The organism is Roseivirga echinicomitans, from assembly GCF_001592935.1.
Lineage (GTDB): Bacteria > Bacteroidota > Bacteroidia > Cytophagales > Cyclobacteriaceae > Roseivirga > Roseivirga echinicomitans.
In genome coordinates, this window is record NZ_LRDB01000050.1 from 1 (window position 1) to 57,671 (window position 57,671).

Annotated in this window: 38 protein-coding genes (1 of these 38 running past the window's edge); 26 read left to right on the top strand and 12 right to left on the bottom strand. The window is 40.2% G+C overall.

Annotated elements, in window-relative coordinates; translation table 11 throughout:
* The first annotated feature begins 156 nt into the window (after positions 1-156).
* The 10 genes from AWN68_RS14295 (at position 157) to AWN68_RS14340 (ending at position 13,184) form a co-directional block, all read left to right on the top strand.
* Positions 157-504, top strand: a complete 348-nt coding sequence (locus AWN68_RS14295) for a helix-turn-helix transcriptional regulator (RefSeq protein WP_068417043.1) — start codon at positions 157-159, stop codon at positions 502-504.
* Positions 491-3,130, top strand: a complete 2,640-nt coding sequence (locus tag AWN68_RS14300; protein ID WP_068417046.1) for an ABC transporter permease — start codon at positions 491-493, stop codon at positions 3,128-3,130. The genes AWN68_RS14295 and AWN68_RS14300 overlap by 14 nt, the downstream gene beginning before the upstream one ends.
* A gap of 184 nt (positions 3,131-3,314) precedes the next feature.
* The gene (locus tag AWN68_RS14305; protein WP_068417049.1) at positions 3,315-6,317 is read left to right on the top strand and encodes a WD40/YVTN/BNR-like repeat-containing protein; all 3,003 of its coding nucleotides are present in this window, start codon (positions 3,315-3,317) and stop codon (positions 6,315-6,317) included.
* Positions 6,318-6,506: 189 nt separating this feature from the next.
* The gene (locus AWN68_RS14310; protein ID WP_068417052.1) at positions 6,507-7,901 is read left to right on the top strand and encodes a YfcC family protein; all 1,395 of its coding nucleotides are present in this window, start codon (positions 6,507-6,509) and stop codon (positions 7,899-7,901) included.
* Positions 7,902-8,011: 110 nt separating this feature from the next.
* Positions 8,012-9,163 carry an acetylornithine deacetylase gene (gene argE / locus AWN68_RS14315; RefSeq protein WP_068417055.1) on the top strand — a complete coding sequence of 384 codons (1,152 nt, stop codon included), beginning with the start codon at positions 8,012-8,014 and terminating at the stop codon, positions 9,161-9,163.
* Between the two features lie 118 nt (positions 9,164-9,281).
* Positions 9,282-10,130 carry an MBL fold metallo-hydrolase gene (locus tag AWN68_RS14320; protein WP_068417058.1) on the top strand — a complete coding sequence of 283 codons (849 nt, stop codon included), beginning with the start codon at positions 9,282-9,284 and terminating at the stop codon, positions 10,128-10,130.
* A gap of 1 nt (position 10,131) precedes the next feature.
* Positions 10,132-10,941, top strand: coding sequence for a patatin-like phospholipase family protein (locus AWN68_RS14325; protein ID WP_068417061.1), 810 nt, complete (start codon positions 10,132-10,134; stop codon positions 10,939-10,941).
* Complete coding sequence (locus tag AWN68_RS14330) at positions 10,938-11,501, top strand: 1-acyl-sn-glycerol-3-phosphate acyltransferase (protein ID WP_068417065.1); 564 nt, start codon at positions 10,938-10,940, stop codon at positions 11,499-11,501. The genes AWN68_RS14325 and AWN68_RS14330 overlap by 4 nt, the downstream gene beginning before the upstream one ends.
* 16 nt (positions 11,502-11,517) lie before the next feature.
* Entirely contained in the window at positions 11,518-12,102 is a 585-nt protein-coding gene (locus tag AWN68_RS14335) for a riboflavin synthase (protein ID WP_068417068.1), read from the top strand.
* Complete coding sequence (locus AWN68_RS14340) at positions 12,102-13,184, top strand: o-succinylbenzoate synthase (RefSeq protein WP_068417071.1); 1,083 nt, start codon at positions 12,102-12,104, stop codon at positions 13,182-13,184. Before AWN68_RS14335 ends, AWN68_RS14340 begins: the two co-directional genes overlap by 1 nt.
* A gap of 106 nt (positions 13,185-13,290) precedes the next feature.
* Here AWN68_RS14340 and AWN68_RS14345 read toward each other — a convergent pair whose 3' ends face one another.
* The 5 genes from AWN68_RS14345 to AWN68_RS14370 all read right to left on the bottom strand — a co-directional run bounded on the left by AWN68_RS14345 (position 13,291) and on the right by AWN68_RS14370 (position 21,098).
* On the bottom strand, positions 13,291-13,698 hold the full coding sequence (locus AWN68_RS14345; RefSeq protein WP_068417074.1) for a response regulator: 408 nt from the start codon (positions 13,696-13,698) through the stop codon (positions 13,291-13,293).
* A gap of 10 nt (positions 13,699-13,708) precedes the next feature.
* Positions 13,709-17,866: a PAS domain S-box protein gene (locus AWN68_RS14350; protein WP_068417077.1), complete on the bottom strand. Its 4,158-nt coding sequence runs from the start codon at positions 17,864-17,866 to the stop codon at positions 13,709-13,711.
* A gap of 403 nt (positions 17,867-18,269) precedes the next feature.
* Positions 18,270-19,505 (bottom strand): MDR family MFS transporter, encoded by a 1,236-nt coding sequence (locus AWN68_RS14360; RefSeq protein WP_068417082.1) that lies wholly within the window; start codon positions 19,503-19,505, stop codon positions 18,270-18,272.
* Positions 19,506-19,725: 220 nt separating this feature from the next.
* On the bottom strand, positions 19,726-20,238 hold the full coding sequence (locus tag AWN68_RS14365; RefSeq protein WP_068417086.1) for a DUF1648 domain-containing protein: 513 nt from the start codon (positions 20,236-20,238) through the stop codon (positions 19,726-19,728).
* A complete protein-coding gene (locus tag AWN68_RS14370; protein WP_068417087.1) occupies positions 20,235-21,098 on the bottom strand; it encodes a poly(ethylene terephthalate) hydrolase family protein in 864 nt (287 codons plus the stop codon). Before AWN68_RS14370 ends, AWN68_RS14365 begins: the two co-directional genes overlap by 4 nt.
* Positions 21,099-21,546: 448 nt before the next feature.
* Here AWN68_RS14370 and AWN68_RS14375 point away from each other — a divergent pair, with 448 nt between their 5' ends.
* The gene (locus AWN68_RS14375) at positions 21,547-23,403 is read left to right on the top strand and encodes a hypothetical protein (RefSeq protein ID WP_068417090.1); all 1,857 of its coding nucleotides are present in this window, start codon (positions 21,547-21,549) and stop codon (positions 23,401-23,403) included.
* Between the two features lie 25 nt (positions 23,404-23,428).
* Here the strand turns inward: AWN68_RS14375 and AWN68_RS14380 are convergent, their stop codons facing one another.
* The 4 genes from AWN68_RS14380 to topA all read right to left on the bottom strand — a co-directional run bounded on the left by AWN68_RS14380 (position 23,429) and on the right by topA (position 30,144).
* Positions 23,429-25,267 carry a GH116 family glycosyl hydrolase gene (locus AWN68_RS14380; protein ID WP_068417092.1) on the bottom strand — a complete coding sequence of 613 codons (1,839 nt, stop codon included), beginning with the start codon at positions 25,265-25,267 and terminating at the stop codon, positions 23,429-23,431.
* 281 nt (positions 25,268-25,548) lie between these two features.
* Positions 25,549-25,893, bottom strand: a complete 345-nt coding sequence (locus AWN68_RS14385) for a cupin domain-containing protein (protein ID WP_068417095.1) — start codon at positions 25,891-25,893, stop codon at positions 25,549-25,551.
* A 528-nt stretch (positions 25,894-26,421) separates the two neighbouring features.
* Complete coding sequence (locus tag AWN68_RS14395; protein ID WP_068417099.1) at positions 26,422-27,099, bottom strand: phospholipase D family protein; 678 nt, start codon at positions 27,097-27,099, stop codon at positions 26,422-26,424.
* 540 nt (positions 27,100-27,639) lie between these two features.
* Positions 27,640-30,144, bottom strand: a complete 2,505-nt coding sequence (gene topA, locus AWN68_RS14400) for a type I DNA topoisomerase (RefSeq protein WP_068417101.1) — start codon at positions 30,142-30,144, stop codon at positions 27,640-27,642.
* A 145-nt stretch (positions 30,145-30,289) separates the two neighbouring features.
* On the opposite strand from topA, the gene AWN68_RS14405 reads away from it, so the two are divergent.
* From AWN68_RS14405 to AWN68_RS14440, 8 genes are all read left to right on the top strand, one after another.
* Positions 30,290-30,787: a SixA phosphatase family protein gene (locus tag AWN68_RS14405; protein ID WP_084362877.1), complete on the top strand. Its 498-nt coding sequence runs from the start codon at positions 30,290-30,292 to the stop codon at positions 30,785-30,787.
* Between the two features lie 65 nt (positions 30,788-30,852).
* On the top strand, positions 30,853-32,130 hold the full coding sequence (gene speE, locus AWN68_RS14410) for a polyamine aminopropyltransferase (RefSeq protein WP_068417107.1): 1,278 nt from the start codon (positions 30,853-30,855) through the stop codon (positions 32,128-32,130).
* A gap of 3 nt (positions 32,131-32,133) precedes the next feature.
* Positions 32,134-33,186: an agmatinase family protein gene (locus AWN68_RS14415; protein WP_068417109.1), complete on the top strand. Its 1,053-nt coding sequence runs from the start codon at positions 32,134-32,136 to the stop codon at positions 33,184-33,186.
* Positions 33,187-33,380: 194 nt separating this feature from the next.
* On the top strand, positions 33,381-34,577 hold the full coding sequence (locus AWN68_RS14420; protein ID WP_068417112.1) for an acyl-CoA dehydrogenase family protein: 1,197 nt from the start codon (positions 33,381-33,383) through the stop codon (positions 34,575-34,577).
* A gap of 9 nt (positions 34,578-34,586) precedes the next feature.
* Positions 34,587-35,063 (top strand): hypothetical protein, encoded by a 477-nt coding sequence (locus AWN68_RS14425; protein ID WP_068417115.1) that lies wholly within the window; start codon positions 34,587-34,589, stop codon positions 35,061-35,063.
* A 251-nt stretch (positions 35,064-35,314) separates the two neighbouring features.
* On the top strand, positions 35,315-36,367 hold the full coding sequence (locus AWN68_RS14430) for a phosphotransferase family protein (protein ID WP_068417117.1): 1,053 nt from the start codon (positions 35,315-35,317) through the stop codon (positions 36,365-36,367).
* Entirely contained in the window at positions 36,364-36,780 is a 417-nt protein-coding gene (locus AWN68_RS14435) for a hypothetical protein (protein WP_068417119.1), read from the top strand. Before AWN68_RS14430 ends, AWN68_RS14435 begins: the two co-directional genes overlap by 4 nt.
* 23 nt (positions 36,781-36,803) lie before the next feature.
* Entirely contained in the window at positions 36,804-37,691 is an 888-nt protein-coding gene (locus AWN68_RS14440; protein WP_068417123.1) for a 3-hydroxyacyl-CoA dehydrogenase NAD-binding domain-containing protein, read from the top strand.
* Positions 37,692-38,025: 334 nt separating this feature from the next.
* Here the strand turns inward: AWN68_RS14440 and AWN68_RS14445 are convergent, their stop codons facing one another.
* The 3 genes from AWN68_RS14445 to AWN68_RS14455 all read right to left on the bottom strand — a co-directional run bounded on the left by AWN68_RS14445 (position 38,026) and on the right by AWN68_RS14455 (position 41,200).
* A complete protein-coding gene (locus AWN68_RS14445) occupies positions 38,026-39,381 on the bottom strand; it encodes a sensor histidine kinase (protein ID WP_068417126.1) in 1,356 nt (451 codons plus the stop codon).
* The gene (locus AWN68_RS14450; RefSeq protein ID WP_068417129.1) at positions 39,371-40,747 is read right to left on the bottom strand and encodes a sigma-54-dependent transcriptional regulator; all 1,377 of its coding nucleotides are present in this window, start codon (positions 40,745-40,747) and stop codon (positions 39,371-39,373) included. Before AWN68_RS14450 ends, AWN68_RS14445 begins: the two co-directional genes overlap by 11 nt.
* A gap of 72 nt (positions 40,748-40,819) precedes the next feature.
* Complete coding sequence (locus tag AWN68_RS14455; protein WP_068417131.1) at positions 40,820-41,200, bottom strand: endonuclease domain-containing protein; 381 nt, start codon at positions 41,198-41,200, stop codon at positions 40,820-40,822.
* 389 nt (positions 41,201-41,589) lie between these two features.
* Here AWN68_RS14455 and AWN68_RS14460 point away from each other — a divergent pair, with 389 nt between their 5' ends.
* From AWN68_RS14460 to AWN68_RS14490, 7 genes are all read left to right on the top strand, one after another.
* A complete protein-coding gene (locus tag AWN68_RS14460) occupies positions 41,590-43,986 on the top strand; it encodes an FtsX-like permease family protein (protein WP_068417133.1) in 2,397 nt (798 codons plus the stop codon).
* Between the two features lie 178 nt (positions 43,987-44,164).
* Positions 44,165-46,537, top strand: coding sequence for an ABC transporter permease (locus AWN68_RS14465; protein ID WP_068417135.1), 2,373 nt, complete (start codon positions 44,165-44,167; stop codon positions 46,535-46,537).
* Between the two features lie 25 nt (positions 46,538-46,562).
* Positions 46,563-48,956: an ABC transporter permease gene (locus AWN68_RS14470; protein ID WP_068417137.1), complete on the top strand. Its 2,394-nt coding sequence runs from the start codon at positions 46,563-46,565 to the stop codon at positions 48,954-48,956.
* A 127-nt stretch (positions 48,957-49,083) separates the two neighbouring features.
* Entirely contained in the window at positions 49,084-51,438 is a 2,355-nt protein-coding gene (locus tag AWN68_RS14475; protein WP_068417139.1) for an ABC transporter permease, read from the top strand.
* Positions 51,439-51,593: 155 nt separating this feature from the next.
* On the top strand, positions 51,594-53,945 hold the full coding sequence (locus tag AWN68_RS14480; protein WP_084362878.1) for an ABC transporter permease: 2,352 nt from the start codon (positions 51,594-51,596) through the stop codon (positions 53,943-53,945).
* 130 nt (positions 53,946-54,075) lie between these two features.
* Positions 54,076-56,466 carry an ABC transporter permease gene (locus tag AWN68_RS14485; protein WP_068417142.1) on the top strand — a complete coding sequence of 797 codons (2,391 nt, stop codon included), beginning with the start codon at positions 54,076-54,078 and terminating at the stop codon, positions 56,464-56,466.
* Positions 56,467-56,628: 162 nt separating this feature from the next.
* Positions 56,629-57,671: the 5' end (the start) of an ABC transporter permease gene (locus AWN68_RS14490; RefSeq protein WP_068417144.1), read on the top strand. The gene runs 1,324 nt beyond the window's last position; only the first 1,043 of its 2,367 coding nucleotides appear in the window; it begins with the start codon at positions 56,629-56,631; its stop codon lies beyond the right edge, outside the window.

Sequence of the window (57,671 nt, forward strand, 5' to 3'; positions counted from 1 at the left end):
TCAATAGTCAATAGTCAATAGTCCTTTGTCTATTTACGGTTACCAAACGCCCAATTCACTCCACTAATTTCCCGATTCAATTCATCCCTTGTGTATTTCATTTGCAATAGTGAAACATATCTATTTCATTTACTATTGTGAAACTAATAAAAACAGATGCAAAGAATTAATCTAGGAGAGTTCGAGGAACTGGTTTTGCTCGTAGTGGCCATTCTGAATGACAATGCATATGGCATTAGTGTAATGGAAGAAATTGAAGCTCAAACCGAACGTAAAATCAATATTAGTGCAGTGCATTCTGCTTTGGATCGATTAGAAAGCAAAGACTTTCTTAAATCTGAAGTAGGGGGAGCCACCAAGGAAAGGGGAGGCCGAAGAAAACGATTTTTCACGGTAACAATTGCCGGAAATAAGGCCCTCAATTTTGTGCGTGAACAACGCAACCGACTGCACGAACAAATCCCCAACATAGATTTTGGCCTGAATCAGTATGCCTCAATTTGATCACGAGCCTCCAAAATGGGCACTTTGGTTTTTACAGCTTTACTGTAAACCAAGGATACGCGAAATCATTGAAGGAGATGCTTATGAGCTGTTTTACAAAAGGGTCGAAACAGACGGTTTAAAGGCTGCAAAACGCAAATTCGGGTGGGATGTACTTCGGTTCTTCCGTCCAAAATATATCAAAGGTCTAGAAGATATTAACTCATTAAACAACATTGCCATGTTCAAAAACTATTTCAAAATCTCGGTCAGGAGTTTGGTTCGCCAAAAGTTCTTCTCCATTATCAACATTTCAGGGCTTTCCTTAGGCTTGGCCGCCTGTTTGCTCATTATGCTCTACATCACTAACGAACTTAGCTACGACAACTTTCATAAAGATGTAGACCGTGTTTACCGGATTGCCAATGGTCAGAGCGGTCAATACACCCCCGCTAGATTAGGAGCTCAATCCAAAATGGATTTCCCTGAAATCGAAGAGGTCGTTCGATTGTCTGGGCCATATGATCAAACTTTTAAGGTCAATAATCAAATTTTTAAAGAAGGAGAGGGCTTTTCAGCCGACTCCACTTTCCATAAAATATTTACTGTCAGCTTTATTGAAGGGAACCCGGATAAAGCACTGACAGAGCCGAACTCTATTATACTTACAAAATCGCTAGCAGCTAAATTATTCCCTAATCAAGAAGCCTACGGTCAGTTACTCACTGTTGGTGGTAATTCCATTAAAGTTACAGGTGTGGTAGCCGACCCGCCAAATAACACTCACTTTCACTATGGTTTTATTGAGTCTTTCCCACATGAAAGCTGGATTACGGTAGGTAACTGGACGGGAAATAACTTCTTCACTTACGCCAAACTGGTGTCAGGTGCCACACCTGAGTCGGTAGAGGCTAAATATCCTGATTTTGTAGCGAAGTATGTGGGGCCTGATTTGGTAAAATATACAGGGCACGCTAATTATGAAGAGTATTTAGCAGATGGAGGAAGGGAGCGCACTTTTACTTTAAAACCTATGGAAGATCTTCACCTTTATTATCCACATATGGCTTTGGGATCTCAGGGTGATATTAACAATGTATATATTTTTTCAGCTGTAGCTTTTTTCATTCTACTAGTCGCCAGTATTAATTTCATGAATCTTTCTACTGCTCGTTCGGCTGCTCGCTCAAAAGAAGTAGGCATGCGTAAAGTATTGGGATCCAGAAGAAAGCAATTGGTGCATCAGTTTTTAGTTGAGTCTATGCTTATCAGTTTGGTGGCCATGATTTTGTCATTGGGCCTAGCTAGTTTGTTCTTAGATGGTTTCAATCAATTGGCCAACCGAAATTTTAGTTATTCAGACCTGTTGGCTCTGGGTACCTTGTCTAAATTATTGGGCTTAGTTTTGGTAGTGGGATTACTCGCGGGTAGTTACCCAGCATTCTACCTTTCTGGTTTCCAGCCGCTCAGGGCATTAAAAGGAGAGAGTAAAATAGGTGGTGGAAATGTGTTTTTGAGAAAGGGCTTGGTGGCCTTTCAATTCGCTATCTCAATTTTCTTGATCATCAGCACTATGGTGGTGTTTTCGCAACTTAGGTTTATGGGGCAGAAAAAACTTGGCTTTCAACCGGAGCAAATTATGGTGGTAAAGCATACGGGAGTCTTAGAGGACAATCTCGGAGCCTTCAAAAATCAGCTACTTCAGGATCCAAATATAGAATCCATCTCGCTAACCGACCGCTATGTGTCTGATAGAATTTCAGATTGGGGGTATACTACCATGGAAGACAATCCAAGGTCTTTTAGTCTTATGAATCTTTTTACTACAGATGAATACTTAGAAACCATGGGTTTAGAGTTGGTAGAAGGTAGATTCTATTCGAATGATCTCGCCTCAGATTCAGCATCAGTGGTGATCAATGAAGCGACAAAGAAGGCCTTGGCCTTTGATGAGGTCTTGGGTAAGAAATTATCAAGGGGAGATGGCGAAGACTATACAATTATTGGAGTTGTTCGCGATTTCAATTATGCAAGTTTAAAGCGTTCAGTTGACCCCTTAATCCTCAGGAGGATGTTTGAAGATGGACGCTTAGAAGCAGACTGGTATGGAGGAGACTTCCTATCACTTAAAGTAACGGGTAACTTTGGGGAAACCGTGAAACAAGTGGAGTCTGAGTGGAGTGCTATGGTGCAAGACGAGCCTTTCGATTTTATTTTCCTCGATGACTCTTTTAATTCGCTTTATGAAGAAGAACGAAGGTTCGGGAAACTCTTTACTGTATCGTCAGGCTTGGCTATAGCTATTGCTTGCTTAGGCTTATTCGCCTTGGCCGCCTTTACTTTGGAAAGAAGAAGAAAGGAAATTGCGGTAAGGAAAGTATTAGGTGCAACCGTAAAAAACTTAACGTTACTTGTGGTTTCTGATTTCACTAAACTGGTTGTCATTGGAGCAGTGATCTCTATCCCAGTAGGCTATTGGGTTATGAATGATTGGCTGGCCACATTTGCCTATCAAATCAATATCAACAATCCCTTGCTGTATTTAGCTCCAGTAATTGTTGTCGCTATCATTGCTTGGCTCACTGTAGGTTTTCAGTCGGTTAAAACTGCTACTGGCAATCCTGTGAAGGCCTTGAGGAGCGAATGATAGGATGAATTGAAAAGATATTAAAAGCCAGTCCATAGCAACTGGCTTTTTTGTTATAACCACCTTGGATGAAGGGTGAAATTTAGCTTTTAATGTCGTATTCATAAGCATATTACCAGTCAACCTATTTTTGAAGGGTTCTAAACCTTAGTTTATTAACTTTCCCATTCAAGAATTATAGGATATGCGAAAAACTAGACTACTTACCCTTTCCGCGCTCTTTTTGCTGATTTTTAATTTTGGCCAAGCGCAAGACAACCCTCAACTCGATGCATTTCAATTTAGAAATTTGGGACCGAACCGTGGAGGTCGTGTTACGGCCGTTATGGGAGTGGAATCACAGCCCTCTACTTTCTATATGGGAGCCACTGGTGGAGGTGTTTGGAAAACCGATGATTATGGAAATTCATGGGACAATATTTCAGACGGATACTTTTCAACCCCTTCAATTGGTGCCATTGCGGTATATCAAAAGAAGCCAGACATCATGTATGTTGGAACTGGGTCTGACGGCCTTAGATCGAATGTGATTACAGGTAAAGGCGTTTATAAGTCCACCAATGCAGGTAAGACTTGGGAGTTTATTGGATTGAAAGAAACGGGTCAGATTGGCGCAGTAGAAATTAACCCAAATAACCCAGATGTGGTATTTGTAGCTGCCATTGGTAGTGCTTTTGGAAGAAACACTGAACGTGGTGTTTTCAGAACCAAGGATGGTGGAAAAAACTGGGATAAGGTGCTTTATCATTCTGATAGCATTGGTTTTTCAGATTTAGAATTTGCTCCAGACGATGCGAACACCATATATGCTGGTGCTTGGCGTGCCGAAAGAAAACCTTGGGATATTATTTCAGGTTCTATGGAAGGTGGAGTGTACAAGTCTACCGATGGTGGAGATACTTGGAAGAAATTAACGAACGGGCTTCCAAATGGCCTTATTGGTAAAATTGACTTTGCTGTTTCACCTGCCAACCCAAATAGGGTATATGCGAATATCGAAGCGGGAGATAATAAAGGTGGACTATACAGATCGAATGACCGTGGTGCGTCATGGGAGTTTGTAAGTGATAATTCAAACCTAACTAACCGTCCTTTCTACTATACAAACATTTATGCCAATCCAAAAAATGCTGATGTAGTATATAATAGTGCATTGCGATTTAATAGATCTACAGATGGTGGTAAAACATGGAGAGGTGTTTCCACTCCACACAGTGATAACCACGATATTTGGATCAACCCTAACGATACTTCAATTTGGGTACAAGGAAATGATGGTGGTGCTAACGTAACCATCAATAATGGTAAAACTTGGTCAACACAATTGAACCAACCAACTGCCGAACTTTACCAAGTAGATATTGACGACCAAGATCCTTATTGGTTATATGCAGGTCAGCAAGACAACGCTACTTTGGCTGTGCCTAGCTTGCCTACCGGTGCAAATGACTCTCCTATATTCAGCTTAGGAGGTTGCGAAACTGGCCCAGCCGTTCCAAAGCCAGGTAATTCAGATATCGTTTACTCTAACTGTAAAGGAAACTTTGGTGTGTACGACAAACGTACTGGTCAGGAAATGCAATACAGCGTGGGTGCTATGAATATTTATGGTCATGATGGCGATAAATTGAAATTCAGATTCCAGCGTGTGGCACCAATCACGGTTTCTCCACATAACCCAAATGTAGTTTATCACGGTTCTCAGTACCTTCATAGAACTTCTGACAATGGGAAAACTTGGGATATTATTTCTCCAGATTTGACTGCCTTTGATCCTACTAAACAAGTTTCAGCAGGAAGACCAATTACGAGAGACGTAACCGGTGAAGAGTATTTCAGTACGATTTATGCCATTCAAGAATCTAGAGTTCAGCCAGGTTTAATCTGGGTTGGAGCTAACGATGGCCCCGTGCATGTAACTCGTGACAATGGTAAAACTTGGACAAATGTAACGCCAAATATGCCTAAGGATGGGCGTGTTGACTCAGTAGAGCCTTCTGCACACAATCCTGCAAAAGCATATATTACTGTGTTGAGATATCAATTGAATGATTACAGACCATATATCTACAAAACAGAAGATTACGGTAAGAATTGGGAATTGATTATTAAAGGTATTCCTAATGATTATCCAGTGAGAGTAGTAAGAGAGGATCCAGCCAAAGAAGGCCTTCTTTTCGCAGGTACTGAGTTTGGCTTATTTATGTCTATGAACGATGGTAAGGATTGGGTTTCATTCCAAAACAATCTTCCAGTAACACCAATTACCGATCTTAAGGTTTACAAAAATGACATCGCTATGTCTACCATGGGTAGAGGTTTCTGGGTTTTAGATAACATCACAAGTCTTTACAATATGGAAGCGGCAGTTAATGCAGATGCTTTCCTATTTAAGCCAAAAGACACTAATCGTTTCAGATACCGTGGCGGAAGAGGTGTTCCTCAATATCCAAACGCGGCAGTAGCGATTGACTATTATTTGAACGATACCAATGAAGAGGTTCAAATGGACATCATCAATGAAGAAGGTAGAATTGTAAAGTCATTTACGAGTGGAAGACCTGCTCCAGTTGAAAACCTAGAAGTAGATATGTCAACAGGTTTCTCTATGCCTCCTCCATCTTCTGGTTTGAGCAAGAACAAAGGTTTGAATCGTTTTTCTTGGAACATGCGTAACTCAGGCGGTTGGGATGCCAATCCAAGAAGGTCATACCAAGGTTTTGGGCCGATGGTGTCAACAGGTGAGTTTACTGTGAAATTGACGGTTGGTAATAAAGTGTCAACTGAGAAATTTACTTTGAGCTTAGACCCAAGAGCTACTTTGGTAACCGATGCTGATGTGAAAGAACAAGAGAAAGTAGCTTTAGAGCTTCAAGATTTCTCTACAGATGTATCACGTTTGTTGATCAGTGTAACAGAAGCTAGAGAAGCTTTGGACAACTCATTGAACAAAGAAAAGATCAGCAAGAAAGATCAGAAGATGAAGGATACTTTGGACGGTTTATACTATAGAATTGTAACTCCTCCGGGAACGTATATGCAAGGAATGCTTCAAAGTCAATTGGGCTATTTGAATGGAATGCTTAGCAGAGCAGATCAAGCGCCAGGCAGAGATGTTTATGAGCGTTTAGAAGAACTTAGAGCTGAGTATAACGCAATTAAGAAAGCTTTAGAAGAATTGAAATAAGCGTCAACCTTTTAAGTGAACCCTCCAAAAGCTTCGAATTTTTGGAGGGTTCTTTTTTTTAACCTGAATTATGTATTAGGTTTCGTAATGAAGAGATAAAGCGCAAAGAAAGAGTTGCTTATATTGAAGAGACTTAGCACCGCTATAGTGAATCAATAGTTTATAAGCTAGCTTTTACCAAAATAGCCTATGGAAAAGAAGAAATGGTACTCAAGTATTCCACATCCAGTCGTGATGCTCTTCGGTATTCTGATCCTCATTACTTTATTAAGCCATTTTATTCCAGCCGGAGCTTATGATAGAGTTGAGGTAGATGGCCGCCAAATGGTGGAGCCGGGCTCATATCATCAAATCGATCCAACACCCTTGTCTTTTCTAGACATGTTCAGGGCCATTCCAGGAGGTTTCTCATCTGCCATTCTTATCATTTTTGTAGTGCTTTCCAGCGGTATCATGTTCGGGGTTTTGGAAAAGACTGGAATGATCGAAAACGCAGTCGGTACTTTCGTTAAGAAAATGGGCTTCGAAAGAAGAATGCTACTAGTCGTGATAATGACTTATCTTTTTGGTGCCCTCGGTGTCTTTGTCGGCTATGAGAATAACATCGCTATGATTCCCATCGCGGCCATTGCCAGTTTGGCTTTAGGCGGAGATTTAATGCTGGCTGCAGGAATTGCCGTAGGAGGCGTCACTGTTGGTTTCGGGCTTTCGCCTGTGAATCCTTACACGGTTGGTACTGGCCATGCCCTGGCCGAAATGCCCATGTTTTCGGGCTGGCTCTTACGTTCTGTACTTTGCTTTGTAGCCCTTAGCGCTTTGGCTTATGTCAATGTTCGTTACTTCAGAAAAATATTAAAAAATCCAGAAAAGAGCCTTTCCATTGGGCTAGACACTAAAGGTTTTCAACTTTCTAAACCACTGGATACTTATGGAATGACAGGCAAGGATTGGTTAATGTTGATCATTTTCGTTGGCGGTTTGGTGGTGATGCTTTATGGCGTATTTACCCATGGTTGGTACCTTACGGAAATCAGTGCCATGTTCATTATTATCTCTATTGTAGCAGCACTTGCTGCACGAATGTCGGGAACAGAAATAGGTGAAACAGTTTTGTCGTCAGTAGCCGTAGTGGCTCCCGGGGCTTTTATGGTGGGGCTGGCAACTTCCATTAAAGTGGCCATGGAAATGGGGAATATCTCCGATACCATCGCTTTCAATTTGGCTGAAACACTTCGAGACTTACCAACTTATGCTTCTGCTGTCTCCATGTCTTTGGCGCAGTGTGGCATCAATTTCTTAATTCCTTCGGGCAGTGGACAAGCCTTGGCCACTTTACCCATTATGATTCCACTGGGGGATGTTTTAGGCTTAACTCGTCAAACCACAATTCTTGCTTTTCAGATAGGCGATGGAGTAACCAACCTTTTCAATCCAACCTTGGGCGGCTTGATTGCCATGCTCGCCATGTGCCGAATTTCCTTCGACCGCTGGCTCAGATTTATTATGCCGGTTGTTGGTGTAATTCTGATCGTTTCATGGCTATTTTTGCTCTTCAGTGTGAGCATTGACTGGGGACCATTTTAATTTGTGAATTTAGAGGAGTGAAAGAAAAGTTTATCGTTTAAAGTTCAGAGTTCAATAAATTCATTGCGGAGCATCTTTAGACTTTAAACAACAAACATTAAACAGAGATTATGACCGTAGAAGAAATACTAACCAAACTCGTTTCATTTCCAGTATTAGGGGGCGAAAGCAATCTTTCTATTTTAAGTTGGATTGAAGAGTACCTAGATAAGCATGGTGTAGAACATCACCGTGTGCCAAATGAAGACGGAACTAAAGCGAACCTTCATTGCCGAATTGGCCCTGAAGCTGAAGGTGGAGTAATTCTTTCTGGACATATGGACGTTGTGCCTGTAAAAGGCCAAGCATGGGATACCGATCCTTGGGTATTGACTGACAAGGAAGATGGCAAACTGTACAGTCGTGGTTCCTGCGACATGAAGGGCTTCGTGGCTTGCTGTTTAGCTGCTTTACCCGCCATGCTCAAGGCCGATTTGAAGACACCAATTTACTTCGCCTTTTCATACGATGAAGAAATCGGCTGTTTAGGCGCTCCCGACTTGGTGAAAGCCATCAATGCCCACTACAAAGTAAAACCTAAGTTCGCCATTATTGGAGAACCTACCATGATGCGACCTGTTACAGGGCAAAAAGGCATCTGTATTTTTGAAACTACGGTAAGTGGCTCAGAAGGTCATAGTAGTCGAATTAAGCAGGAGGTAAGCGCTATTCACGAAGCCATGCGTTTAATTCTTTGGCTTGAGAACAAAATGAATTCACTGATTGAAGCAGGAAGGACCGATGATCGTTTTACGCCCAATCATACTTCTATCCATATTGGAATGGTCAACGGAGGGATTGCGCCCAATGTGATTGCACAAGAATGTAAGTTCAGTTGGGATGTACGGACCATTCCTTCAGAAACCCCACAAGAAATTAAAGCGGAATTCGATCTCTATTGTAGAGAGCGAGAAGCTGAGTTAAGGAAAATCCACCCTGACTTTAAAATCTCGACCAGCAATGTGCACCCTGCCGTACAGGGCTTAAATACACCTGACGATCAGGAGATTGTGGCTTTAGTAAAAGATTTGGTTCGAAACTCGAAATTGGATGCTGTGTCTTATGCTGCTGAGGCAGGGCAATTTGCAGAAGGAGGTTTTCAAGCGGTAATCTGTGGCCCAGGTGATATCGCTCAGGCCCACCGTGCGAACGAATTTATTCATAAAGACCAACTCGTTCAAGGGATGGAGTTTATGGATAAACTGATAAAGAAATTGAGTTAATAAACTTCAGTGGACCAACCAATATTTCCCATTCCATTTGGGCAAATATTCTAATTGGGCGACCTTGCAGTAAATCTCAGATTCTTGAATAACCTGACTGAATTGAAATCCATTGCTTATGAAATTACATGTTATAGATACAGGCTTTTTTAAACTTGATGGTGGTGCCATGTTTGGTGTAGTGCCCAAATCTCTTTGGACCCGTACCAATGCTGCCGATGAAAACAATATGTGCACTTGGGCAATGCGTTGCCTTTTGATTGAAGATGGAAATCAATTGATTTTAATTGACAATGGTATTGGCAGCAAACAAGACGCAAAATTTTTCAGTCATTTCTACTTACATGGAGATGCCAGTTTAGACAGCTCATTAAAGAAAGCTGGCTTTTCGCCCAATGATGTAACAGACATGTTTCAAACCCATTTGCACTTTGATCATTGTGGAGGTGGAGTTGATTATGTGGGTGACAACAAGGATAAGCTTCAATTGCATTTCCCTAATGCAAAATATTGGAGCAATGCCGACCACTGGAAATGGGCTACCGAACCCAATGCCCGTGAGAAGGCTTCGTTTCTAAAAGAAAACATTCTTCCTATTCAAGAGAGTGGACACTTAAACCAAGTGTCTCTTGATGGGAAGTCACCTTTTTCTCAATTCGATATTTTCTTGGCCGATGGTCATACCGACAAGCAGATGATTCCTAAAATCAAGTATAAAGGCAAAACCATCGTTTTTACAGCTGACTTGATTCCTTCTACTAGCCATATTCCTTTACCTTATGTCATGGGCTATGATACAAGGCCATTGCTTACCCTTTCAGAAAAGGAAAAATTCTTGAAAGAAGCAGCCGACAATGAATACATTCTTTTTCTTGAACACGATTCGGTGAATGAGTGTTGTACAGTAAAAAATACAGAGAGGGGAGTGAGGTTAGACCGTACTTTCCCATTGTCAGAAGTATTATAAGATGAAAACAGGAATTGCCTTATCGGGAGGAGGTGCTCGTGGTTTTGCACACTTTGGTGTATTACAAGCGCTGGACGAACTTGGAATCGAAATCAATGCGGTTTCAGGCACAAGTGCAGGCTCTATTGCTGGCGCATTTTATACGCATGGCTACAAGCCTACGGAAGCGTTGGAGCTGATCTCAAAAACCAATCTCTTCAAAATTATATGGCCAGCTTTTAGTCTTTCGGGCCTTATTAACATGAGCAAAAGCGAAGATGTTTTTAAAAAATTCTTTAAGGAAGACACTTTTGATAATGCTCAAATTCCATTACAAATTATAGCCACTAACTTGAATGAAGGTCGAAAACATGTGTTTTCTTCTGGCCCCTTGGTAAAAGCTATGATGGCCTCGAGTTGTATTCCTTTTATTTTCGATCCAGTGAGAATAGGAAATGAAGCTTATGTAGATGGGGGAATCGTCAATAACTTACCCTCTGAGGTTTTACGAGGCACTTGTGATGTTGTAATTGGAGTCAGCGTGGCGCCTGTAATTCGTGAAAACGATTTGGATGGGCCAAAGCGAATGATAGAACGCATTTCTATGGTAAGCGTGAATGCAAATGTTTCGGCCAGTAAGGAATACTGTGATATTCTAATTGAACCCACTTCCCTGCGCAAATACACTACTTTCGATATGAAAAAGGCGCATGAAATTTATAAAATTGGTTACGAATCTGCTCATCATTATTTCGATACGCATTCTGATGAACCTGCCGTTATTAAATTGCTAAACAAAGCTAAATCACAACCCTCAAACTCGGCCAAATGATGAAATTACTCTCTAGGTTTTTGTTTTGGATTACAGGCTGGAAGCTCGAAGGGAAGTTTCCAGATGGAGTGAAAAAGGTAGTAATTACCGCTGCACCGCATACCACTAATTGGGATTTTGTATACGCGAGGGCTGCTTTTTACCTACTTGAAGTTCCATTAAACTTCACCATTAAGAAGGAATTTATGGTAGGGCCGCTGGGCTGGATGCTTAAAAGTATGGGGGCAATTCCGATAGATAGATCACCGAAAAAACCTGGCGAGAAAAGGCAAAGTACAGTAGATGCCATGGCCGCTTTATTTCAAAGTAGAGATGAACTGGCGGTAATGGTTACACCAGAGGGTACGAGAAAGTATGTTCCTGAATGGAAAACTGGTTTTTACTATACTGCCGTGAAAGGCGGGGTGCCAATTGTACTAGGGTTTTTAGATTTCAAAGACAAAATAGCGGGTATTGGCCCAACCATTTACCCTTCGGGAAATGTGGAAGAAGATATTGAAAAGATGAAGGCATTTTACCGTACTAAAACAGGTAAATACCCAGAGTTAGGCGTAAAATAAAACATTAGAAAAAACAATGTTTACAGGGATTATAGAAACTACAGGCGAGATCACGAAGGTAGAAAAAGAAGGTTCCAACTTTCATTTTTCTGTACAGAGTAGCTTAAGTGGAGAACTAAAAATTGATCAGAGTGTGGCCCATAATGGTGTTTGCCTTACTGTGGTGCAAGTGAAGGACGGTATCCATGTGGTGACTGCCATTGACGAAACTCTTCAGAAGACAAACTTATCCCACTGGGGAATAGGAACTGTGGTAAATATAGAACGCTGCATGGTGGCTAATGGCCGTTTTGATGGGCATGTAGTACAAGGTCATGTGGATCAAATTGGCACAGTAACCCAAGTGCAAGAACAGGATGGAAGCTGGCTTTTCGACTTTGAGTATGACCCTAGTTTAGGAAATGTTACCGTGGAAAAAGGCTCTATCTGTGTCAATGGCACAAGTCTTACCTGTTTCAATTCAGAAGAAGCAAGCTTTAGAGTTGCCATTATCCCATATACCTACGAGCATACTTGTTTCCACCAATTGAAGGCTGGTGACAAGGTAAACCTTGAGTTCGATATTATAGGAAAGTACGTCAAGCGCTTATTAGGAAAGTAATGCGTTTACAATTCGAAGTCATTCCTCACCTTTTAAAGTTTCGTTTCGAAGCAGGCACCAGCCGAGGTTCATTTACCGAGAAGGAAACTTGGTTCATAAAGGTTTGGGAAAAGGGAAATCCAGACTGCATTGGTTGGGGAGAAGCCAGCCCGTTAAAAGGCCTGAGTATAGACTATAGCTCCAACTACGAAATCGAACTTCGAACTTTACTGAATACCCTTTCTGCATTAGATTTCCCAGAAGAAACTGGAGAGCTCCTTGAGTTCATTTCTACCAATACACCAATTGAAAAACCTTCCATTCGCTTTGGGCTTGAAACCGCTCTGCTAGATCTGCTCAACGGAGGCAAGCAAATCATTTTTGATACGTCATTTGCGCAGGGCAAAGCTCGAATCCCGATCAATGGTTTGATTTGGATGGGAGAAAAGACTTTTATGCAAAAGCAGATCAATGACAAGCTGAAGGAAGGGTACAATACCATCAAACTTAAAATTGGTGCCATTGACTTCGATGCCGAATTGGCTTTATTAGAAGGCATTAGAGAGCACTACTCTGCTAATGATATAACATTAAGGGTAGATGCCAACGGAGCCTTTACAGATGTCGATGCCATGGGAAAACTGGAACAGCTGGCTGCACTGGAGATTCATTCTATCGAACAACCCGTAAAAGCTGGGCAATATGAGTTAATGAAAAAGCTTTGTGCTAAAAGCCCCTTGGATATCGCATTGGATGAAGAGCTCATTGGCGTGAATTCTAAAGAAGAGAAAAGAGCACTTTTAGAACGCGTTCAACCACAATATATCATTTTGAAACCTGCTTTATTGGGTGGAATACTTTCCTGCCAAGAATGGATTGAAATTGCTGAAAGCCTAAATATAGGATGGTGGATGACTTCCATGCTGGAAGCAAATATTGGCTTAAATGCCATCGCCCAATTTACAGCCCAATACAAACCCACCTTACCACAAGGCTTGGGCACAGGCCAACTTTATCACAATAACATCGATTCCCCCCTAGAAATCAGAAAAGGGGAACTGTTGTATAATGTACCAAAGGGTTGGGGAGAAGTATCGGTTTAGTTCTTTTGCTGTAAGTCCTTGCCCTAAGTTTTTATCATGTAGGAATGGAAAGTCATCCTGTAGAGTTCAGAAATGTAGAGATACTTAATATCGACAGTTATGATCTTTAATTCTCATTTAATTTCTCAATGAGAAATTTTAAATCGTTTGGCATTAATGGCTTTAGAATATATTCAGAGATATCGCTGATGTTTTTCACCCTTTCTATGTCTACTGGGTCTACTGATGATGAAACCATATATATGGTTATCCTTTTGCCTATTTTTGACTTTATTTTGACATACTCCTCCATAAACTGAAACCCATCCATGATTGGCATATTAATGTCTAACAAAATAACATCTGGAAGGCTGTTTTCTTCACTAAGATTGTCTGATAAGAAATTTATAGCTTCTTCACCATCTGAAAAAACAGTTATATTCTTTACTGATTTAATCGGTTCTAATGATTTGACTATAGTAAATTGATAAATATCATCGTCATCAATAACACATACATTTAAAGCATTAGGCATATTATATCAGTTAAAAATTTATGTTGAAAGTCGTACCTTCATTTACTTTGCTTGAAGCAGATATTGTGCCTCCCATAGCTTCAACTTGTGCTTTTGTTATAAACAAACCCACACCTTGAGCCTCTGGATGTCTATGGAAAACTTTATTAAGTCCAAATAGTTTATGACCGTGTTTTTCTAAATCTATACCTAGGCCATTATCCTTAATACTCAACTCAATTTTCCCATCCTCAATGTCTGATTTAATAAATATTTCTGGAGTACGACCCTCAGATCTGTACTTAATTGCATTGCTCAGCAAGTTAAGGAAAATACTTTCCAAGTAGATTTTATTATAACTAAGTTTATTAATTTTAGAGAAATCACTGGTAATGACTGCACCTGTTTTTATGATCTGCCCATAGAGTGTTTCTTTAGTAATGTTTAGCACTTCATCAAATGATAGGTCTTCATTGTCTTTCAGGTCTTTATTATTCGTTTTTAGGGCCTCAACTAAAGTGTTTAGTGTTAGGGTAAGGTGGTTAATGACTTTTTCGAATTTTTCAAATAAGATGCTCTTCTCTTCCTCACTTTCTGATTCCTTATAAAAACCTAAAAGTGAGTTAAGGTTACTGACAGGAGCCCTTAGGTTATGAGAAGTAATATGAGCAAAGTCGGCCAACTGGGTGTTTTGAGAGGTTAACCTACTTGCTAATACCTCTAGCTTTTCCTTTGCTTCAATGATTTTACTTTCAGATAATTTTTGATCCGAAATATCACGTATGGCAGCAGAAACCAATAATCCTTCCTCTGTTTGTAATGGGCTTAGGCTTATTTGTATAGGTATTTCTGTTCCACCTTTATTTACCCCATATAGATCTTTACCCTGACCCATTCCTCTTGTTTTAGGGTTAGAGAAAAAGCCATCGCGATGTGCGGTATGATTACCTGTAAATCGACTAGGGATAAGGATTTCAACAGACTTGTTAAATAGTTCATCAGCTGAATACCCAAATAACTTTTCAGATTGCTTGTTGATGAGTTGTATTTTCCCTCTTTCATTCACAATTACCATGGCATCTGGCGCGGACTCTAGCAGACCTCTAAATTTATTTTCTGCCATCTTTTGCTCGGTAATGTCTTGGCAGGTACCAATCATTTCAATTACCTTACCTTGATCATTGGTGATGACTTCCCCTAGAAGTTGGACTGTTTTTAACTGACCATCTCCTGCTACGATTCTATGAGTGAACTTGTCTAGACTCTTCTTATTTGCCGCATTTTCGAAATAATCCGTTACACTCTCTTTGTCATCAGGATGTACAAAGCTGAAATAAGTATCGAAGGTCAAACTGTCGATTGCCTTATTAAGCTTAAATATATTATATAGGTTATAAGACCATTGTACTTTGTCTGCGAGGGTATCCCATTGCCAATGGCCCATCATTGTTATTTTCTCTGCGAAATTCAATAATTGATTTTTCCGCAATAGTTCATCTTGAGTTTTTCTTCTTTCAGAAATATCGGTTGATACACCTAAAAAACCAATGTCATTACCTTCTTCATCTTTTACTCCTGTTAAAGTGAGTTGAACAGGTAAGGTTGATCCATCTTTCCTAACATAAGTCCATTCACGTGTGTCGTATGCATTATGCTTTGATAATTCTAACTGTGGGTGAAAGCCTATTGGATCTTTATCATATAGCTTGGCAATGTCAATTGTAAACTTCTCTAACTCGTCCTCTTTGTGATAAATGAAGGGTTTTTGCAACCCTATCATTTCAGCCGCTGAATATCCAGTTAATATTTCTGCTCCATAATTAAAATGATTAATAATACCATCACTGTCTGTCGTTACAATGGCTGTGGGGCCAGAATTAAATATGGCTCTCAATTGTAGGTTGGCATCATGTAATTCTTTTTCAGCAGACTTGGCAGCAGTAATGTCTTGACAACTACCAATCATTTCGACTACTTCGCCTTTGTCGTTAGTGATCACTTCCCCTAGAATCTGAATTATTTTTAATTTTCCATCTCCTGTTATGATGCGATGTGAGAATATATTTAGCTGCTTCTCTTCAGCTGCCTTTTTGAAGTATTCTGTTACAATTCCTGTGTCTTCGGGATGAACTATTCTAAAATAAGTATCAAAGCATAAATGATTAACTCCTTTATCTACCTGTAAAATGTTATAGATATTATTTGACCACTGCATTGTATCCGTAAGGATATTCCATTGCCAGTTTCCCATCATGGTAATCTCTTCGGCAAAATTAAGTAGCTGGTTTTTTCTCAATAGTTCATTCTCTGTCTTTCTTCTCTCAGACACATCGGTAGTGACACCTAAAAAACCAATGTTTTCACCTTGTTCACTCTTAATTCCGGATAAAGTCAGCTGAACAGGCAAAATTGATCCATCTTTTCTTCGATAATTCCATTCACGGGTATCGAATGCATTTTGATTGGCTAATTCTAATTGTGGATGAAAGTCTGTGGGGTCTTTGCCGTATAACTGAGCAATATCATTTGAGAACTTCTCAAATTCTTCTTCCAAAAGAAAAATATTCGGTTTTTGTAGTCCTATCATTTCAGCCGCAGAATACCCAGTTATGATTTCAGCCCCGTGATTGAATTGATTAATAATACCATTGGTATCTGTAGTTATAATAGATGTGGATCCAGAGTTGAATATGGCTTTTAATTGAGTATGGGCATTTTTTAGCTCAATTTGTGACACCTTCACTTCATTTATATCCTGAAACACTCCGAAGAGGCGAATGCATTTGCCGTCTATTATTTCCGCTTGGCCGATAGCGCGTGTCCAAAGGATATTCCCTTTTGCCGTTACTAGCTCTATTTCTACATCATAGGGGGTTCCATGTTCCATTGCTTCTTTAACCACTTTTTCAAGCAAATCCCTACTCTTTCCTTCTTTGAAAAAGTTAATAGCGGTTTCTAAATCGGGTTCATAGTTTTCTGGTACTTCGTGAATCTCACGTACAATCCTGCTCCAAAAAATTCTATCTTTTTCAAGGTTTATTTCCCAAGCTCCAATACGGGCTACTTCATTTGTCTTATCTAGAATTTTTTCAATTTGCCTTCTTTCTTCCTCTCTTTCTTTGAGGTGAGTAATGTCTCCAGTATGCATTATTAAACCACCTATGTTGCCTTCTGAAATGTACCAAGGGCGAACATCCCAATAAATCCACTGTATTGTTCCATCGGCACGGGTAAAAGGCGCTCCCTCACAAATGTCAATAGCGCCTTTTAGACCTTTTTGATGATTAGCTTTCCAATCGTCACCTATCTCTGGAAAAATATCATAATGAGAACGACCTATAACCTCTTGTCCTTCCATTTTATAATCTGCTATCCAGCGTTGAGAGACAGCAATATATTTCATGTCTTTATCAAGCATAGCAATGGCAGTAGGAGCCTGCTCAATAAAAACTTTGTTGTAGGTGTTCTTTGTTTCTAAGTCAGTTTTGAGCTTTGTTAACTCCAGTACCTGCTCTCTTATTTTGCTTTCAGATTTAGCTAGTTCCTCATTGGCTTTTGTGAGTTTGTGAGTTTGTCGAAACAGTTGTTTTAGAGCAGGAACTAGGACAAATAGGAATTCTCCTATCAATATTAATGCAGCTATTAATGCAAGGAAATATACTGTCTGCATCAGCTTTTGAAGCTTTATTTTTGAAGCTTTTTCATACTCGTTTACCGCGGTGTCCATGGTTAACAAATAGGAGGGTTCAGTTTGAGTAATGATTTCTACATTTTGTTTAATTAGCGTTGAATCAGCGTTGTTTATAATACTTCTACTGGCCGTGGTTAACCTTTTTAAGTAGGGTTGAGCAGCACTAAGCAAGGAGTCAATAATAGTATTTTTTTCATGTTGCTTATTTTCAGAGTACAGGTAGTTATGCCCGCTTTCTAATTCATCTGTAGCTGTTTTTAATTGTTCTAGCGAGTTTGACTTCAATGCTTCGTTTTGATTTGTCTCAATAGAGAAGGCCATTTTGGCTATGCTTTGACTTAGCGTGCGTTGTTTGCCCGATTTGTTAATTAAAGAGGCATTATGTTTTTGGTTGCTGACACTATTTTGAATAATTACCAAAACAGCAACAATGATTACTATGATCGTTACTATGAATAGTAAATACCTTTTCTTGATACGTTGCTCTATTTTTTCCATTGGTAGTTTTTCTCAAAACAAATACTCATACGTAGCCAAATGGGTGCATTGAAGGCAGAGTAATTTATTCTACATATTAATAATTGGGTGGTTTTAGCCCGAATGCTTGGATATTATAGTGTTGTGCTATTAACCAATCATGAGTAATTGTTTTAAATCAATATAATATACACTTTCTAAAATGCTTTTTGTTGAATTAGTGAAATTCGTACGTAGTTTTTTTAATTGTGGATAAACCTGTCTTCCTTCCACTCGAAGGAACTTTAAAAGATGAGAAGCAGTGGAGCCATAGAAGGGAGAGCACAAATGATATGCTTTTGCTTTTATTATCTGTAAAGAAGAAGTTAATACTTCTTTTCCTTCCTTGAGCCTGCAGTAGACAGAGAGCATGAGGTTTAAAATGCTATTCTGTTTCAATTGGTTCACTTCGCAACCTCCTCTTTAAGATAAAAAGGAAGAGTATTGACAAGGCTGCCATTCCTGCCGTGAGGTACCAAGTGTTATCAAAACCGAAATTATCAACGAACTGCATGCCTGTATTATGACCAAAAATATGGGATACCGAAAACGCAATGCTGTAAAGCGCCATGTATTCTCCTTGGTTACCGCGTTTCGCTCTTTTCATGGCGAAGGCATTAGAAAAAGGAAAGGCTAACATTTCACCAAAGGTCATGAGTATCATTCCGATGATCAGAATACCTGCCCAACTCGATAGAATCAGAAGCACAAAGCTCAAACAAATAAGTACCACACCAATTACAATGTTTTCCACCATACTAAAACTACGTGACTCGAAGTACTTAATCAACGGCATTTCAAATGCAAAAATCAGGAACCCATTAAGCCCCAAAATAAGCCCAATCTGTGATTCAGACAGGTGATGAATTTCTTTGTAGAATAAAGGAACGGTAGAGAAATACTGTACAAAAGTGAACCCAAAAAGCACCAGTCCAACAAAAAAGATCCAATAGGTGGTGTCGGTGTAAGCCGATTTAGGATTGGCATTTTTCACTTCGTCTAGGATTTTTGCTTTTTTCGGGTTGAGCACCCACAGTAATAGGATAGAAGCCAGAATACAAGTGGTACCATCTACCCAAAACAGCGCAGAATAACTTAAACTTGTAATGATCAAACCACCAAATGCAGGGCCTAATGAGAAGCCAAGATTGATGGCCAACCGTATCAGGGTTACTGAGCGGGTTTTGTTCTGTGGTTTACTATAAGCACTGAGTGCCACAAATACTGCTGGTCTAAACATATCCGCAACCGCCATCAGTAAGAAAATGCCAGCGCAGATTAGGTAAAAGCCATGTAGGAATTGTACAGATACAAACATGATTCCGGACACCGATAAACTGAAAGCCATGACTTTATAGTAGCCAATTACATCGGTCAGTTTACCGCCAACCCAAGTGCCTACTACCGATCCTAAACCAAAGGCAGTCATGATCCAGCCTACTTGAGATAAAGAAAACCCTTCGTTTTGTGTGAGATATAGCGAAAGAAATGGGATGACCATTGTGCCTGCCCTGTTGATCAGTGTGATCAAGGCAAGCCACCAAACTTCTTTAGAAAGGCCTGTGAACGCCTCGTAATAAGGTTTTATAATTTTGTTGTAAACGACATTGTTAATGACCATAAGCGTTTCCGTAAAAAATCAAATTCTGACTTATGGAGGATGTCAAAAAATGATCAGCGACCAAACTGATGTAACCAAAATCCTATGCGATATTGCTCAAAATCTTAGAAATAAACTAGAAGTTGACATTCTATAATACAATTTCACCTAGTCCTGTTTGTGAAAAATATGGAGTCCTGATTTGACGATTAACATAGGGAAGAAAAAGTTAATGAGCAACTTACGTATGTTTCGCTTTTACCAATTTTATGATATAGTATGTGATTGGAATAAAGATCATCCCTAATGTTAAAGGCAAGAACCAAACGCCTAAGCCTTCAGCCGTTCCGTTAATATTCTGTAATGTCATAAACACAATCAGTCCAAATATTATAACCAACATTAACTTCAATACACGGATTAACCGGGTGGCCATTGTGTAGTTTTTCAAGGCATTTTCTTCTGTTACTGCCTCAGTAGGATAGTTGAAAACATGAGGGAATTTGTTCAAAATCGTCATTCCAACGTATAGTACTGATGCAATGATCGGTAATGTTAGAATGCTCCATTTGCTACCAAACCCATCTGCTTTTCCAGCCGCATTAAAGTGAATGGGTATTGTGTCAGGTAAATTCTGAAAATTCAGAAATACTAAAACCCAAATCCCTATCAATGAGAGCCAACCCAAAAGCTCCATGCCTATATCAACTCCTGATAACTTAAGCGCTAATTTTGGACGGCCATTTTTATTCATTTTTTCAGATTGGTTTGATGCTTTGATGCTGTTGAGTTTTGATTCAATGAATTGACATTTAGCATTTGCAGATAACAGTCGTTGCCACGTAGAAAAGTCTCAAGCCAAGCATAGGCTACATTGCCTACATCACCATTTCCTGTGCTGGGGAACAACGGAGTTGAATGATTACCCTCTGTAATTTCAAAGAGCATTTTCGTGGTTGTGGCAGGAGTGTAGTCATAATGTACGTTTGAATGACTTGCAGGTGGAGCAGTTGGATCGACTTGGCCACTTAAAATAAGAACAGGCACAGCATGATCTAGATCCGTTTCCACCAGCGTTTTAGGATATAACCAAGGAGCAATGGCAATTACGGCTTTTACACGCGAGTCTAATACTGCAGCCAATTGTGCACCACCTCCGCCCATGGACCAACCTCCAACGGCAATGTTTTCAGTATCTAGTTTTTGGAATAAAGGCGAATCCGTTCTTTTGTTTTCTTGACGTATGGTTTCCATGCCATCCACAAGTGCTTTGGCCCTTAATGAAGGACTGTCGGTTAAAACGTTTGTACCAATCGTCATGGTGACATAGCCACGTTCAGCAAGGTATCTTGCCCAGAAACTCACAGATTTTTGTGTGGCTTTGTAGCCTGGTACGAGTACGATACTCTTTAAATTGGATTCCCCATTGGTAGGAAAGTACAAGGTAGCACCATCATAATCAGGGCCGTTTCTAAGGCCATCAGGTTCAAACAAAGAATCCATAGCCAATGGAGTGTATTTTGATACACTTTCAACCGTAACCGCCTCGCATTGCGCGTAGGAGTAGTGTGATATGGTAATTATCAACAGTACTAATATAAATCTTGCCTTCATGTTGATGCTGTTTATTCAAAGTTTGATTAGCTGTGTTGAAGATAAAAATACTTTTGAAAATTCCATTTGATCGGCAATGCTAAGTCAGTAGGCTTTGGCCTTTTTTATACAAAGGGTAAATTACTTTGAAAAGACAACTATTCACCGTCATTCTGATGAACCTGAAGTGTAACGAAGGGTGAAGAAAGAATCCGTCTGCTGCTAAGTTAGAACAGCAGAAATTTAAAATTCGCATGAACGTCCTTTAAACTGAAAGAAGCAAGTAATGGGCCTGTGCGGCTTGTCGATGAAGAACACCTACAAGGGCGAATGCACTTTCAATCTCAGACAAATTCAAAGAATTAGCATATAGATACCCACTAACACGCATATCAGAATACCGATTGGGATGTATTCATACAAGGATGAATAAGATTGATTTTTGTTTAGCAATTTCAATTGAACCGTTATGAACAGATTCATCCAATCCAGAATATCCCTAATCGCTGCATTGTGCATTTTGTTGTTCCTGAGTGCTTGTGGAAATGATGATGATGAACCCAACCCAGATAAGCCAGACGCAGGAGGGGCGAGCGCACTGGTGAGTACTATTATGGAACCAACGGAGCTGTTTAAAGCTACAAAATTGGTGGTAAGTGAGAATGGTCAATATATAGTGCTTGGTCTGGATACCCGCATAGACGGTAGCAATGCCAATTACAAATTCTATTTTTCAAAAGATACAGGGGAGTCATTTAGTGAGCTATCTGGCACTAGTGATTTTACTGCGGTGAGTAATAATGGCATCTTATTATCAGGTTATAAATTGAAAAATTTAAATGACAATAGCGATCAACAAATACCCCAAATAAGTTATTCTCCAGAGCCGGTGATGGACGTGAATGGCGTAGCCTATTACGTTAACGGGACAATCCATAAATTTGAAAACGGCCAGTCGATAAATTTAGGAATAGCAGTGAATGCCTTGTTGGGCGAAATGATTTATAGCAATGGAAAAATCGGGTTCTTGAGTTTGTACTATCGCACATTGGCTGAGTATGATATTGCTACCAATACCTTAACTTCTAGGCTGTGGCCTGCTTTTGATGAAAGAAGATTAAGAGGAACTAGCGCCAACAATAACAATAAAGCTAAACTATCCTATAACGAGGGCTACTTTGGCTATGCCAGTGCTGGAGCTGCGGTGGTTGTAGCCCCCAATGACCAAATTACCTATTATGATTATCCTTCTACTTACGATTATCAAGACAACCCGATAGCGGTAATGGTTGAAGACGGAAAAATGTATGTCGATTTGTATGAAAATCCGTTACGAACTGGCAACTACAATACTGTTGTGAAGACAACTTTTGAAGCAAGTGGATCAACGCTCACTAAAACTGATATCGCTTTTCCAAGAACAGCCAAGGTCAACGGAACCGTCTACTATTCTGGGTTTATTGAAGGTGGGAAATATCGTGATTATGGTATTGTAAAATCAACCGCTTCGGGCAAGGAATACGTGAATACTAAAGTCAATTTTGACAATAAATATTCTAATACCGGATTTGTGATGGAGGTGGGCGACCATCTCTATTTCAGAAATAAAAAGTATGATACAAGTGCTAAGACTTATCAAAGCTCGGAATTCAAAAACTTATTATATGGATATGCCGATGCACAGAAAACAGTGGCGTATACAGGTGAGGGTACTTTTTCAACAACCAACAATGGAAGTTCATGGAAACTGGAAAACGCAAATGGCATCGCACCCAATTTTGTAATTAAGAATAACAAGGGAGGCTACTATGCCCTCATTTATAATGAATATTATTATGTTCCTTCGGGGACGGGATTCCAGTATTCTAAATTTGATATGGCCGTATATTCATCTAGTGATGCGTACAACTGGCAGTTGATTTCAGAACATAAGAACGTGGACGGGATGGCGCCAAAGGCCATTAGCCCCGAAGGTCACTTGGTCTATTTAGAAAATAGAAATCCCATGGGAAACCCTGATTTCGTAAGTAATCTCAGCACAGATGAAGGGATAAGCTTCAAATCTTTCAAAAATGAAGTAGCAGGCGCAGTTAGTTATGTAGGGACATATTCATCTTACCATAAAATGGCTTCTGGCCGACATGTGGCATTTACATACCAAAACCCAAACTTTATTGCCATCAGCTGTACTGGTCTAACTGACGGTTGCAGCGAGCAACAAGTAATGGCTGCGGAAGTACCTAGTGGAGTGTTTAAAGTGTTTTATAACTCAAATGACGAAGCCATTATTGGTGGTAAAACGGTGTTTAAAATCACAGGTTTGTAACAACACGCTTAGCGCATGAGTACAATCATTTGCTTTTAAGCTCAAAATAGAAAACGCCAAATAAGGCCGCATTCCATCCTTGAATATAGAAACCGAGGTTTTCCCCTGTCAGGCTATTGATGTGTTCGTTTGGCATATAATCTCCTGATGTATAAAGATCTGCCTTGGCAATATCTTTAATCAATTGAATGGCCTCGTCTTTCCGGCCCACCTTCAAACGACTCCATATGTCCATAAAACTTAACCAAGGCCAAACCGCACCATTGTGATACTCTCCCGGCTCGTAGCCATAGGAGCTATCGTAATAAGGGAATGTTTCTGCAATGCCATATGGGGTTCTATTATTTGCATTTAATGTTTCAAAAATGGCATTGGCCCTTTCAGGTGAAACGACATCATAAAATACGCCTATGGCCTGATCTTGAAGTATTTTACCATCGCTTCTGTTGTCATTCCATTGTTGCTGATAAAAACCATCTGCCCACAATCCACCTTCTTCAAATGGCTTATTTACTAACTCAAAGGCTTTATCGTATGCTTTATTGTAGATGGAAATGGCCGATTGATCCTCTGCCTTCTCTGCATAGGTTTTACAATATTTTAGTGCGGAAAGATAGAGTAATGATGAAAAAGGCGAATATTTTCGACCTGCGACTCCTTTTACATCTTTCCAATCCCCCCAAAATGAGACTTGCTCAGGTAAACCGTCTTTGTCTTGATCTCGGCTGATCAACCAATCCATTGCAGCCTTTACAGACTGCCAGTGTTTTTCATTGAAATTATTGTCCTTATGAAATTCAGTATACCTGAAAAAGCGAAGTATGAAAAAAGCATTAATGTCCAAGTCATCAAGCCTTTCTATTTTAGGTAATATGGTGGTTGGCACCTTTCCGTTAGGCTTAATTGCATCGATTGTTTCTAATAGCATCTGTTTTTCTGCGTCTTTAAACATCGTTAAGTGTAGCCAAGAGGTCCAGTAACTGTCACGCTGGTTTAGCTCTCTGTATCCCATGGTAAGGATTTCATCATTCACGGTACATTTGGTGAGTATCATTGCCGGAACGGTATACCACCTTAAAATATCATTCAACTCTGGATCGTCAGTGAGGGGTAAGGCAGTATCAAAAGCTAGAGTGGCTTGATATAATTGGCTCCAGTTGGCCAAAGCAAATTTTGAGGTTTCGTTAGCCGACTTGAATTTTTGTGCCGTCAGCCAAAGGCTATCGTAAGTAGCTATGGCAAAGCGAATCGTTCTTGATTCCTTTGCTTTTAATTCAATGGCATAATTAACGCTGCCTTGGCTAAAGCTAGAACTTACATCTGCCATTAAAGAAATGTAGGGGCTATATACTCCATTTTCTGTGGGCTTAAGTTCTTTACTGAATATGCTATCCAGCTCCCAAGAAAGGGTGATCTTTTGGCCTTTATTTGTCCTGTTTGTGATGGTGATTTCTGTCTGAACGACCGGAAGAGCAGTAGTGAAATGGTCATTTAATTTAGCGGGAGCCCAGCTTTTCAATGACATATTAATGGGCAGCTCTTTATGATTTTCATATGATATTTGTGAAATAGGAAACTGTCTTTGGTTATCAATTTCCTCAAAACTGGTCAAAGGAAAAGACTCGTTTTTATAGGAAATACTAAGCTCCGCCTTTCCTCTATACTCGAGCCACTGGCCTAATTTCCCTGGATTGGCCGCAATGCCATTAAACAATGTTCCTGATTCACTGATATTAGCTGCGATGGCAAAATTGGCAATGGGTAAACCGTCCGTCTCGTCAAGTTTATCATTGTATGCGGGAAACTGTGCAAAAGCGGTGAATGTGGTTAAACAAAGTAAAATAAAAACTACAGTTCTAATCATATTTACTCAAATCTGGGGTGCTATAATTTTCACGTTTTGGGCGGTTTATGGCTTTCTTTCCCAACCCTATCATGCACGTAATATTCCTTATAGTTACTAAAAAAATGTAATGATACCGCCAATAGGCAAGACTAAAAGATTCAGAATGACCTGAAAAATAAGTCATGTTTTAACCGCAATGAACACTAAGGAACCCTGGGATTTAAAGCGGGCACGAATTTACTAACGAAAAAGACCTATAAGGTTTTTAAAACCTTATAGGTCTGAACGCTAACATTCTCTTATGAATCTGAAACCACCTTTTCTACACGTTCACTGGTATCTAGTTTGGAAAGGGTTAAACGCACGATACTGTCTTGCAGGGCGGTTAAATCATGAGGGATATTAGCATCCAAGGTGATGATATCCCCCTTTTTTAATGGATGTACACTGCCCTGCATACCGAAATCTATTCGACCATCGATAATATGCACAATGATGGGAAAAGGAGCTTTATGCTCTTTCATCATTTGCCCTTGTTTTAAGAGAATTCTAATTTCTTTGGAAAAGGAAGTTTCCAAAAGGACTTTAGTCACGATCTTCTTTTCGTTAAAGTCTAAGTTTTCATTAAAGTACTCAATTTTCATATCGGGTTGGGTTTTGGTGGTAGGGGATTTATGCCTTATCGTTATCAAGGCCAACAAGGGCTTCGCTCGCTTTAGTTCCTTCGCTTCTCATTCTGCGAATGCGGTGCCACTCAGGATGAAAAGGAGTTTGCAAATAACAAGCTTCTTTAGTGTAGTGGAATTGATTACTTCTAAGATTGAAGCCAATCGAAGTAAAACTGTCTATTTTCTTTCCTTGAGGTACGAAAGGTCTAGGGTTAAAGGTGGAGAATGAAATTCAGTGGCCTGTTGGTGAAGAACACCAACAGGGGCGAGAGGAAACTAAACCACGAAGTTCAATGCTAGCTTTCGGTACGTTTCTCTCTATATTTTCCTAGGTTTTGTTGGTAAACGTTATCTTCCTTTTGCCTTATTCCAATTCTTTTTCATTACTGGTTTTGAGAACGAAGTTTCTCCGTTCGATGGCTCACCAGAATAATGGCAGTATTTCTCTTTATAGTCTGTGTCCTTGAACTTACTCCACGATTTATAGGCTTTGTCTGAAAGTGGTCAGTCAGGGTTGAACGATATCTTGTCACCTGTTCTGATACAGTAACCTGTATTAGTGTCTCGAGTTGTTTTCATTAATTTACTTGTCTTCGAGGTTGATACCTTAATGCCAAGCTGGCCAGACAGTTCGTCAAGTTCGTTAGAATGGGTATATCTTTTTGATAAACCCAAATTAGTTTTTTCGTAGCACGGTGTCTTTTGGAAAAGAGTCTTGCTGTTGTTGATTACTTGATCAAAGTAATTGAAAGCTTCTTTGTCTATACTGTCTCCAAGAAGATTTCCTGTCAATGCACCAACAAGAGTTGCCTTTGTCAAGATGCCAAACTCAATGTTATTGTTTTGAGAAAAATCGTAAAGGTTCATTGAACTCAATAAAGCCGCTGATTCGTTAGCGTAGTATTTGGCATGAAGTCTCGGCTCATACTTTATTTCAATGTTTGGGAAGTCCTTTAGGAAGTCAAATTCATCCTTACTAAGGCTCTTTGAAATGTTGTCTTCATTTTTCCCAAAGACAACAGTTATTTTGAGTTTATGATTGCTTTTTTTGGATTTTAAAACATCAACAAATCTTGAATGAAGTTTGATGAAAGGCGAGATAATAACTAATTGTTCCTCCGCTCGATCAAATATTTTTTCAAGCTCCGCATTAAGCTGATTCCCTTTTACAAATTCTGCCATTTCTGTTTTTTAATGTTTGCTAACGCCCATATCTATGAGCGTTATATTATTCAATAGTTTTCAAAAAGTGAGCCTTAGCAACTCAATACGGTGTGCTATACGCAGCTTTTAACCAGCTATAAGTTTAGTGAAATTATCTTATAAAACAGTAATATATACTGTTCTTGATTTTTACGTGAAGCAATCTCAATTTCAAATTACAGAAATTGCTGGCTAGAGACTGCTTTGTTACAGCCCATTGCTATCGCATGGACTACGCCTCGCAGTGACGGCCAATTTTGTCGTCATTGCGAACCTGCTGAAGTTTTTAGAAGTGATTATGTTTACGTGAAGCAATCTCAATGTCGCGTTCTAGTACAAGAGATTGCTTCGTCACCTTTCTTTGCTATCGCAAGAAAGATTTCTGCGCCAACGCTGAAGCTAAGGCGTAAGCGTTCGCAGTGACGCTCCGATTGGACGTTTGCTGAATAAGTGGGAGGTAGGTTGTCTAAATAAAAAGCCCTGTCAGGTTTTAAAAACCTGACAGGGCTGGAAATGCTTTTACTTCTTCTTGGCTTTGGCCTTCGCTGGCTTTTTCTTTGGCGCGGCCTTTTCTATTTCGGCTTTGGCTTGTTCTAGCGTCATTTCTGACACATCAACGGTTTTAGCAAGCTCAATCTTCGTCTTTCCTTTGATGATGTTGTGTCGTCCCCAACGGGCTTTCTCCACCCTGATCCCGGCATCTTCCCAGTTATGAATTACCTTATCAATCTCCTTCTGAAGTTTATCTTCAATCAGTTCAACAATGTCCTTATCAGATAAATTGTCCCAATCGTACTTCTTGTTGACGTTGATAAACATGTCGTTCCATTTGATAAATGGCCCAAAACGCCCTTTACCTTTCTGAACAGGCAATTCCTTATAGACATAAATAGGGGCGTCCGCACTCTGCTTCTCTTTGATATATGAGATCGCCTGGTCCAATTCAACCTCTAAAGGATCAACACCTTTTGGCAATGAAATAAAACTGTCTTCAAACTTAATATAAGGGCCAAATCTACCAATGGCAGCGATCACCTCTTTGTCTTCATATAAACCTACTGTGCGTGGAAGCTTGAAAAGATCAAGTGCTTCTTCCATCGTAATGCTTTCAATAAACTGGCCTTTTCTAAGACTGGCATATCTTGGCTTTTCGGCTTCCTCATCGTCCAGATCGGACTCACCAATTTGCGCCATTGGCCCAAATTTACCCATGCGCACAAGGAGTGTTTTTCCGCTTTCTGGGTCAACACCCAATTCGCGAGAAGAATTAATTTCTGATCTATCCAGTTGCTCTGTGTTTTCTACTTTCTGATGGAAATCTCCGTAGAAATCAGCAATCATTTTTGGCCATTCCTGCTTGCCTTGTGCAATTTGGTCAAACTGTTCTTCCACCCGAGCGGTAAAAGAAAAGTCAATCACATTCGGGAAATGCTCTACCAAAAAGTCATTGACAATCATCGCGATATTGGTAGGGAAGAGTTTGTTTTTTTCAACTCCTGTATTCTCCGTTTTGGTTTTGGTTTTGATATTATCATTCGCCAAAATTAGCTCTTGATAATTTCTTTCCGTTCCCTCACGGTTTTCTTTAATTACATATTCTCTTTTCTGAATGGTAGAAATTGTAGGGGCGTAAGTAGATGGTCTACCAATGCCCATTTCTTCCAATTGCTTCACCAAACTGGCTTCCGTAAATCGTGCAGCATGACGCGAAAAGCCTTCTTTGGCCATCATGTGGTTCAGTTCTAAGGTTTGTCCAACTGTTAATGGGGGCAACATGCCTTTGGCTTCGTTTGTACCATCTTCATCGTCTGTTGATTCGATGTATACTTTTAAGAACCCTTCAAATTTGATCACTTCACCATACGCAGAAAGGGTTTCCTTTCGGGTTGAAATGGCAATAGAAGCGGTTGTTTTCTCTAGTTGGGCATCGGCCATTTGCGAAGCAATCGCTCGCTTCCAAATCAGGTCGTAAAGTCTTTGTTCGTCATAATTTGCGCCAGCGGTATGCGTTGCGAAATTCGTTGGACGAATCGCTTCGTGCGCCTCTTGTGCCGATTGCGACTTGGTTTTGAATTTTCTGGTTTCCACAAATTCTTTTCCGTAAGCAGAAGAAATTTCACCCACAGCACTTTTTATTGCATCATCAGAAAGGTTCAATGAATCCGTTCTCATGTACGAGATCTTACCGACTTCATATAGTTTCTGCGCCAAGGACATGGTACGCGATACAGAATAGCCTAATTTTCTACTGGCTTCTTGCTGAAGGGTAGAAGTGGTAAATGGGGGCGCTGGTGAACGCTTCGCTGGTTTTTTCTGTAAGTCCAGAATCGAATAATTTGCACCTACACAACCTTTTAAGAATTCGTGGGCTTCATTTTCTGTTTTGAATTTCGAAGGAAGCTCAGCTTTCAATTCAACACCATCGCCAAGGTTGAAAATGGCGGTTATTTTATAAGAAGAAACAGGGGTGAACTGATCTATTTCACGCTCTCTGTCTACCACCATGCGTACCGCAACCGATTGCACACGTCCGGCAGAAAGGCCACGTTTAATTTTTTTCCAAAGTACTGGCGACAGCTCAAATCCTACCAATCGGTCAAGGATTCTACGGGCTTGCTGCGCATCTACTAAGTCAATGTCAATCGTACGCGGATTATTGATGGCGTTTTGAATGGCATTTTTTGTAATCTCACGAAAAACGATGCGTTTCGTGTTGTCATCATTAAGTTTCAGGGCTTCTTTTAAGTGCCAACTAATGGCTTCTCCTTCGCGGTCATCATCACTCGCTAGATAGATCGTCTCCGATTCTTTGACCAATTTCTTCAAGGTTTTTATCACCTCTTTTTTGTCGGCCGTTACCTCGTATGTTGGCTTAAAACCATTGGCTATGTCTATGGCTTTGTTACCTTTAGGTAAGTCACGTATATGTCCATAACTTGATACAACTTTGTAATCTTTTCCCAGGAAACCTTCGATGGTTTTGGCCTTGGCTGGAGACTCTACAATGACGAGATTTTTAGACATAAATAGGTATTTTTTTAATTTTGACCGCGCCAAAGATGGGCATAAAAGTTTCAAAAAAACAAATGAAACAGTTTTTACCCGCTATCTATTTATATGAAGAAGGGAAAAAACACGTTGTAGCAACCGTAACTAAGGAGGAGGAAGAATGGTTAAGAATCTTTTATTAATAAGACATGCCGATGCACAAATGGTGCAAAAAAACGAGCGTGATTTTGAAAGAAAGTTGAGTGAGAAGGGGAAGAGTGAATCGGCTTTGTTAGGCGAATACTTGAAAACGCTTCCATTCAAAATAGACACTATATATACAAGTCCATCGGTACGTACTTTACAGACCTGTGCGGAAATCATACAGCAGTTAGAAGTTGCACCACGGATTATATCGTCCGAAGAGTACTATGAAGCCACGCGAAATGTGATGATGGCAGCCGTCAACCGTGTAGACGATATCTTTGAAAATGTGGCGATTTTGGCCCACAATCCATCCATTAGCCGTTTGTACGAATACCTCACAGGTGATTCGCAAGGTGGTTTTGTAACGGGCGCCTGTGCTTGGCTTCAAGTATCTGCCGAACACTGGAATGAGGTGTCGGGAGGCACTGCCGAAACCAAGGACTATTATTATCCTGGCATGGACCTGAAGTAAGTTTTTTTATTTTGTTTTAGTCCGTTTAAAATGAAGACCTCATATTTGCAGAAAAAAAATATAGAATGGCTTCATTGGGTAGACACATCATTGTCGAGTATTACAACTGTTCATCAGAACTTTTAAACGATGTAGTTCACATCGAAAAAAGTATGGAAGGCGCTGCGGAAGATTCAGGTGCAACCATCATCAATTCCACCTTCCATCATTTCTCGCCTTATGGCGTTTCGGGCGTTGTGGTAATTCAAGAAAGCCATTTGGCTATTCATACTTGGCCAGAATACGGTTATGCTTCTGTAGATATTTTCACTTGTGGCGACACCGTGAATCCGTGGGTGGCTTATCAAATCCTTAAAGAGAAATTCCAAGCCGGACATGGTTCGGCTATGGAGTTATTAAGAGGAGAGAAGGCGCTTTTGAAAGAAAGAGATTTCGATATCAAAACCATGCGTGATGAGAAAAGCAGCGAAGAGGGCGATCCAATCCGCACCAGAGATGTATGGTTTACCGAACGTGACGATAAAATAGCGCTTTCTTTAAAGCATGACGGAAAGCTTTATGATGTACAGTCTGATTTTCAGAAAGTAGAAGTATATAAAACACAGGCTTACGGTAACCTACTTACTTTGGATGGTATGGTAATGACCAGCGAAAAAGATGAGTATGTGTACCATGAAATGATTACGCACATACCTACTTTGACACACCCTAAGCCAAAAAGAGCTTTGGTGATTGGTGGTGGAGATGGCGGAACTGCCCGCGAGTTGTTGCGCCACGATTGCTACGATGAAGTAGTAATGGTAGAAATTGATGACAAAGTAATTGAGGCTTGTAAAGAGCATTTACCGGGCATCGCTTCGGCTTTTGGTAATCCAAAATTGAACCTGATTGTAGATGACGGCATCAAATATGTGAAAGAAGCAGCCAATGGATCTTTCGATATTGTAATTGTAGATTCTACCGATCCAGTAGGGCCAGCAGAAGGTTTATTCACTGTAGAATTCTACAAAGAAGTGTACCGTATTTTGAGCGATGACGGAATCATGGTTACGCAAAGTGAATCACCTCGATTCAACAGCAAAGTATTCAGGGAGATTTACCAAGTATACCGTTCTATTTTCGGACAAGATAAAGTGCATTGCTACTTGGCGTATATCCCGACTTACCCAACGGGCATGTGGTCTTTCTCTTATTCTTCTAAAGGAAAAGCACATCCATTAAATGACTTTAATGCTGAAGAGAGCAAGGCTTTTGCTAAAAAACATGGTTTGAAATATTATAACGAAGGCATTCACCAAGCTGCCTTTGCATTACCTAATTTTGTGGCTGACATGATCAGTTAATGTATGGCCGATATAGATAATTTTAATCCCAATGATGTAGGGCTGAGAGGAACCCTTTTTGGGTTGCCTTTTGATACCGATTCCGCCAAAGTAGTGGTCATTCCTGTCCCTTGGGATGTTACCGTATCTTATGGTGCAGGCACAGCAGATGGGCCAGAAGCCATTTTAGAAGCTTCTTCTCAAATAGACTTTAGTCAGTTGGACATTGCAGAACCTTGGAAACTGGGTGTGGCCATGGCCGATATTCCAGAGGTTTGGTACTCGTTAGGAAGTGAATTGCGCGAAAAATCTGAAGAATATATTGCTTGGTTGGAAGAAGGCAGCGATGAAGAAGAGCGTGAAGAAATGGAGGCTATTTTGGCCGAAATAAACAAGGAAACGCATCAGCTGATGGAATATGTAAAGCAACAGTCAGAATACTGGCTGTCGCAGGGGAAAACCACAATTTTAGTTGGTGGCGACCACAGTACTCCATTGGGCCATTTCCAAGCTTGCGCGAAACACTATGGCGAGTTTGGTTTACTCCAAATTGATGCCCATGCAGATTTGCGTGAGGCCTATGAAGGTTTTGAGTTTTCGCATGCCAGTATCATGACGAATGCGCTTAAAATTAAGGAATTAACCAAGTTGGTGCAGGTGGGTATCCGTGATTTCTGTGATGAAGAGCAAACGCTTATCGCCAATTCAAATGGGCGAGTGGTCACCTTCTTCGATCAGCAGTTAAAGCACGACCAGTATGCAGGAAAAACTTGGGCTACGCAGTGCGAAGAGATTATCAAAGAACTTCCGCAGCAGGTTTATATTTCATTCGATATCGATGGCCTTGATCCAAAACTTTGTCCGAACACAGGCACTCCTGTACCAGGAGGTTTTGATTTGGAGCAGGTGATGTATTTAATTAAGCAGGTAGTCAAATCAGGACGCACAATCATCGGTTGCGACCTGAATGAGGTTTCGCCTAGCGAAGACGAATGGGATGCTAACGTGGGCGCTAGAGCGCTTTATCGAATGATCAACCTGATGGCCGCCAGCAAAGGAATGCTAGAGTTGAATTAATTATACCAAATACAATTCTTGGTTTAAGAGTTTAGAATCCCTTACTTTAATAAGTTTGGGATTTTTTTATGTTTTGAAATGAAAAGGAATCATACAATATATGCCCCAGAGTTTTTGTTAAGAAACTAAAGATCAATTACCTTATCCGATATTCCCCTGATCACTGATTTACTGATCACTGATAACCACACCCCATGACCGAATTATTCGCCACCGATAAATTAAAAGCCCTTTACCCTAAAGTAAAGCAGTTTATAGAGGAAGAATTGTACCCTTCGGAACTCTATTTTTTGAAAGACCCTTGGGACGAAGTGAACCATATTTTGAAAGCCAAGCGCGAAAAGGCGAAGGAATTGGGGCTTTGGGCACCTTATCTTTCTGAAGAAGAAGGCGGAGCAGGTTTAACACTCACTGAATTTGGACAGTTATCGGAGTTATTAGGAACAACGCCTTTAGGCCATTATGTGCTCAACTGCCAAGCACCAGATATTGGTAATATTGAACTGATGCATCAATTTGCTTCGGCCGAATTAAAAGAAAAATACTTAGCGCCTTTAATGAAAGGCGAAATCAGAAGTTGCTTTTCCATGACCGAGCCAGATTTTGCGGGCTCCAACCCCGTGAATATGGGCACCACAGCCGTTTTGGATGGAGACGAATTCGTCATCAACGGACATAAATGGTTTACCACCGCGGCTGATGGGGCTACTTTTGCCATCGTAATGGCAGTGACCAATCCCGATGCGGAACCGCACAAAAGGGCCAGTATGATCGTAGTGCCTACCGATACCCCAGGATTTGAGCTCACCCGAAATATCCCCGTTATGGGCGATGTGGGAGAAGGCTATTTGAGTCATGCCGAAATCCACTATGTAGATTGCCGTGTACCGAAAAGTAACTTGATTGGCGAAATGGGCAGTGGCTTTATGTTGGCGCAGCAGCGTTTAGGTCCAGGCCGAATTCACCATTGTATGCGCTGGATTGGTATCTGTGAACGAGCCTTTGATATGATGTGCAATAGGGCGGCTTCTAGAGAATTAAGAGACGGCAGAATGTTAGGACACCAGCAAACTATTCAAAACTGGATTGCTGAAAGTAGGGCGGAGATTAATGCTTCAAGATATATGGTACTTCATGCTGCGCAAAAGATTGATAATGAAGGGTCTAAAGCCGCACGCTTAGAGATTTCTACCATTAAATTTTATGTGGCCGATGTGCTTATGAAAGTGCTCGACCGTGCCATTCAGGTACATGGCGCGCTGGGCATCACCGATGATACTTTGCTCTCGTTTTGGTACAGACATGAGCGTGGTGCAAGAATTTACGATGGCCCAGACGAAGTGCATAAAGCGAGTTTGGCCAAAGCGATTTTGAAAAATTATGGCTTATAATGTCTATTCATGGAGTTTCAACTATACAAACGCCATAAGCAAGTCTTAAAGAATTCAATTGCTACTTTTTTCTTCCTTGTGGTTGGGTTAACAATAGCGATGATGAGTCGTGGCATAGGAGTTACTGAATCTAGTTTTAGTGAATGGAACGTGCCAGTATATGGATATGTGCTCGCCATCTTAGGTATATTTGTTTTAGGTACTCTGGGGATTCTAGTTCAAGAGGCTAAATCTACATCACATAAAGTATTATTTGAGGATCATTCGATTCAATTGAAAAGGTCTAAAGAAAGGGTTTCTGTTAGTGATGTAATTAGTGTGAAAAGAGATTATCATCAATGGACGACCAATGATGAAGACGGGAATGTTTGGATTCTAAAAATAAAGAACAAAAAGGAAGTTAAGTTTTTAGTTGAAAGAAGGTTTGATGACGATTTAAAAAAATGGATAAATGAAAATGATGAATTCATGAAGACCAAAGTATAAAGGAACCGATATTGCGAACCTGCCACGGTTATTCGAAGTGATAATATTAACGTGAAGCAATCTCACTACCCACTACTTATTGAACGCTTTAGATTGCTTCGTCATGAGCTTTCGCTATCGCGAATCTCATTTCTCGCAATGACGGTTCAATTGGCGTTTTCTTGAGTTTTCACCATTGACCATTTACCATTTACCATTGACTAATGACTAATACACTCTTCCCTAATAACCAATAACTATTAAACTAACCAATGATTGACAAGGCAAAAGACATCAGGAAAGGAGAGGAGTTAGACCTCTTTAAGCTGACAGAATACTTGGGTGACCATTTAAGGGGTTTTTCTGGAAATCTAGAAGTCTCTCAATTCCCTAGTGGTTTTTCTAACCTTACCTATTTGATCAAAACAGGCGAACAGGAATATGTATTGAGGCGTCCACCTTTTGGCGCGAATATCAAAGGTGGACATGATATGCACAGAGAGTTTAGAGTGCTTTCTGCCCTTAAACCAGTGTATTCCAAAGTACCCAAGCCTGTATTGTTTTGCGACAACCATTCGGTGATGGGAACTGATTTCTACCTTATGGAGCGTGTGAAAGGCGTGATTTTACGCAGTCGACCACCAAAAGACATTGAGCTCAAACCTGAATTAATGCGGTCTATTTCTGAAGCCTGCATTGATAATTTGGCAGATCTTCACACCATGGATTTGAATGCTGCTGGCTTGGCCGATTTCGGTAAACCTGATGGCTATACCCAACGACAAGTGGAAGGTTGGATTGGACGCTATTATAAATCCGAAACGGATAAGCTGCCTCATATGGATGAGGTGACCAAATGGCTGCAAAAGCACATTCCGGCGCAGAAATATGTCAGCTTTATTCACAACGACTATAAGTACGACAACCTCGTGTTGAACCCCGAAAAGCTAGACGAAATTATCGCGGTACTGGATTGGGAAATGTCGACTGTGGGCAATCCATTGATGGATTTAGGTACTTCTTTGGCCTATTGGGCGCAAGCCGATGATTCTGACGCTTTAAAACCTTTCAGCCTCACTTGGTTGCCGGGCAATTATACACGCAGTGAATTGGTAGAACGCTATGCTGAAAAAACAGGCTTCGACCTGAAGGATCAAGTGTTTTACTATGTTTTTGGAGCATTTAAAATCGGGGTAATTATTCAGCAGATTTACGCTCGCTATAAAATAGGACTGACCCAAGATCCACGTTTTGCCAATTTGATTTATGCCGTTAAAGCCTGTGGAGCAAATGCGGTAAAGGCTTTGGAAAAGGATAGGATATGAGTTTAAATAGAGCAATTTTAATCGCCCTGTTTGCTGTTTTATGTGCTCAAGTATCTCTGGCGCAGAAACCGGAAGAGAATTTTGAATCTTTCTTAAAGCGATTTGATGCAGACTCTTCATTTCAAATGTCGAGGATTCTTGATTCGGTTATAGTGGTTTACACATCAGATATAATAGTCGATGCTGACGGAAATGGTTATACCGAAAATTATGAGGCTCCAATAGCTAAAGCAGATTGGAGATTTAAGAAACTTGAGAAGAAGGAGTTTAATAATTGGGAAATTAGACAGCTTGAATACGATATTAAAGAACTAACGATGGCTGGTAAACAGAGCGGAGTGTATGTGGTAATTGAATTCGTTCTTCGTGATGGGCTTTGGTTTTTACGTAAATATGGGGATTACTCAACTTGAATTTTTACTATAATAATCTAAGAATGCAACTAAAAATAGAAGACATCAATAAAGTACTTATTCTGGGTGCTGGAACGCTTGGTTTAAGGGTAGGGCTGCAATGCGCAATCAGTGGTTTTGAAACTACTATTTACGATATTTCAGAGAAAGCACTCGATGCCATTAAAACTCAGGCCAGCATTCTTAAAATGTTGATTCGCAATGAAAAGCTCACCGAGGCACAAGCTGAGGAAGCCAAAGGTCGCTTGACTTTCACCACCGACCCAGAAGCTGCGGCAGATGATGCTGATTTTTTGAACGAATCTGTCACTGAAAACCTCGAACTGAAGCGTAAGGTTTGGGCGCAATTTGGCGCACTCTGTCCTGAAAAGACGCTCTTTACTACCAACACTTCCTATTTACTCGGCTCGCAAATCGCGGATGCTTCTGGCCGACCTGAGCGTTTCTGTAATTTCCATTTCCATGATGTATTCTATTCCAATGTGGTGGACGTAATGCCGCATCCGGGAACAGAAGCTTGGATCAATGATTTATTGATGGAATTGGGCGAGAAGCTTTGGCAAACGCCTGTCTTCGTTCAAAAGGAAAACACGGGTTACATCTTCAATTACATGCTGATGGCGCTTTTGGGAGCCGCAGGCTCGCTCAGAACCCTGGACATTGGTTCTATTGAGGATATTGACAGAAGCTGGATGGGTAACTTTAAAATGGAAATGGGGCCATTCGGAATTTTAGATACGGTTGGGCTCGATACGGCTTGGCATATCACTAGCAATCACCCAGACAAGAAAAGTCAGGCTTTTGCTGCCTTGCTGAAAAGCTATATTGATGCAGGTAAACTGGGCGTAAAAACAGGGGAGGGCTTTTATACTTATCCGAACCCCAGGTTTAAAGAAGAGGGGTTTGTGTGACAGCATCCTGTTTTCTATAGGGCAGAAGGTTTAGATCCTTCGTTCCTCAGGATGAAAAGCGGTGTGCGTTTAATGGCGGTTGAAGCTGTTTTTTACTTTGTTCGGTTCATTCAACTAAAACCTGGTAAGCATTTGCTTTGGCTCTAGTGATTGATTTGAAGTCAACCGTCTGATTTCTTTTCCTGAGGCACGAAGGATCTAATTTTCTCGAATTGCGATGCTGTTTCTAGTTCCTTCCTCCGAAGCCTCGGAGTCAGGATGAAAAGCATTGTGCACAACAATCACAGTTGATCTTAATTCTTGCAGTTTTTAATTCCTTAATGCCTCAGAGAGTTTACTCCTGATGAAACACCATTCTAAAAGTAGCGCCTTTACCAAGCTCAGTTTCCAGCTGAATATCTCCACCATGCAGCTGCATAATTTGCTTAGAAAGGCTGAGTCCAATACCCGAACCTCTGTTTTTGGTAGAGAAGAAAGGCATGAAAATCTTCTCAGTAGCTTCAGGGGTAATGCCCGCGCCATTGTCGCTAATTGATACAGTCACTAACTCTCCATGCACACTGGTTTCTAGTTTCACTTTAGCGCTTTCTTTGTTTTCAACCACTTCTAAGGCATTTTTTAGAATATTGATCAGCACCTGCTCAATCAATTGATAGTCAATATTCAGTTCAATTGAGGTTTCAGCATGAATGACTTCTAAGGCTACATTCGACTTAAGGAAATCATTCTTGAGTAAGGCTGTCGTGTTTTGCACCAGTGACTTGACATCCGTTGGACGCTTGTCGGGTTCTGGCAAGTTGGTGTAATCGCGATAGGCGTTTACAAAATTGATGAGGCCTTCGCTGCGGCTAGAAATGGTGCTCAAGCCTTCGGTAAGGTCTTCAAGGCTTTCATCTTCAATGGTATTGAGTCCGTTTTTCTTAATTACATCTTCTTTCAACACTTCGCTTAGGGTAGAAGTGAGTGAAGAAATAGGGGCAATGGAATTCATGATTTCGTGCCGAAGTACTTTGGTCAGGTTCTGCCAAGCTTCCAATTCTTTGGCCTGTAATTCCGCCTTAATGTCTTGCAGGGCGATCAATCTGTAAAGCTCACCACCCAGTTTATACATGGTTTCCAGAATCACCAATTCCTGTCCTTTTTCATTTTTGTAAGCTGCTCTTTTAGAGGAGTTAAGATGGGTAATGGTAAAGTGAAAGTTAGGTGCCTTTTGTCTAAGGTCATCAAGGCTTCTTAGGCTTTCTAACTGCAATAAATGAAGCGCAGAACGGTTGATCAGTTTCACTTCTCCAGTCTCGTTGATGGCGATGATTCCTGTACCAATATTTTCAACGACTACGCGCAACTGCTGAAAAGACTGCTCACTCTTTTTACGTTCCTCCAAAATGGCATCAATCACATCTTTAAAAGCCAGGTTCAATGCTTTAAATGTTTTCCCAAGCTTATTATCCTGGGTAAAACTCATGTTGAAGTCATTGTATTTGATGGCATCGAAGAAGCGAGTGAGCTTCTTGTTGGTACTTTCGATGTAATTGAAAAGCTCAAATACTTCGAAAATGATCAAGAAACCAGTGACCACGGTGGTAACATACTTCTGATCGAAGAAGAGCAAATACACGAAAACGGCTACCGTAACAAACAATACGATAACGCGAATCAGTACGAATATTCTAAAGCGATTAAAGCCCATATTTCTCAAGTCTTCGGTACAAGGATGAACGGGTTAAACCCAGTTCCTGAGCTGCATGGGTAATATTTCCGTTGTGTTTGGCCAATACTTTCCTGATTAGAATTCGCTCGACATCTTCCAAGTTAAACTGTTCCAAATTGATATCATCCTTATCGCGAACAGGCTGATTGTTATTGAAGAAGAAGTCCTCGGGTTGAAGAATGTTATCACGACTCATGATGACAGCGCGCTCTACAGCATGTTGTAACTCACGCACATTCCCGGGCCAGCTGTATTTCTCCAAGCGCTTAAGGGTAGCTTCACTGAACTTGTAAATGTCTTTGTTGTACTTCTTAGCGTAGTCTTTTAGGTAATGTTCAGCCAGTAGGGGAATGTCCTCAATTCGTTCCCTCAAAGCGGGTAACTTCAGTTCTATGGTGTTAATTCGATAGAGCAAATCTTGCCTAAATTCTCCTTTCTGCACCATTTCATAAAGCGGCATGTTGGTGGCGCAGATCAAACGAATATCGACATCAATCGTCTTGTTCGACCCAACACGATTCACTTTTCTGTTTTGTACTGCGGTTAAGAGTTTGGCTTGCAAGGGAAGTGAAAGGTTGCCGATTTCATCCAAAAACAAGGTGCCTCCATTGGCAATTTCAAACCTGCCAGCACGATCAGTTTTGGCATCGGTGAAGGATCCGCGCACATGACCAAAGAGTTCGCTTTCAAATAAGTTCTCAGAAATAGCCCCTAAGTCTACACTGATAAAAGGCTTCTCTGCTCTTTTTGAATTTCTATGAATTGATCTGGCTATCAGCTCTTTACCTGTACCGTTTTCACCCAAAACTAAAACGTTGGCATCAGTGCTGGCTACTCGGTCAATGGTATCGAAAACTTGAATCATCGATCCGCTTTGGCCAATGATTTCTTTGAATTTATGATCGAGGTCTTGGGTCAAAGTATCCTCTCTGTCTTTCATCAATTTCAGCTCTTCTTTGGAAGACCTTAGACGGATGGAAGAAAGGAGTGTGGCCAATAGTTTTTCGTTTTCCCAGGGCTTCATCACAAAATCAGAAGCTCCTGCTTTAATCGCCTTTACGGCCATATCCACTGAGCCAAAGGCGGTAATTAGCACTACCACTGCGGATGGGTCAATCTCTAATATTTTATCCAACCAATGAAAGCCTTCTTGCCCAGAGTTCACATCTTGGGTGAAATTCATATCGAGCAGAATCACATCATATGCGTCATTCTGGAGCAGGTCAGGAATTAGCGTGGGGTCTTTCTCCAAATCAATTTGACCAAAATGCCGTTTCAGGTAAATTCTAGCGGCTTTTAGTAAATCTTCATTGTCGTCTATGATGAGTATTTTTCCTTGTTTCATGGTGTGTCTATTTTACAATCCCCCAGCCCCCTTTCTTATCCCGAAGCTTCGGGAGGGCTAGGGGGATTTCATCTACTCTATTGGTTTATTCAATGTTTCTTCTGATAAATGGGCCTCAATCGTTCTAATTACATTTTTCAAGTCATATTTTACACCTACTTCTGCAATTCGAACGACCTTATAGCCTAACTCATTTAGTCGTAAATCTCTTGTTCTGTCCTGTTCTTGTTTATCATCATGAGATCGGCCATCAAGTTCTATAATCAACCTTTCCTTTCTACATATAAAATCAACAATGTAATTTTCGATTGCGAATTGTCTATTAAACTGAAGTCCATAAAACCGTTTTGCCCTGAGAACATGAGCCCATAAGATCGCCTCACCGGGAGTTCCATGTTTTCGGAGCTCACGAGCCAATGGTTTTAGTTTCTTATTGTAATATGATTTAGTCATAAGTTACTTATCAATCCCCCAGCCCCCTTGGCCAAGGGGGAGGTGGTATCGATGCTGATTACTTTGAATATTTCTTCACCTTTTCTTTACCCTTCTGGATTCGGCTTTAACTAACCAATGTTGTCTATTCGGAGCCTTCCCCCTTTCTTAAAGGGGGTTGGGGGATTTTTGTCTCATCATGTCTCGCCTTAACATTGGTTTACATTTGTCTTTGAATCTTGTGCAAATCAAACTGATCGTTAATATACAAACAAATATTGCCGTCCGTCAGCGGACGGTAAAGTTCGGTGGCGAACTAAGTGTAAAGCCGTTTTGATCTTAATTATCTTATATTCAGTGTTTTATTGCTGGCATTGAGATTGTTTTACCTGATAAAATAAACCCTTGCTATGCTCAACCTTAGAATCATCTTAAGAAGCCTGAGAAGAAATCTGATTTATACTTGGACTAACGTAATCGGGCTGGCCATCGCCTTTTTTTTTATTTTCCTGACGTCTATTTATTTGATTCATGAGTATACGTTTGACCAATCCTATCCTGACAGTGGCAAAATTCATAGACTAGTCACCACAAATTCTGCTTCATCAGTATCTGCCAACAGTTCTAGCTACCCTTTTATCCTATCATCAAGTTACCTCGAAAAGAATCCTTCAATAGCATCACTGGTTAGGGCCTACAATAATTCCTACGTTTCCGAATTAGTCAGACCAAGTGAAGAAAGGGAAAAAGCCTTCGAAGAGAAGGGTTTTTGGTATGTAGAAAGAGGCTTCTTGGAGATGTTTGATGTGAAAACCGTCAACGGAGACTTGGGAATGTTTGATGTTCCTGGAACGGTTTTAATTAGTGAGTCTGTCCGTGAAAAGGTATTCGAGGGAGAGGAAGTTGTAGGAAAAAGGATGTTAGTGGGAGATGATGAGTTTGAGATCATTGGAGTTTATGAAGACTTCCCTTCTAATTCCTCCCTTGACCCAAGGTTTCTTATTTCGGTGGAAACTATGAAATCGGACCCTGACTATAGTGACTACCTCACTAGTAGTGGCTATCACATGTTTAGCGTTTTTATGTCATTAAATGAGGGTACTGATATAGATGCCTTGGAAGTTCAGTTAATGCAACAGGATAAAGGTGACGAATCTAGGGGAGAAAAGTATGAGTTAGAATCTATTTTAGATTATCATTTCAGTGATTTGGATTCTACCGGATCATTTCGTCCAAAAGCGGATGAGCAGTTAGTGATTTGGTTAGTCGTGATTTCTATCTGTTTGCTCGCAGTGGCCATTGCTAATTTTGGCAATATTTCGTTGGCGGTTGCATTGGACAGGAGCAAAGAAATCGCTATTCATAAGATCATAGGAGCAAGAAAAATTCAATTGATCAAGAGGTCTTTGATTCAATCGTTAATGTTGAGTTTTATTTCATTTATATGTGCTTTGATATTGATTGAGGTATTAATTCCAATTTATAGTCAATTTGTTGATAGAGAGTTAACTGTGGCTATTTTTGGTTTTAGAACATATTTGATTCTTTTGGCTTTTACCTCTATGGTGGGGCTTATCGCAGGAATATATCCCGCTTTAATTGTTTCCAGTTTTAAGGTATCTAGTCTGTTCAATTCTTTTAGTAGAAATAGCAGGTCAAAATCTCTTATCAGAAAGGGTTTATTGGCCTTTCAGTTTTTTATAGCCTTTGGTATTATTTCTGCCATGCTTTTCATGAATCGGCAGCTTGAGTTCATGCTATCCAAGGAGCCAGGGTATGATTTCACAAATACACTGGTGTTCCAATCAAGTTGGTTCCAAGGTAGGGATGAATCAACTATCCAAACATTCAAAGACCGCCTCATGGCGATGCCTGCCATTCAAGATATAGCGCTTTCAGATGAACACCCAATGAAGGCTTTGGGTGTTAACGATCTACAGAAACCAGGATTCAGGGATGGTTGGGAAAAAGTTGAAATATTGACTCTAGGGATCGATTGTCATTTCTTTGAGTTTTATGGAATTGAGGAGAATTATGATGCTGATGTGATCTCCCTATTTTGTGGTGATAGCAAAGTGGCACTGCTTAACGAAACCGCCCTTAATACGCTTGAAAATGAGCCTATTGGCAAATTATTGCCTTCGTATTATGGTAAGTCAAAACCTGGGTATATCGTTCAGGAAGGTGCCGTCAGTGATTTCCATTTTACTTCGGTAAGTGAACCAATTCCTGCAATGTTATTTGTGCCTTTAAGCTACTCAAATGGAAGGGCTCACTATTCTATTCGTTATTCTGACAATGTTAATTTAGGCGAACTTATTCAAACCATTCAGCAGATGTTCTGGGAGTTTGAGCCATCAAAACCTTTTGTGCTGAAAGTACTTGAAGAGGAGCACAAACGACTATACTCTTCAGAAACCAAGATGATGCAAATGACAAGTGTTTTGGGCGTTGGCGTTTGTCTAATCGCTTTTGCTGGAGTATTCGCAATGTCAATATTTTATGGTCGAGAAAGACTCAAAGAGATCAGCATTCGTAAAGTGCTTGGGGCAGGGGTTACACAACTTTTTGGACTTCAAAACCGAGTATTCGTAATTGCAATGCTGGTATCAATCGTCATCGCAGTTCCTCTTGTAATCAGCATAATTGATTCATGGATTTCTCAGTTTGCTTATAGAACTGATCAACCTTTATGGCTCTTTGGTGTAGCGGGTCTGATCATGCTTGGTGCGACTCTTCTGTCTTCAGGTTGGTATTCGCTGAAAGTTGCAAAGTCCAACCCTGTCGATACACTTCGTGATTCATGATCAAATGAGCTGCCGTCCGCCAACGAACAGCAAAGTGCGATGGCGACCAATGTAATAATGTTGATACTTCTTAACTTATTGATAAATAGTAGGTTAAGTTTGGTATGACAGTTGAATAGCGATTGGAAGTATTTACCGAATTATTTAATCACTCTAGTATTTAACTCAAATAGAATCCATGTTATCATCCTTTTTTAGAATTGCATTTCGGTACCTGGTAAAAAACAAGCTTTACTCTGTTCTTAATATATTCGGACTGACCGTGGGCTTGATCTGCTTTGTCATTCTAAGCTTATATGTAAAAGAGCAATTTGATAAGGATTCGTATCACACTCATTCCGAAGAAATCTACAGGGTTTTAGTCGCCAGAGATGATTCTACTCAAGTTGAGCCCAATTGGGAAATGATGACGCAATTTCCAATGGCGGAGTTGTTAAAAGAGGGCATTCCAGAGGTGGAAAACACAGTGAGGTTTGGTCAAACCTCTGAGTTGATTATTGAAGCGGATCAGCGAAAGTTTAAGATTCAGTCTCTTCATTTTGCTGACCCTTCTTTATTTGATGTATTTGATTTTGATGTGCTCGGGCAGTCTAAGCCACTAGATCAGCAAACGGTAAGTGAGCTCATTTTGGTAAAGTCTGAGGCAGAAAAACTCTTCGATTCTGCGGAAAATGCCATTAGTCAAACCATCAAATTGAATGGATATGGGATGTTTAAAGTAATTGGGGTGATTGATGATCTTGGTCAAGAAACTCACATGAATTTCAAATATATTCTTCCCATTGAGCAATCTGACAAAGCTTATGGCGATGATAGAGGTTTTCGGAACTGGAATGTAATGACGGCATTTCCACTCTATGTTCAGATTGATAAAAACGCACAAGTGGCGGATATTGAGCGTAAAGCTAAAGCGCTACTTCAACCTCATATTAAGAACTCAAGTGTTCGTTTAGAGCCTGTGGGGGAAGTTTACTTCAGTAAATTATATTCATTTTTTAAGAAGACGGGCGATAAGCAATTTATAAGGTTGTACATGCTTGTTGGCCTGCTTATTCTATTTATTGCTTGTATTAACTACACCAATTTATCAACGGCCAGGTACCTAAAGAGGGCCAAAGAAGTGGGGATTAGAAAAACAGTAGGAGGATATAGAAGTCAGATTATTACCCAGTTTTTTATTGAGTCCATTGCGCTTGCCTTTATAGCTGTGGTGCTTTCGGTGTGCTTTACAGAAATACTTCTGCCTTCATTTAATGCTTTTGCGGGTGCTTCCATATTCATTGATTACCAGAGCCCTTTTACCTACTTATTTATGGTATTGGCTGTTTTGGGAATTGGCATTTTTGCTGGGCTTTATCCCGCTGTTTTCCTTAGCCGTTTCAGTGCCACCCAAATCTTATCTGGAAGTGTAACCAAAGGAAAATCAGGTCTGTTTTTTAGAAATGTATTGGTGGTGGTTCAGTTCTTTATTTGCATCGGTCTATTTATTTCTACTAATGTTATCTACCAACAATTTAAGCATTTAAAGCAATTGGATCTTGGTTTTGATAAGGAACAAGTGATTATGATTCCGCTCAATGACGAGGCAGTCAAACAATCATACAAAGCATTCAAAAATGAACTGAGCATGAATCCTTCCATCGAATGGATGACAGGAGCAGGGCCAAAAGTGTTTGGCGGACAGGCACAGTTTTATTTAGAAATAGAGGGCAGTGAAGATGTTACACCCGTTTCCATCTTCCCTGTTGATGAAGATTTCTTTCAAAAATTTGATATAAAACTGTTGGAAGGAAAGCTCTATCAACCAGAGCTGGGTGAGGAAGGGAATAACTTCTTGGTCGTGAATGAAGCCCTCGCCAAAGTGGGTGGATGGAAGATTGAAGATAAAATGGGTAAGAATGTCTTTAAGTATGATGTGGGCGTACCGAATTTGGGTGGAGTAGTAGAAGATTTCGTGTTCTTCTCGGTGAAGGATGAAGTAACCCCAGCGGCATACCTTTATAAACCCAATGATAATAATCTGGCTTATGTAAAGGTAAAGCCAGAAAATATGGAAGCCACAATTGCTTCTATTCAAGCTACTTATGAAAAGTTCGCCAATCTTTACCCTTTTGAATACTCGTTTTTAGATCAAGAATTTGCTGCACAATATGCGCAGGAGCAACGTTTGGCCAACATATTTACCACATTTAGTGGGGTGGCTATTTTAATCGCACTGCTGGGTTTGTTTGGGCTTACCATATTCTTGGCCGAACAACGCCTGAAAGAATTCAGCATACGAAAAGTACTAGGGGCTTCAAACATCCATCTGATTTGGTTAATGAACAGTGGCATCAGCCGTATGCTGCTGATCAGCACCGCATTGGTCATTCCTTTGGTCTATTATTTCCTTGAAGACTGGATCAACACTTTTGCTTTTAGAATTACGCTTGATTGGTCTCTTTTTGCATTGCCTGTGGTCTTGGTAATGCTCTTTGCTTGGCTTACTACTCTTTACCAGTCCATTAATTCTGCCAGAAAAAACCCAGTGGACTCATTACGCAACGAATAAACCCAACCATTAAAACAACAAGGTCATGTTTAAGAACTATATAAATATCGCGATTAGAAGCCTCAAAAGACAGAAGGCTTACTCACTGATTAACATCTCAGGATTGTCGGTAGGCATTATGGCCTGTATCATCATTTTACTCTATGTCAGAAATGAATCGTCTTACGAGAAATTTTATCCAGATGCGGATAAAATATACCGAATCACTTCAATTTATGAGACCTCTGGACAAACGGAGCATATTGCAATCGCCCCGAGTAAGGTCACTCAGGTGGCATTGGAGCATATTCCAGAAACGGAATTAGCCACCTTTGTTTTTGACTGGAGCGTTGGGCGAGAGTTCTTGGTGAGGTATGAAGACAAAACATTTACTGAAACCGATGTGTTTTATGCCGATTCAAGCTTCTTTAAGGTATTTCAGTATCGTTTCTTAGATGGCAATGCCAGTAATGCACTTCTTGAGAAGCAGTCCATTGTATTGACTGAATCGACTGCCCAAAAATATTTTGATAACGCAGCCGATGCCTATGGCAAAACGATAAATGCCAATGGCAATGATTATGTAGTAACTGGGGTAGTAGCAAATGCTGCCGGGAATACAGCTTTGGATTTTGATATGGTTATATCCATGAATTCAATCTTTGGTCAAATTGATAATTCCAGGTGGTTTCCCATGAACTATTATAGCTATGTGAAACTCACAGATGAATCTGCTGCGGAAAGTTTTAAAAGCAAGCTGAATCAATATATCGTAGATGATTTTGGTGACGCGATGACCGCTGAAGGTTTTAAGATGTCATTTGACATCGCACCCATCACTGTAATGCATTTTGATACAAGCCTTGGCTCCGATTATCCTGAGAAAATATCTAAAGAGCTGTTATTCTCTTTAGTGGCTATCGCTGCTTTTATTCTGCTTATCGCATGTATTAATTATATCAATCTGAGTACCGCTAAGTCTGAAAAGCGAGCCAAGGAAGTGGGGATTCGCAAGGTAATGGGCGCCCATAGAAGACAGTTGATTTTACAGTTCTATGGAGAGACATTTATGATCACGCTTTTATCCGTGGTTATCGGTGTGGTGTTGGCGGAAATTTCAATGCCGTTTTTTAACCAAATGGCAGGTACTCAACTGTCTATTAACCTTCAAAGCGACCCTAGTTTGATGCTAATCTTGATCGGCTTTGTTTTGGTAATCAGTTTTATTGCGGGCAGTTATCCAGCTTCATTCCTTTCTTCATTTCAGCCGGTAAAGGTGCTCAAAGGCACTTTCAGTGTAAAAGGAGGGAATGTGTTCCGAAGAATATTGGTGACGCTTCAGTTTACCGTCAGTGTTTTTCTCATCACGGGTACTTTGGTTATTTTCTATCAACTCCGTTATGTTCAGAATACAGATATAGGCTACGACCAAGATCAGGTAGTTTATCTCAAACTTCCAGATCGTACGGCCCGCAATGCCTATAACTCTTTAAAAGCTCAATTCGAAACCATTACGGGTGTAGAGGAAGTAACGGGAAGTAATAATGAAATTTCTAATGTGCTTTCTGGCTGGGGAGCGGTTATGGATGGTTTGCCTAAGAATGTCAGTATTTCCTTCAGAGGAATGTATGGCGACCAAGACTTTCTTGAGACTTTTGGTTTCGATCTTTTGGCTGGTGAAGGTTTTAAGAACAAGTCGGATTGGGATTCTACGGTTTATTATTTAGTGAATAAAACTGGTGTTGAAAAGCTGGGGTTGACGCCTGAAGAAGCGGTTGGGAAACATTTTGGAATAGAAGAAAGTATGATGGGCACCATCTCTGGAGTAGTTGACGATTTCCACTTTACTAGCTTTCACAATGATATAGAGCCTTGGGCGGTTTATACTGGCCCTCAAAATTATAAACAATTACTATACGCCAAGGTAAATATGTCCCGAATTGAATCAGTTAAGGCTGAAATGGGCAAAGTGTGGACGAACCTAGTTCCCAATCGTCCATTTGAACTAAGATATGTAGACGAAGCCGTAAAAGAACTGTATGAAAAGGACAAACAGCTGAGTCAAATCATTCTGACTTTTACGGTATTAGCCATTGCAATAGGTTGTTTAGGGCTGTTTGGCTTGGCTTCCTATTTAGCCGAAAAACGCACTAAAGAAATTGGTATTAGAAAAGTGCTTGGTGCCGATGTTTCCAAAATCGTCATGATGCTTTCTAAAGAGTACGTCCGAATTATTTTGATTTCTAACCTTATCGGTTGGCCAATCGCCTATATCGCCATGAGTCGTTGGCTGGAAGGTTTTGCCTATAGTATCAACCTCAGTTGGTACTATTTCCTAATTGCAGGTTTGGTAACTGTCATGGTAGCGACGCTTACGGTTTCTTATCAATCTGTGAAGGCAGCATTTTCAAACCCAGTGGACTCTTTAAGGAATGAGTGAGATAATGCGCTAATGAATTAATGAGTGAAGGGATTAATGAAATAATAAATTAATGAAACAAGGTTGGAAGTCCGAAGACCGGAGGCCCCTTTTAACCAATAACTAATACACGAATAACTAAATAGCCATGCTACGAAATTACATCAAAGTCGCTTTTAGAAACCTGAGAAGAAACAAGCTCTATGCAAGTCTGAATATACTTGGTTTGAGTATTGGTTTGGGGTCATTCTTTATCATCTACCTCTTTCTTCAGAATGAATTGGCCTATGACCAGTTTCACGAAAAAAAGGACAGGATTTATAGGGTGAACCAAGCTAAAGATAGAGGTTATGGAGTGGAATTGAATGGTGATTTAACTTCCGCTTTAGCACCTGCGGCCAAAGAAAGTATTCCAGAAATTGAAGCTTTTAGTCGAGTTTCAAATGATGAATTGGATATTGTAATACAGGAATCAATGGATTCACTAGATCATGTGAAAAGTCTAGCGGTAGACCCTGGTTTTATAGATTTTTTCGACCTTGATTTTTTGGTAGGAAGCAAGTCATCATCGTTTAATACTCCTTTTTCTATCCTAATTTCTGAATCTCAAGCATTAAGGTATTATGGTTTAACTGATGTGCTGGGGAAAGTCATTGTAATTAATGAGAAGCGTTTATTGGTGGATGGTGTGTTCAAAGATTTACCGAATGCTACTTCATTAAAAGCAGACATAATTGTCCCTATTAAAACGGTAGATCTAGGAGCTAAATATATGGAAGGGCCTGGCTCTTGGCGAACAGGTTTAGGTCATCAAACTTATTTTTTAATTCGTAATGACGCATCCATATCAGGGATAGAGCAAAAAATAAATGACCTTTATATTGAAAATTCCAAAAGAGAAGATGATGTACTGTCCTTAGAACCTTTGGCTAATGTTCATTATTCTTTGGACACAATAGACACGATTCCTGAAAAGACAGATCGTCAATATGTATTCATATTTTCTGTCGTTGCTGGTTTTATCTTACTATGTGCTATTTTCAACTACATCAGTTTGGCGCTTTCTCAATCTATAGAAAGGGCAAAAGAAATAGGTATAAGAAAAGTAACAGGTGCTCGGAAAAGTCAATTATATAAGCAGTTCTTTTTCGAGTCTGTCATTCATGTATTCTTCAGTTTTGTATTAGGTATTGTTTTAGTCGAATTCCTCTTGCCTTTGTTAGAAAACCTGATCGAAAGAAGAATAAGTGGTGGCGTATTTTCTCAGCCAGTACTACTGTTAAAAGGATTCGTATTCTCAATTATTGTTGCTCTACTTTGCTCTGTTTACCCTGCCTACCTGAGCACCAGAGTAAAAGTGGTAAACATTTTAAAAGGGTCGAATAATAGCTTTTCATCCAAGAGACTAATCGGAGCTATTAGTGTGGTTCAAATTATTGTCTTCGTGGTTTTGGTATGCGTTTCTTTTACAGCGAATCGCCAAATGCATTTTATGCGAAATGAGAACCTCGGTTTCGACCGAGAAAACCAATTAGTCATTGATAAGCTACCTCGGGCTATTAAGTCAAAGTCAGTTGTGTTCAAAAATCAATTACTAAAAACCCCAGGGGTTCAATCGGCATCTTATTTTAGAAATTTACCAGGTACACAAATGTCGCAGGCAGGCTATGGTGATTACGATTTTATGTTTACTGATTATGGTGGTGACTTAGACTTTTTTGAAACCATGGGAATGACTATGCTTGACGGCAGGAATTATGTTGCTGCCGATACCGCGAGGGAGGATTTAGTGGTAATCAATGCTACGCTTGCCAAAAAATTAGGTTATGAAGAAGGCTTAGCAGCAGGGCAAGATTTGGTGATAAGGAATGAATCAAAAAGAATTATAGGAGTAGTCAACGATTTTCACTTTTTCTCAAAAAAGCAACCGATAGAGGCCAGTCGATTTTATGCTATTAGGTATATACCCAGCATGATCGTCCTAAAATTGAATGGTGAAAATTTGGGGCAAACCGTAGAGAGAATAAATGAGGTTTATCGGAAAGTATCAGGAGGGAGTGAAGCCTCTTTCTTTTTCTTAGATGACAAAATTGACGCACTCTACAAACAAGAAAACGTGATGATTACCATGCTGAACACCTTTACGGTAATAGCTGCTTTGGTCGCTTTTATAGGCTTGTTTGGTATTGCGGGTTATTCGGTAAAGCGCAGGTTAAAAGAAATGGGTATTCGCAAAGTGCTGGGAGCAGGCTTTTTGAGTATTCAGAAAACGCTTAATGTATCAAGCGTCTGGAAACTACTGATTGCTGTTGCTATTGCCGTACCAGTGGTCGTCTACTGGATGGACAATTGGCTCAGTTCTTTTGCTTATCGAATTGAAATGCCTGTGTTCCTAATCTTCGGAGCTATAGCCGTAGCCTCCTTGGTGATTTTCATTACTGTTTCTATTCATAGTGTTAAAGCCTATTTGATTAACCCAGTGGAGATATTGAAGGATGAATAAATAATGAATTAAGGAGGCAATGAATTAAGGAATTAATGAGACAGTGAATTAACGAAGGAATGAAACAAGGTTGGAAGACCGAAGATGGAAGTCAGAAGTGGGCTTTCGTTTTCACCAATGACCAATGACCAATGACCAATAAACCATAACGACTGATGAGATATTTTGAAACTGTATTCCGAAGCTTAAAACGCGAGAAGGCCTTTACACTGATTAACCTTATAGGTTTGAGCATTGGCATGTTCTGCTTTTTGGCGACTGCACTCTATGTTCGAGATGAAGTGACCTATGACCGTTGGCACGAGAATGCTTCTAACATCTATATGTCGTCTTTGGAGTTGAAAAAAGAAGATGGTACTTCATTTAAAGTAAGACCATCTGATGCGCTGATGCATGTATTGAAAGAGGAGAGTACTGCTGTATTGGACGCGGTTAGTGTAAGTAGGAATTCCTATGCAAATTATAAGGTCAATGATGAATGGATACAAACGGATAAACTGTTTTTTTCTTCTCCATCACTTTTTAAAGTATTTGATTTTAGTTTAAAATTTGGCAATGAGGAATTGGCACTGGCTGATCCCTCTGACATCATCCTCTCTTCCGATATTGCAGAAACCCTTTTTCCGGGAGTTAACCCCGTAGGCGAAACGCTCACTTTTCAAAATAAAGGTAGCTTTAGAGTAGCAGGAGTACTTAAGCCCATTCCTAAAAACAGTCATTTAAAGTTTGATTTTTTAGGGTCGATTACTGCCGAAATATCGAATTATGATTTCAATAAAGACAATTGGCTGAATGGGTCAGGCTTCAGCTATTTGCTATTAAAAGAAGGATATTCTCCAAATGAGTTGATGGCAGATGCCAAGCAAATTTTGGCCTTACATGATGTTACACAAGTGGCGGATGGTCTTACATTTCTTAAGTTCTCAAATTTATACCTCAATGGGCAAACTGAACGCTATGATGCTAAAAACTTGTTTGGTGGTCAATCAAAGTATTTATACATTTTTTCTCTTGTTGGAGGCTTAATTCTATTTGTTGCCTGCTTTAACTATATCAACCTTACTACTGCGCTTTCCTTTTCTAAGGTGAAGCAAATGGGCATTCGAAAAATAATGGGTGCAAGCCGCAGCCGTTTGGTACTTTCTCAAATGTTAGAAACTTTTGCCTTGTCCTTTTGTGCTTTAATTGTCGCGTTAATTGGGCTTGAATTGGCACTGCCATATGCCCAGCCTCTTATTGGTAAAGCATTGGATATCAATTTTAGTCAAGCCCCGCAGCTATTATTGTTACCTATTGCTGTACTCATTCTTGTAGTACTGATCTCCGGAATTTATCCTGCAGTTTCATTGAGCTCTTTCAGTATTTCAGGAGTACTCAGAGGGGCTTTGCCTCAATCTAAAGTGAATATTCTTCGCAAATCACTGTTCGTATTACAGTTTATGATTTGCACAGGCTTGCTCATTACGGCCTTGGTTATTCGGGGACAATCTAATTACTTAATCAATTTGGATAAGGGGTATAACGAGGAAAATATAATGACTTTTAGTCTATACCAAGAGGGGCGTTCGCTCGATTATCAGACCGTTAGAAATGTACTAGAAGCGATTCCGCAAATTGAAAAAGTAACTTCTTCTCCTTTGCCCATGTTTGCGCCTCCGCCACCTATGACGATTTTGGTGGATGGAAAACCTGTTCCTATTACCATTTATTCTGGGGCAGCTGACCAAAATTTTAATGAACTCTTTGAACTTGAAGTTTTAGAGGGAACGGACTTCTCTAACCTGCCAAAATCACAATTGGACAGTTTGGTCATCATCAATGAAACAGCAAAAAAGAAGCTTGGCTTGAACCCAGCCATTGGGGCCAAAATGCCTAATGGTAGAATTGTAGTGGGCGTAGTGAAGGACTTTCATTTCTCTTCAGCTAAAAATGTAATCGAACCCGCTATGATTACCTATACTGCTAATCCAAGGGGTTTTGTTCAGTTTAATTATAGGGCTAACAATAAAGAGGTGGTGAAAGCGCAAATAGGGCTGGCGCTCAATAAACTAGGAGTGAAATCAGACCCTAACTTAAGAGAGCTTGAAGGCTTTTTCTCACCTGCATATGAGAAAGAATCGCAGCTAATCACCATTTTCGACTTCCTCACTTTTATGGTTGTTTCGGTTGCTTTCTTAGGGCTCCTTGCACTTTCTTCTTTCGAAAATAAGTTAAGAGAAAAAGAAGTGGGGATCAGAAAAGTATTAGGCGCAAGCTATCTGCACTTAGCACAAACTTTAAATAAGCGATTCACTTGGCTGATAATATTGGCCTTTATCGCAGCCGTTCCCCTTACCTACTATGGTTTGGAGCAATGGATTGTCGATTTCCCATACAGATTAGAAAACCTAACCCCATTCTTTGTTCAAGCCATCATTATGGTGGGTGTATTGGCCATTGCTGTGCTTGGTTTACATAGCTATTTCAGTGTCCAGAAAAACCCGATAGATGTGTTGAGGAGTGAGTGAACCAATGAAATAATGAGAGAGGGGATTAATGAATAAATGAATTAATGAAATAAGGTTGGGAGACCGAAGACGGGAGTCAGAAGTGGATTCTCATTTTCACCAATGACTAATTAACTAATACACCAATATTATGCTTAAGAACTATTTTAAAATTGCTGTTAGAAACCTGATCAAACATAAGGGGTATTCTTTTATCAATATCAGTGGTTTAGCCATTGGTATTGCCAGTTGTTTGTTGATTTTTCTATACATCAATGATGAAGTCACATTCGATAAATTTCATCAAAACTCAGATCGAATTTACCGCATCAATTCAAAGGTTGAGTTTGGTGGAAATGAGATGAGAATGGCGGCCACTAATAAAGTTGAAGCTGCCGCATATGCTGAATCCATTCCGGAAATTGAGTCCTTTACGAGAATAAACAACGCTTCTCTAATTATTAAACAAGGAGATGAATATGTGAGACAGTTTAAAGGAGTATATGCTGACCCTCAGCTTTTTAAATTGTTTGACTTTAAGTTGATTTATGGAGATTTCGAAAATGCATTACAATCTGATTTCGGTATAGTCATTACCCGTTCAGTGGCAGTTAAGTACTTCGGAAAAACCGATGTGGTTGGTAAAGAGCTACGGATTAAAACTGTTGCTGAACCAGAATCCTATTATGTAGATGCCGTCATCGAGAACCTTCCTTCTAATTCTTCTCTCAACTTTGAAGTAATATTGCCTTGGTCCAAAACAGCCAAAAAGGGCACTATTACGAGTCGGGATTGGGGCAATATTAGTAACACCTCTTTTATTATGATTAGGAGAGATGCTGATGTGAACTTGGTTCAACAAAAAATGAAGGAAGTGAGGAACCTTCAGAACCCAGGAGAAGATGGTCAGTTTGCTAGAGGAATTGAGAGCTTTCTTCAACCTTTAACGGCTATTCACTTTACAAAAGGCTATAACGGAGGTTCGGCTGGAATTAAAAAGAACAGCAATCCCACACATGCCTTAACATTGGGTGGGATTGCCATATTAATCTTAGCCCTTGCCTGCATCAATTTTGCCAACCTCACTGTGGCCAGGTCATTGCCGAGATCAAAAGAGATAGGGGTAAGAAAAGTACTGGGTGCCAAGAGATCACAATTGACCAAACAGTTTTTGAGTGAGGCACTCTTTGTATCGTCAATTTCCTTTATTCTGGGGCTTATTTTGGCTGAGATATTTCTACCGGCCTTCGGTCAACTTACCAATAAACAGTTTTCTTCTAGCATAATAGACAACCCTATTTTACTCGTTTTATGCCTTCTTTTGGTACTGTGCACTGCATTGTTAGCAGGAGTGTATCCCTCATTTTCAATTTCACGGTTTTCAACTATTGACAGCCTTAATGGCAAACTTCGCCTTTCCAACAGGCGCTATGTGTCAAAGGCACTTGTGCTCTTTCAGTTTGCAATTGCAGGAATTCTCGTTGTCGGAACGGTTGCCATTAATAGGCAAATTGGCTTTATGGTCAACAAGGATTTGGGCTTCGATGACACCAATCTTGTTTATATGGACATGTTTATGTTCGAAGATAAAGCTTCGATTGTTAAGACAGACCTTTCCACAAACCCCAACCTTACAGGGGTAGCACTATCCAATGGCTATGGCACAGGTTCCGAATATGATTACAAGGGCAAAAAACTCATTGGAACCACTAATACAATAGATGAGGATTATATGGATTTAAAAGGCCTTGAAGTTATTGAAGGGCGAAGGCTAATATCGGGGGGCGATTACACTTATCGAGGCACAGATACCCTTTCTAATGTGATTGTCAATGAAATGTTCATCAAAGACATGGGCATTGAGGAGCCGTTAAATGCAATATTTGGTGATGGAAGTGGCAATGAGGCTTTTCGAATTGTAGGAATAGTCAAGGACTACGATTTAGCTACAGCCAAATCAAAAGTTATGCCTCTGGTGTTGTTTTCAGGGAAACCCACCGGACAATATGCGGAGGTTTTGGTACGGTACAGGCCGGGTTACGACAGCCTGATTCAAAGTGAATTACTCAAGTCTTGGAGAAAGATTGAGCCTTATCAGCCATTGTCCTTCAAGTTTCTAGAAGAAGAAAATCAGAATGCTTTTACCGAAGAAGAACGATGGAAAAGCATCATCACAAACGCTTCGTTTTTAACCATTTTCATTTCATGTTTAGGCTTATTCGGTTTGGCGCACTTGTCTGCTGAGCAGCGCAAGAAAGAAATAGGAGTGAGGAAGGTTTTAGGAGCTTCGGTACAAAACCTGCTTCTGTTGTTGAATGCAGGGTTTTCCAAACTCGTATTGCTGTCTTTTATTATTGTGGTTCCTGTGGCTTATTTCTTAGTCGATACATGGCTGCAGAGCTTCCCCTATAGAATAGAGATTGGTGCGGGGCTATTTGTACTGCCTATAATAATCACTTTTGGAATTGCTTTTCTCACTGTAAGTTTTCAATCGCTTAAAACTGCCAACGCTAACCCTGTAGACTCTTTAAGGAATGAGTGAGCTAATGAAACAATGAAAAATGGGATGAATGAAATAATGAAGGAATGAGACAATGAATTAATGGAAGAAGGCTAGAAGACCGAAGACGGTAGTCAGAAGCGGGTTTTCGTTTTCTCCAATGACCAATGACCAATAAACTAATACACCAATAACCAAAGAGCTATGCTAAAGAACTACATCACCACCACGCTAAGAGGAATAAAGAGAAACAAGGTCTTTACATTGATTAACCTGACAGGTCTTTCAGTGGCCATGGCCTGTTTTATTTTGGTTGGACTCTATGTACGGTATGAGCTTTCCTATGATCAATTCCATGAGGAGGTAGAAGATATTCATTTGGTTAAAATGAAGAAGACCGAACGTTTTGGAGGCTCTTACGATCCATTTTTGCCACCCATGTTGGGCAAGTTGATCAAAGACGGAACCCCAGGGTTGGAAGAGGTAACTACCACTGTAGCCGGAGCGGGAGGTATGTATGTTGTTAAAAATGGGACAGACTACATACAAGAGAAGTATTATACTATAGAAGCCTCTTTCTTCAATGTTTTTACATTTCCGATTCTTTACGGAGATAAGTCTAATTTATTTGACGATCCAAATTCAGTTGTGATTTCGAGAGAAATGGCCCTAAAGTACTTTGATGTAGAAAATGCAATTGGAGAAACACTTTCTGTGGATGGTAAAGGTGATTTTAGAGTAACAGCCGTTCTTAAAGATTTCCCAAAAAACTCTCAGTTCCAACCTCATTTTTCTTTCTCATTGAACGATAAAGAGAGTCTAGATTCGTGGGGTTACAACACATTCTTTATTTACATAAAAACACTACCTAACAGTGATCTCAGTGAGATAAGAAAACGAATCGCTACTATATATAACAGTAACAAACCCGAGGATGCAATGTATGAGGGGAGCGAGGCAGAGTTAGGTTCTTTTGCAAATTCATATTGGCAATTATCAGGCAGTGGAGCATCATTGAATAACCGCGATAGAGGATTGGGGGCAAATAAGGACGTCATTTATTTGTGTTCAGGCTTGGCTATTCTTCTGCTTTTTATTGCCTTATCCAATTATGTAAATATGGCGACTGCTAAAGCCATGGAAAGGGCCAAAGAAGTAGGGATTCGTAAAGTGAATGGGGCTACTCAGAATCAGTTAATTAAACAGTTTTTGGGTGAAACGCTCTTTTTCGCCTTGCTCTGTTTGGT

Bases quoted from the DNA above. Each gene is read 5' to 3' on its own strand.
- AWN68_RS14485 (WP_068417142.1), top strand. From the start codon at position 54,076: ATGCTTAAGAACTATTTTAAAATTGCTGTTAGAAACCTGATCAAACAT.
- topA (WP_068417101.1), bottom strand. From the start codon at position 30,144: ATGTCTAAAAATCTCGTCATTGTAGAGTCTCCAGCCAAGGCCAAAACC.
- AWN68_RS14360 (WP_068417082.1), bottom strand. From the start codon at position 19,505: ATGGTCATTAACAATGTCGTTTACAACAAAATTATAAAACCTTATTAC.
- AWN68_RS14475 (WP_068417139.1), top strand. From the start codon at position 49,084: ATGCTACGAAATTACATCAAAGTCGCTTTTAGAAACCTGAGAAGAAAC.
- AWN68_RS14370 (WP_068417087.1), bottom strand. From the start codon at position 21,098: ATGAAGGCAAGATTTATATTAGTACTGTTGATAATTACCATATCACAC.
- AWN68_RS14365 (WP_068417086.1), bottom strand. From the start codon at position 20,238: ATGAATAAAAATGGCCGTCCAAAATTAGCGCTTAAGTTATCAGGAGTT.
- AWN68_RS14430 (WP_068417117.1), top strand. From the start codon at position 35,315: ATGATTGACAAGGCAAAAGACATCAGGAAAGGAGAGGAGTTAGACCTC.
- speE (WP_068417107.1), top strand. From the start codon at position 30,853: ATGGCTTCATTGGGTAGACACATCATTGTCGAGTATTACAACTGTTCA.
- AWN68_RS14420 (WP_068417112.1), top strand. From the start codon at position 33,381: ATGACCGAATTATTCGCCACCGATAAATTAAAAGCCCTTTACCCTAAA.
- AWN68_RS14395 (WP_068417099.1), bottom strand. From the start codon at position 27,099: ATGGCAGAATTTGTAAAAGGGAATCAGCTTAATGCGGAGCTTGAAAAA.
- AWN68_RS14335 (WP_068417068.1), top strand. From the start codon at position 11,518: ATGTTTACAGGGATTATAGAAACTACAGGCGAGATCACGAAGGTAGAA.
- AWN68_RS14330 (WP_068417065.1), top strand. From the start codon at position 10,938: ATGATGAAATTACTCTCTAGGTTTTTGTTTTGGATTACAGGCTGGAAG.
- AWN68_RS14455 (WP_068417131.1), bottom strand. From the start codon at position 41,200: ATGACTAAATCATATTACAATAAGAAACTAAAACCATTGGCTCGTGAG.
- AWN68_RS14305 (WP_068417049.1), top strand. From the start codon at position 3,315: ATGCGAAAAACTAGACTACTTACCCTTTCCGCGCTCTTTTTGCTGATT.
- AWN68_RS14380 (WP_068417092.1), bottom strand. From the start codon at position 25,267: ATGATTAGAACTGTAGTTTTTATTTTACTTTGTTTAACCACATTCACC.
- AWN68_RS14450 (WP_068417129.1), bottom strand. From the start codon at position 40,747: ATGAAACAAGGAAAAATACTCATCATAGACGACAATGAAGATTTACTA.
- AWN68_RS14385 (WP_068417095.1), bottom strand. From the start codon at position 25,893: ATGAAAATTGAGTACTTTAATGAAAACTTAGACTTTAACGAAAAGAAG.
- AWN68_RS14405 (WP_084362877.1), top strand. From the start codon at position 30,290: ATGGTTAAGAATCTTTTATTAATAAGACATGCCGATGCACAAATGGTG.
- AWN68_RS14465 (WP_068417135.1), top strand. From the start codon at position 44,165: ATGTTATCATCCTTTTTTAGAATTGCATTTCGGTACCTGGTAAAAAAC.
- AWN68_RS14340 (WP_068417071.1), top strand. From the start codon at position 12,102: ATGCGTTTACAATTCGAAGTCATTCCTCACCTTTTAAAGTTTCGTTTC.
- AWN68_RS14310 (WP_068417052.1), top strand. From the start codon at position 6,507: ATGGAAAAGAAGAAATGGTACTCAAGTATTCCACATCCAGTCGTGATG.
- AWN68_RS14440 (WP_068417123.1), top strand. From the start codon at position 36,804: ATGCAACTAAAAATAGAAGACATCAATAAAGTACTTATTCTGGGTGCT.
- AWN68_RS14375 (WP_068417090.1), top strand. From the start codon at position 21,547: ATGAACAGATTCATCCAATCCAGAATATCCCTAATCGCTGCATTGTGC.
- AWN68_RS14300 (WP_068417046.1), top strand. From the start codon at position 491: ATGCCTCAATTTGATCACGAGCCTCCAAAATGGGCACTTTGGTTTTTA.
- AWN68_RS14320 (WP_068417058.1), top strand. From the start codon at position 9,282: ATGAAATTACATGTTATAGATACAGGCTTTTTTAAACTTGATGGTGGT.
- AWN68_RS14460 (WP_068417133.1), top strand. From the start codon at position 41,590: ATGCTCAACCTTAGAATCATCTTAAGAAGCCTGAGAAGAAATCTGATT.
- argE (WP_068417055.1), top strand. From the start codon at position 8,012: ATGACCGTAGAAGAAATACTAACCAAACTCGTTTCATTTCCAGTATTA.
- AWN68_RS14435 (WP_068417119.1), top strand. From the start codon at position 36,364: ATGAGTTTAAATAGAGCAATTTTAATCGCCCTGTTTGCTGTTTTATGT.
- AWN68_RS14350 (WP_068417077.1), bottom strand. From the start codon at position 17,866: ATGGAAAAAATAGAGCAACGTATCAAGAAAAGGTATTTACTATTCATA.
- AWN68_RS14345 (WP_068417074.1), bottom strand. From the start codon at position 13,698: ATGCCTAATGCTTTAAATGTATGTGTTATTGATGACGATGATATTTAT.
- AWN68_RS14470 (WP_068417137.1), top strand. From the start codon at position 46,563: ATGTTTAAGAACTATATAAATATCGCGATTAGAAGCCTCAAAAGACAG.
- AWN68_RS14445 (WP_068417126.1), bottom strand. From the start codon at position 39,381: ATGGGCTTTAATCGCTTTAGAATATTCGTACTGATTCGCGTTATCGTA.
- AWN68_RS14480 (WP_084362878.1), top strand. From the start codon at position 51,594: ATGAGATATTTTGAAACTGTATTCCGAAGCTTAAAACGCGAGAAGGCC.
- AWN68_RS14325 (WP_068417061.1), top strand. From the start codon at position 10,132: ATGAAAACAGGAATTGCCTTATCGGGAGGAGGTGCTCGTGGTTTTGCA.
- AWN68_RS14295 (WP_068417043.1), top strand. From the start codon at position 157: ATGCAAAGAATTAATCTAGGAGAGTTCGAGGAACTGGTTTTGCTCGTA.
- AWN68_RS14425 (WP_068417115.1), top strand. From the start codon at position 34,587: ATGGAGTTTCAACTATACAAACGCCATAAGCAAGTCTTAAAGAATTCA.
- AWN68_RS14415 (WP_068417109.1), top strand. From the start codon at position 32,134: ATGGCCGATATAGATAATTTTAATCCCAATGATGTAGGGCTGAGAGGA.